Below are 56,085 nucleotides of genomic sequence, written 5' to 3' on the forward strand. Positions count from 1 at the left end.
GGTTTTTGAGTGAGGATTGAATCGCAATGCTATCGACTTCTTTTAACCATGCGAATTCTTTCTTAAGATGGGGAAGCCTGGCGGAACAAGCATGATAGGTTAAGCCTTTGCCGTTTTCTTTGTATGCTTGATTCCACTTGTCCAAAAAATAATTAAACACAAATCGACTGCAACCAATCGTTTTGACAATTAGAATTTCCTGTTCTTTATTCGGATAGATGCGAAACTTATATGCTTTATTGACTAGCATGACACTCACCTCTTATCACAGGAACATTTGTTTCCATTATAGCATACATTCATGTGAAAGTATCCCGATTATTTGAAAAATACTAGTTAGATAATTGAGATAGTTGAGGGCTATCCCTTGTCCGAAGGCGATTCATCTCCACCCTGCTTCGCTGAGGATGGAGTCTTCTCGCCTAAATACGATAAAAAAGGACAAGAGAAAGGGGAACTATTCTTTCACTTGGCCTTCTAATGATTTAAGCAAAAATTAATACAGCAATACCGACAATAAAACAGTAAATACTAAAATAGACAAGATTTCCTCTTTCCATTATGCCCATAAACCATCTAAGCGCAAAATAAGAAGCAACGATTGAAGCGATAAATGCTGCTGCATATGGAATGAACAATGTGGACAGATCCGGATCGCTGGCAATATCTGTCACACTGAGCAGCGTACCGCCTAGACTGACAGGGATATACAATAAAAATGAAAAGCGAAGAGCTGTAGCTGGCTTCATCCCTAGTCCCATTGCCGCAACAATTGTGGCGCCCGACCGGCTAATACCCGGTATTAAGGCAACGGACTGCGCAAGGCCAACAATTATCGCATCTTTTAGGCTGATGTCTTTATCCTGTTTCCTCCCCCTAAGATTTCGTATGAGAAACAACGCAATCCCTGTAATTAAAAGTGTAATAGCCGTAACATAAACGCCATTTACGCCTTTCACCGAATTAGAAATGACATCATTAAATAACAATCCGAGCACACCTGCTGGAATTGTAGCGATAATCAAATAAATGATAAAACGGAAATCAGCTTTGGCCGCTTCATTTCGTGTCATTAGATAAGATAGCCCATTTTTTATAAGCCTTGCGATATCATTCCGATAAATAATGAGTACGGCGATAAGTGAACCCGCATTAACAAGGAGCTCGAACGTTAATTTCTTTGTTTCTATACCTAAAAAGTACTGGGCTAAAACAAGATGCCCGCTTGAAGATATTGGAATCGGTTCTGTTACGCCTTGCAATAATCCAAGAAATATGTACTTCAATAGTGTTAGTAAATCAGCTTCCATTATTTTTCCCCTTCTTTATATAATTCCCCTCTTGAAAACGATTCTGTCTAATCGTATCATCACCAATGATTTTCGCAACCATTTTTCATAGATTAATAGCAAATCCTTATTTTTCCTCAAATTTATATTTATATTGAACAGCTCCTACTGTTGAAGTAAAATGTTCAATCCCTTTTTTCTCCCCTGGTTTTAATGAGAGGTCTTCGAACGTTTTTTCTTGGGTATTCCCTTCGGTATCTAACACCAAAATACTCACATCGCCTTGAAAGCTCTCTGTATTGTCGTAATTACCGACGTAAATGTCGATCGTATATTCTCCGTCCTGCTCAAAAGAATTGACATAAGCAGCCAAATGGCTGTTCGATGTAATGCCTTTGTTCTGCTCATATTCTTGGTCTAACCCCGCTATCATTTGATCTTCAATCGTATTTACCGATTCCGATGAAACATCAGCTGCTTTTTCCTTAGTAAAATAAGCTACAAAACTAAGCCCAATGTAAAAGGCGAAAAACGTGACCAGCGTTGCTTTGGCAGTCTCTCTTGCCGTATATTTGCCAAGCCTCATTGCGATAAAACTAATGACTCCTGCTGCAATCGTAATGAGGTGCCATTTCGATAAAATGAAATCCATCATTTCCACCTACCACGCTCTTTGATATCATGATTGTAGTTTAACTTTCTTCCGAATTTGCGTCAAAATAAAACTGGAGTGAAAGAATTGAACCATTCAGGCGTTATTCACAATCATCAATTAAAGAAAGAAGAGCCATTTTGGTGGGTTTTTTATTTTCTAGCCATGGCATTTGTAATGGTTGTCGGACTCGCTTTAATCATTATACCAATCTTGCTCTTTGTCCTATTTAAATCACCATGGCTTTTTATTTTTTTTATTTTTATCCCTTTTGGCTTATGGATCGTAAAAGAACTTTACAAGATTGCCAAAAATCTCATTTGGCAAAATAACCATTTATCCCACTTTATTTTAAAACAGGAGGGTATCCAATTTACATACTGGGAAGAGGAAAAGCCTAAACAACCATCTGAAGGTATGATCCCTTTTTCTTCGATTCAATATGTTGTGGCTTCCTTTTATGTTCATCGACAAATGATGGAGCGAGCAGGAGGAACATCAGGAGGACGCATCATCAGGGAAATGAAGCCGGTCCTGTTTATCGTCTTTAATGAAAGCACCAGGCGGCTAATTAAAATTCCGTTTTACAATCAGTCAGAAATGACAGTTTGGCTGAAGCATTTACAGGAAAATGAAGTGAAGTTAAGTTACACGGATGTTATTTTATTGAACAGATACGGAAAAAAAATGAATGATGAAGAACGGCTGGAATTGCTTGAATCAAATAAAGAAGAACTCCTTCTTCCTTTTACATTTGAATCCCAGTGGGCTTCACAAGCTCCCAAGCTGTCCAAGGAGTGGAATGAGAAGTTCATTAAAAACAATCCAGAAGCCAATGAAAAAAAGAAAAAAAGAATCTTTTCATTTGGGCATTGGTTTCCGCGCGCATTAAATAATTATATCTTTCTCGTTTGTGGAATCGTATTGGCGATGCTTGCGATTGAAAAAGGCTTTTTCCATATAAACAGCACGATCCTGGGGCTTATCTATTTGTTTTTATTGGCATTCATGTACTTTTATTCGTTCAAAGAAAGGCTGCACTGGCTGTATATGATCCTGTTTTCTGTTGAATCAGTTTTTGCCTGTTTTCTCGTCTACATCACACATTTAGACGAAAAAAATATCGCTGAAGAGGTTGCATCAGGTGTTTTTCTCGCTTCTTTACTTTTCATTGCGCTTGTATGGCTTCCTTATACCATTATTAAACGTATCATCAATAGGAAAAATAACGCCTCGGCAGAAAGAAATTTATCAAATTAATATTTTTTGAAAAGGATGTGCTATCAGCCATTTCAAATCTTTATCATCCGGCGATTCACTTTCAACGTGTCAACTACTCGATAAACGACACGAACATTTTAACAAATATAACCGGCTCCTTTCCTGATGGGAAAATTACGACGCTCGCAGGCCCTTCTGGCGCGGGAAAATCGACTTTGCTAAAACTTTGCAACGGGCTGATTTCTCCTACTTCCGGAAACATTTATATCCATGGCAAACATATACAGGAATACAAGCCTGTCGACTTGCGTCGCTCTGTCGGAATTGCGCTTCAAAATGCACCTATGATTAGAGGTAGTGTGTTTCGGAATATGGCTTTGCCATTTGAACTTGCTGGGAAAAAGCTGACAGAGCAAGAAGCGCTTTCGTTTTTAGAAGATGTTGGTTTGGATAAATCGTTTTTGCATCGGGACAGCAAAGACCTCTCCGGTGGACAGCGGCAAAAGGTGTCGATTGCACGAACGCTTGTGAACCGTCCCCGCATCTTGTTGCTTGATGAAATTACTGCTTCTTTAGACCAAAATTCATCGAAAGATATTGAACAATTAATTGTAGACATCAACCGAACTTACGACGTAACGATCATATGGATTACACACCATCTCGAACAGGCGATGACCATTGGCCATTATACGTGGGTGTTGATGAATGGAAAGGTAATCGAAACAGGGGAAAGCAGTTTACTCGAATCACCAAAGACAGATGAAGTCAAGCGTTTTGTAGAGGGGGGGACTTGAATGAGTTTAACCGCATTATCAATGACGCTTATTTTCGTACTGATTCCGCTCCTCCTATCAAAAGCATTGAAGCTCGGATTAGAGAAAGATACGATCATCGCTACCGTTCGTTCGATCATACAACTTCTTGCTGTCGGCTATATTTTAAAGTTCGTCTTCGATTCGGAACAACTAATCTACATTCTGCTTATGATTCTGCTTATGATCGTAGCAGCCGTTGACAACGTTCGCAAAAAAGGGCATTTTATTAAAGGCATCCTATGGAAAGTCAGCCTTACGCTTCTCTTTATCGAACTATTGACGCAAAGTATTTTAATCGGGTTTCACATCACACCCCCGACAGCACAATATGTGATTCCAATCAGTGGAATGGTGATTGGAAATGCGATGGTCCTTTCGATTCTTTTCTTGAATCGCTTCATGGCAGAAGTAGATTCGCACGAGGATGAAACAGAGCTTATCCTTTCACTCGGCGGTACGCCGAAACAAGCGATTCACTCCCAGCTCATCTCCTCGATTAAAGCAAGCATGATCCCGACAATTGAAAGTCAAAAAACAATGGGGCTCGTGCAATTGCCAGGTATGATGAGCGGACAAATTATCGCTGGAGCCGATCCACTCCAAGCAGTCATGTTCCAACTGCTCGTTGTTTTTCTACTATTAACTTCTGCAGCGATTTCAAGCGCCATGCTCGGCTTCTTATCATATCCTTCTTTATTCAATGAACGGATGCAACTTTTGAAAGTAAGAAATTAATCCTGCTTTTGGTGGATGTTGCAAATGAATAATTAAAACGTATGGGGAAGTGCTATCCATGTAAGAAATGTTTGTAACGGCACTTACCCTTATTTTTCACCTTTTGAAAGTTCGCAGTTTCTTTCTATCAAATCCAATTGTGAGTTATTAAGATGATATCAATACACTAGAACTTTATTCATTCTAACGATTCGGGGATCGCTTTGTTACCTATGCATATCAAGTAGATTAAGTTAGAGCAAATATACTTTAAAGAGGGATGGGTCTCTATAGCCCATACCCCTTATGATTTGTCAAAAACCTTTTGTCATCTTTATTCATTATTTCGATTTTTGTTGTCTACTGTGTCCAATGGTAATGTAGGATCCGCAGCCCATTCCGACATTGAGCCATCGTATACCGCTACATTATTCTGGCCTAACTTGTTTAAAAGAAGGGCATTCCAAGTCGCTGCAATTCCACCGCCGCAATAGGTAATTACTTTTTTGTTTGGGTCGAGGGCACCAACCTTTTCAAATGTTTCTCTCAATTTGTCATCATCAGGATCAGAGTATTCCTTCAATAAATCGGCAAAAACCGCACCAAGTATATGTTCTTTCTCATACGCCTCCCTCCCTGACCAAACTTTATTAGGGCCATCATCTGTATGTTGTAAGAACGTCGTCACATCCAATAGACTTAAATTAGGGTCATCAAGTCTTTCCGCAAGCCATTCTGTAGTAACAATCATTGGTATGTTACGCATTTTTATTTCCCTCCTTGAAATTTATCACGATAACACCCGTAAACCCCACAATTATTGAAATGTTGTATATAGCTTAATCACTTACGTTGTTAAGGGTATTGTACCTAATTTCATTATATCTCACAATTTATATAGTTTTAGTATGAATTAAATGCCAGACCATGTTTTCAATCTCAAAATTGATGTTCGTGTGATACAATACATTCCCTTATTAGTCAATCTCCAACACAATCGGACAATGATCACTTCCTAGCACATGGGAATGAATGGCGGCATCCTTCAGCCTTGCTTCAAGCCGATTAGATACTAGAAAGTAATCAATTCGCCACCCAATATTCCGCTCTCTGACTTTATTCATATAGGACCACCAGGTGTACGCTCCTTCTTTTTGTGGATAGAAATATCGAAACGTATCGATAAATCCTTCCTTAAGAAGTGCTGTCATCTTCTCGCGTTCTTCAAAGGTAAAACCTGAATTGCCTCTATTGGATTTCACATTTTTTAAATCAATTTCTTGATGCGCGACATTTAAATCTCCACATAAAATGACCGGTTTCACATCATCCAATTTTTTCAAATATGTCCGTATGTCCTCTTCCCATTGAAGACGATAAGACAAGCGTGCCAAATCACGTTGCGAATTCGGTGTATATACATTGACCAAATAAAAGCTTTCGTACTCCAGCGTAATGATTCTACCTTCTTCTTCGTTTGAATCACCGACACCGTACTTAACAGATAACGGTTTTATTTTCGTAAATACAGCTGTTCCCGAATATCCCTTCTTTATCGCGTAATTCCAATATTGATCATATCCCTTTAGTTCCAAATCAATTTGACCTGGTTGTAATTTCGTCTCTTGAACACAAAAAATATCCGCATTTACTTTCTCAAAATAATCAAGAAACCCCTTCCGGACACAAGCCCTTAATCCGTTAACATTCCATGAAACAAGCTTCATTTATTGATTCCCCCATAAAAAAATAACCGCCCCCTAGAAAAGGAAAACAGTTATTGTTATAGATTTAATTCGTTTCTAACAATTTTAGACGACTGTCCAAAATAAAATTACCGAACGGGATGAATGCAGCAACAAATGCCCCAATCGTAAATCGAAACGGCCATCTCACGGCAAATGCCGCATAAATAATCGCCACACAATACACCGTGAACAGGATCCCATGGATCATGCCAAAGACGCTTACCGCTTCTGGCATATCCATAAAATATTTTAACGGCATTGCAATAAATAACAATACGAGAAGTGAGCTGCCTTCTAGTATACCTAAGACTCGAAATTGTTTTAATGCATTCTTGAACATCGCTTCCTCCTAAAATCTACAACTCTATTCATTATAGGATCGGATTGCAGTCCTGTACAGCGATTCCTTCTGCATTTTCTGCGTTAAATGATTAAAACATTGTTTGTCCAATGCAACGTGGGGATTCTCTATATATCATTACAAGCTCACGCCTTTTTTCATGAACCATCATTTTTGTTCGAATTTTTCTTAAACCAATGGAAAAAATAAACGATGTCTTTACAAATTATTTCATGAAAAAGGGATGGCGAACGAATGGAAAATAAGTGCTTCTATTGTGATGATGAGATTGATGAAAAACATGTTCATTACATTTCGTTTTTTCATGAAAATGAAGAACGTGAAGAAACGATGTGCAAACATTGCTACGCTGAATGGCTGGAAGGAATTAAGGAATAACGTTGAAACAATGATTTAACTGGGAAATTATAAACCCTCTTTTAGAAATTTTCTCTAAAAGAGGGCTTTGCTTTTATTTAGGCTTAACATTTTTAATGACAATTTTACTTTTAGGAATGCTTGGCATATTGACCATGCTGAAACTTAAATCTTGATCAGGAACCTCATAATCCATCCGATTCACTAAAAAATCTAAGCTTACTTTCATCACTTGAATGGTCGCCCATTCTCCAGCACAACGGTGGCCTGTATAATAATCCCCTCCACCCTGAGGTATGAAATTGTAAAGGTCTCCATCCCAATGGGCAAACCGTTCCGGATGAAACACATCAGGATTGTCCCAAGGTTCCGGGTCATGATTCGTTCCATATAAATCAAGCAAGGTTAACGTTCCCTCTTTGAATTCGTACCCTTTCCAAGTGAAATCCTTTTTTACTAAGGCAACTGCAGCAGGAAAAAATGGATAAAAACGGCGAACTTCCTGAATGAACATTTCCGCGTATGTTTCGCCTTTCGATTTTATCTTCTCTTTTTCTTCTGGATAATGATATAACGCAAGCGCAAGGAAGTTGATGTAAATGGAAATGGCGATAATCGGACGCAAAATATTGATGACTTCTACAGCAGCAATCTTAGGGTCTAGAAGATTTCCTTCTAAATCAAGATGTGAAGCGATCGTATGTAATGCCATACCTTCAGGCGCCTTCAATTCACCCTCTCGCACTTGCTCAATTAATTCTCCTACCCATTTTTCTGCTGCGTTTCGGCCGTGTCTCCCTTTCCAGTGCTTCGGCCCGACTGCTGCAGGTGATTCGAACAAGGAACTTAGCTCCTCTGTTCTCTGCTCCAGCTCGTCCCCAGATAACGGCACTCCCGCCCATTGGCATGCGGTGATGCAAAGGAGTTTTTTTGTTTCTTCATAGAAAACGACTTCATCCATTTCCTTCCATTTATTGACCGCAACTTCCCACTGTTTTTTTAGCATGTCGGCCAGTTCGTCGAGGCGCTCAGGCAACATTAACGACATAAACATCGCTTTCCGGTGCCGATGGGCTTCCCCGTCCAATGTTTGGACACCTTTTTCGCCAAATAGTGTTTCTTTCACTCTGTTCGGAGCTGCGCCATGTCTTTTGAACTTTTCATTATCATAAAAAATTTCCGCAGCGTCTTTTCCTCCCATGCATATCGCCCTTTTTCCCAATAATTTCGTTTCAAAAACATCGGAATGAAAACTATGGCGCCTGTTCGGAATGAATAAGTACCCTTCCCTTAGTAGGCTCAAGCTATGATCAATCCCGGTTTCCTCAGGCATTTCACTATAATCCGTCATCATGTTCATCTCCTTTAGCCGTAAATTTACAAGTTAACTCTTTTTAAATTGTTCCCTATTTGCCCCCTTTGAAACGATAAACAAAAAAGATTTCCACCAAGAAGTGAATCATTTCCTCAAAAATGTCCATATTTATTTCTTTTTTTTAATTAAAAATTGGTATATCCTATAAATACAGTTGGATTAAAAGTACGTTTGGAGGAATGTTTGATGACTATGAAAAAAACATTGACATTGGCTGGATCTGACTCAAGCGGGGGTGCAGGTATCCAAGCCGATTTAAAAACCTTTCAAGAAAATGGCGTATATGGCATGACGGCCCTTACGTCCATCGTTACAATGGATCCGGATAATCATTGGAGCCATGGTGTATACCCTATTGACGTTAATATTGTGGAAAAGCAATTGAATACAATTTTATCTGTTGGAATTGATGCAATGAAAACCGGCATGCTTGGTTCAGTTGAGATTATTGAGCTAGGTGCGAAAAAAATAGATGAATACAAGCTGGAAAATGTCGTCATTGATCCCGTTATGGTTTGCAAAGGGGAAGATGAAGTACTACAGCCGGAAAATACCGATGCAATGCGCGAATTGCTTCTTCCACGTGCAACCATCACAACGCCGAACCTGTTTGAAGCGGGCCAGCTCGCGAAAACAGGCCCCATCAAAACAATTGAAGGCATGAAAGAAGCAGCCGTAAAAATCCATGAGCTTGGCGCCAAAAATGTTGTGATTAAAGGCGGAAAGGCACTTGAACATGAAAAAGCAGTCGATCTCTTCTATGATGGACAAGACTTTACCCTTCTTGAAAAAGATAAAGTGGATACAACATATAATCATGGAGCCGGCTGCACATTTGCAGCTTCAATTACGGCTAACCTTGCAAAAGGAAAATCGGTGAAAGAGGCAGTGTCAGCAGCGAAGGATTTTGTTTATGCCGCCATTACCCATGGTTGGAAGCTAAATGAATATGTGGGGCCTGTCATGCATGGGGCTTATAATCAATTTGGCATTGACTCCCAAAAGAAATAGGTAACACCTCTTCCTATAGCACAGAAAACACTCTATTTTTCCCTCCAATCGATCGATAATTTAGAATAGCAAACTTCCCATTTCTATTAGAAAAGGGAAGTTTGTGTTTGAATTATTATAAAATTTTCCGCTCCCAAAACCGGTGCTCCGCTACGGCTTCCACAAATTTTTCAACAAAGTTGCCGGCATCATCCCCTGTCACGACACCAGCATTTCCTGTCAGCTTGTTCATGTCAAGCAAGTGTTTCCCTTGGTGTGTGGCGCCGATTGGCTTGTAGTGGGAATATGCTTCCTTTACAAAATATGAAGCATCCTGTTGAAACTTTTCACTCATCTTCGCTCCGCCGACAACATACACCGCATCAAATAATACGGAATCTGCAGTCAAGAACGTATGATCTGCCTCGATTGCCATGCCGTTCTCTTCGTCTACCAAACCTTGTTCTTCACTAATGATAACAGGCTGAGTTCCTTTCTTTTTCAATTCGCCGATGATTTCACCTGCACGTTGGTCAAAACCTTCACTAATCAATACAGCGATTTTTCGCGTATCCGGTTTTTTAACCGTATTTTCCTGGCTTAACGCAGGTGAAGCTTTTGTCATGCTTGATCCGCCGGTTTCCGGTGGCACAACCCCAACGTTTTTTGCCACGGCCTGTGCCAATTCAAGACTCACATTGGCAAACATATCAACAACTTGCTGGCGGACTGTCTTTTCCTTACACATGCCCAGTTCAAAGCTGAACGCATTTTTAATATGTTCTTTCTCCGCATTGCTCATGCTGTTCCAGAAAAGGACTGCTTGAGAAAAGTGATCTTTAAAACTGTCGCTGCGCGCCCTTATTTTTCGCCCGTCAACTTTTTCTTGATAATGTACATAACCGCCGTCTTCCTCACTTGCCGGCGATGGAGTATTCTTTGCTAGGGAATTATTATGATAGCTTACTTGGCCAACATTGATTGTTTGCCGTCCATAACCATCGCGCTGGTTATTGTGAAACGGGCATACAGGGCGATTAATCGGCAATTCGTGAAAATTTGGTCCTCCAAGACGGATGAGCTGGGTATCCGTATAGGAAAACAGCCGTCCCTGAAGAAGCGGGTCGTTCGTAAAATCGATGCCTGGTACGACATTCCCTGGGTGGAAAGCAACCTGTTCTGTTTCCGCAAACACGTTATCAACATTTCGGTTTAACGTCATCTTTCCGATAATTTTTACAGGTACATCTTCCTCGGGCCAAATTTTTGTCGGATCGAGAATATCAAAATCAAACATGAACTCGTCTTCTTCATTAATAATCTGAACTCCAAGCTCAAATTCCGGATAGTCTCCTTTTTCAATTGACTCGTATAAATCCTGGCGATGGAAGTCTGGATTCTTTCCATTCAATTTCTGAGCTTCATCCCAAACAACAGAATGGACGCCAAGCAAAGGCTTCCAATGAAACTTCACAAAAAACGCTTTCCCTTCCTCATTTATAAAACGGAACGTATTGACGCCAAACCCTTCCATCATTCGGAAGCTTCGCGGAATGGCCCGATCAGACATGGCCCACATGATCATATGTGCCGACTCCTGGTTATTGGCAACGAAATCCCAGAACGTGTCGTGGGCTGTCGCCGCTTGCGGAATTTCATTATGCGGCTCCGGCTTCACCGCATGGATAAGATCAGGAAATTTAATGGCATCCTGAATAAAGAAAACAGGTATATTATTCCCAACGAGATCATAGTTTCCTTCTTCCGTGTAAAACTTCGTCGCAAAGCCGCGTACATCCCTTGCCAATTCCCCGGATCCGCGCGATCCCACGACTGTAGAAAATCGAACGAAAACAGGCGTTTTCGAACCTGGTTTCTGTAAAAACTTTGCTTTCGTATAGTCCTTCATCGATTCGTACAGCTCAAATTCGCCATGTGCCGCATACCCTCTCGCATGAACGACTCTTTCAGGAATCCGCTCATGGTCAAAATGCGTCATTTTTTCGCGGAAATGAAAGTCTTCCATAAGTGTGGGGCCTCGTTCGCCAGCCTTGAGTGAAAATTCATCCTCTGACACTGGCAGTCCTTGATTTGTCGTCATTTTTTTATCGCGATCATTTGAACGAAATTTCTGTAGCTGCTCATCCTTTTTGTTACTGTTTCTTTTGAAGGTGCCGCTCATCTTTTCTCCTCCCCTGTAAAAAGTTCTCTCTAGTCTCATACCCTATTTTTTTCGATTAAAAATAGGATTTTCGCATGATTTTTAGACAGAAAAAACCTTCTTGCAATTAATGGAAAATGTTTCACATATACTACAGTGAGTGAGAAAGAGAAGAAATTTCAAAGGGTGACGGCTTTGTTCAAATATCTAGGTTTTCTCCTTTATGCGAACATGTTAGCAGTCGGTATAGCATACATTTATCTTTTAAAAATTCGTCGCCGAATAGGCTTTCATACCGTCATGAATTCAGCAACTATAACCGGGGGTTTTTTAGCAGTTGTGACAGGGGTTATTCTAATCTATCAATTCCCATTGCACTACGTTCTAGTAACGATAGTTACCACGGTCGTTGGCATGGGAGCGGGAGCATTGTTTGGAGGATTATTTGACTTTAAAACACTTATAACAGGATATACAAACGGTTTAATGATGGGACTTATGTCTCCGATGATCGGCGCGGTAGCCAAAAATAGCACGTTATTTCTACTATTTATTGAGGTTTTATTTATTTTTTCAATTTTCCTCGTTATCTGCTCATCGAGGAAGGAGCTGTATGCTGAAGATGATAATGATTCACCTGAGCCTTCTTATGATAAATAGTCTTATTGGCGTGGTTCTTTATCGTTTTTTGAATAAAAAAAGAGAAAAACTTACTCAGAGCCGCAGAATGGCAATGGGAAGTTTGGCCAGCATTTTAAGCTTGAACAGCGGAATGAACATTTATTTTTTATTGCCAGAGAACGTATCTGTCATCTATGTTTTAACGGTTGTTATCGGGGGCTTGATTGGTGCTATTTACGGTTCACTCGTCACACCGAAGGCCCGATTATCGGGTTTTTACCATGGGGTTATCGGGGGGATCATGGGAACAATGCTTGGCGCTGTCATTCAAAATCCTTCTTTATGCAGTCTACCGTCCGCCCATCCAAATACGATTGATGAAAACATCATGCTCTTTAGCACATTTGGCATTTTCCTTATGATAACGCCTGCATTATTACTTTTTGAAGGTGGAAAAAAGCTGTGAAAAAAAATAAAAAGTTTGTACCCTTGATTCTTCTCCTCATTAGCATCGCGGGTTTTGCCCTTGTTACCTTACTTTGGCCGAAAAATGAAAAGCTCCCTGTTCTAGGAAAAGTTAGCGACATTCAGTTGGAAGAAGTGCATGCAAACGGATACCAATTAAACAATGAAAAAGTAAAAATACTCGCATTTTTTTATACGCGGTGCCCTGATTTTTGTCCATTAACAATGGCCGATTTTAGCCTTCTCCAGGAACAGTTGAAAAAAGAGGATTTGCTTGGAGATAAGGTTGAACTCATTTCCCTCTCTTTTGACCCGGAAAACGACACACGTGAGGTCATTCAAAGCTATGCAAAATCTTTCCAAGCCGATACAGCTGGATGGAAATGGCTGAGAGGAACGGAAGAAGAAACAGCAAAGATTGCGAAAGAACTCCAAATGCAATACACAAAAGTCGAAGGCGATTTCTTTTCGCATTCCACAACCATGTATTTAATTGACAATAAAAATCAAGTACGGGCGCTCTACGATATGGCTTCTAGGGATAAACCAGTTGATCGAGAAAAAATTTTAGTGGACATTCGTTACTTAATTCACCAAGAGTAATCATATTCAAAAAGGGCTTATTCATTCGCTCGCTCTAATACTTAAACTTCTCATTCATCATTTGTTTTATCAATGCCCGATTCCGCTTTTTAAAGATTTCATGATGGGAAGAGACCATGGCGGTTTTATTTGCATTTGGCTGAATAAATTGCTTTGCTTTGTTTACCGCGTTGGCCGCATCCTGAAAAGCACCCGCAATTAAGTTTAATTTTCCATCATATTGCAGAATATCTCCAGCAGCATAAAGGCCTTCAACAGATGATTCGCTTGTTGAATTTCCCGCAATAAAATAATGGTCAACTCTTGCAATGTCCAATTCGCTGTTTTCAAGTAATGACATATCCCGTTCATAGCCGTGATTAATAATTACTTCATCAATTGGCAAAAGTGTTTTTTCTCCTGTTTTGTGATTTGTCAGTTCAACACGCTCAATCTTCTCGTTATTTGAACAAGGAATTAATTTTGTAATCGACGTATCAAAGAAACAAACAGCGGAACTGTTCATAAGCTGCTTGACTTGTGCTTCATGGCCCGCCAAGGCGGCTTTTCGATATGTTAAATAGACCTTCCTTGCGATCGGCTCTATTTCATTCGCCCAATCAATCGCGGAATTTCCTCCACCGGAAATGATGACCGTTTTCCCTTTAAAGCGTTGTAATGACTTTACTGTATAATGTAAATTAGACACTTCAAATCTCTCTGCTCCTTCAATCTCCAACTTTTTCGGATTCAATATTCCTCCTCCAACTGCAACAATGACCGTTTTTGAAACATGCTTTTGGCCAGAAGCAGCATGTAAGACAAACATGCCTTCTCCATTGCGTGTGATCGATTCTATTTTTTCATTTAGCACGACTTCTGGGTTAAACGTTAGGCCTTGTTCGACAAGCTGTGTAATGAGTGCTGAGCCTAGAATTGGCGTCTGCCCTCCAACATCCCAAATCATTTTCTCTGGATAAACATGTATTTTTCCGCCTAATTGCGGTTGATATTCGATAAGCTTTGTTTTCATTTCTCTTAACCCGCTATAAAAAGCGGAGTAAAGCCCTGCCGGTCCCCCTCCAATCACTGTCACATCAAATAAATCGTGCTGATCCATTTCCTTCACTCCTCAGTTGTTTATTGATTACCATTCTCAATAAGTTATTAACAATAAATAAAGACGCAATTATAGTAAGTATTATACTGATATTGATAATCATTATCAATAAATTTTTCTTTACTTTCAACAAAAAGAGGAGATTTGCATGAAAAGGCCAGACAACGAAGGATTTAGCTGGTTGGCATGTTTGCTTAGAAGTAATCGAGGCGCTACAAGCAATCGAAAACCGTAAAGCTCACTGGAAAAAGTGGTATCCGAAATATCAAGAAGCCTTGCAACAAGCTACATGTTAAAAAAATCATCCTAAATAGAAAAAAGAGATAACAATCGTAAAGCAATTGGTTTTAATTTGCTTTCACTGTTATCTCTTGTTTGGTTTAATTATGATTTAAAAATATCCTCTAACCTAACCTGGAATCCTTTTAACACTTCAGATTTTACAAGCCCTGTATTTTTCATTACTTCTATCTGTTGATATACACCATTTTCATTTATAGCGTATAATTGGATCGATTTTAACATCGGATTGACAATCCAATACTCCTTCACGCCGTATTTCATGTAAGCCTCCATTTTCGTCACCAAATCGTGGCTTTGATTCGATGGGCTTAAAATTTCAGCAACCACAGTTGGCACACCAACATATCGGTTTTCCTCGATTCCTTCTTTATCACATATCACTGATAAATCCGGCATAAAAATATTTGTACCCTTCAAATCTTTCCGGTACAGTTGAACATCATATGGTGCACTAAAGACCTCACATTCTCCGCCTTCCAAAAAATGAAACAGCCTTGCTTGTAGCCGAGCCGAAACCCTCTGGTGTGCGGTTGACGGAGAAGGCGACAACAACACGATTCCATCCATGTATTCCAATAATTCAGTTGTTTCTTCCCTCATTTTGTAAAATTGCTCGATGCTTACTTTTCGTTCGTGCGGAAGACTCAAAAAGGATCGCCTCCTCAAACGATTGATTTCAACCATTATACCACGAAACAATAAACCAGTTGCTCATTTGAATGATTTTAATGATCCCCCATTATCCCTGCAAACTATAACAATTTTATCACAACCAGCTACGCAACTTCTTTCAGAATGAGAGATTTTTAATTGTTATTGTATAATGGAAGTTAAAATAAGAATGGGTAAGGGAGGAAGTGGGAAAATGGGTCTAGCAGACAAAAACAAAAAGGTAATGTCGTACAAGGAATATGAAACGTGGGAAGAAAAACGATGTGAAGTATTAGATGGTAAAATAATCAGTATGGCTCCTTCTCCTTTGCCAGAGCATCAGGAAATATCCATGCAATTATCCATTGAAATCGGTTCACATCTCAGGGGAAAGACTTGCAGAGCATTTGCTGCCCCGATCGATGTTTACTTATTTGAAGATTATCGTGAAAAATGGATTGATAAAAATGTTAGAAATTGGGTTATACCTGATTTAATCGTAGTCTGTGATCCGAATAAGATTACTCGAAGCAAAATTGTCGGTGCCCCTGATCTTGTGGTAGAAATTATTTCTTCGTCTTCCGCAAAAATTAATCGAATTGATAAAAGATTGGCTTACGGGCGGGCAGGAGTTAGAGAATACTGGATGATTGACCCAGCTAATCAAGTAATTGAAGTATACCTATTGAAAGAAAACTCATTAGAACTTCATGATGTCTATACGAGGGAAGATAAGATTCCGATTCACATATTGGAAAACTTTACAATCGATTTAACTGTTATTTTCCCAGAACGAGAAGAATAAGCAAAACGCCAATTGGAAATCACTCCCTATTTTCCCAACTTAAATGGCCAGACTCCTTACAGGAACCTGGCTTTACCCTCATACGAAAGGTGACTTATTCTTTGCTCGTTTGTCTGCAGCATGGGCTCTTGCTTGCGCTTCCTTGTCCTCCGCATCTGCAAGTTCTTCAGAAAATTCGACATCAATATTGTCATTGTCAACAATTTGACTTTTCGGTGTCTGTGAAAGAGCCTTTTTTCCTTTTGGCTTGCGATGTTCATCTCTTCCCATATTCCATTCACCCCATTTCACTTTGCATTACATTCTTACTTAGTATGCGTGCAAAAGAGTGAAATCATGCGATCTTTGGATTTAATTAAACGTTTGATTAACTTATGGCAACAAGGATTTGGTTTTAATGTTCCAATCATGAATAAAACGAAGGAAAAATGTTATAATGATAAGGAAATTTAGGGAATGGAGGTGATTGATATGTTATCGCAACATGAAATACTTGATGAGTTATCGAAAAATTTGGGTATATGGAAAGAGAAGTATGGAGTAAAGCGGATTGGTTTGTTTGGTTCATATAGCAGGGGCGAGCAAAAAGAAAATAGTGACATTGATGTATTGGTTGAGTTTACGGAAAATGCGATAACATTTGATAACTACATGGATTTGAAGTTCACACTCGAAGATCACTTTCACAAACCAGTAGATTTAGTCATTCTAGACGATATCAAACCAGCCCTTAGGCCAAAGGTTCTGAGGAGTGCCAAGTATGCAGAGGGAGCCTAGAGTCTTTTTGGAAGATATGTTAAACGCTGCGAAAAAGATTCAAAAATACTCTAGAGGATTATCTTATGACGATTCTATATCTAACGATTTAGTATCAGATGCGGTGATTAAAAACATCTTAGTAATAGGCGAAGCGGCTAAAAATATACCAGAAGAAATCAGAATAGCCTGCCCACAAATCGAATGGAGAAAGATGGCTGGCATGAGGGATATGGTGATCCACGCATATTTCTCCATTAATTACCGCATTGTGTGGGATGTCGTACAAAATAAGATACCTGTGTTAGAGCAGCATGTAAAACAACTACTGAAAAACCTATGAAAGAATCACATTAAAAAGAAGCCACCTAAGCTCAAAACTCAAAGGTAGTCTATAGTACTTTAGTAAAACTGCCTTGGTTAAATCAATGTCATGATGAGAGTGAAAACCCCGATAAAAATGACAGCAGGGAGAGCAATCCACCTTTTGAAACGAAACCAGACCACATTTGTTAATTCTTGCTCAAACGGGACAACTGCAAAAAAAGAGTTATCTAACATTTTTGTATAAAGGGCTTTTAACCAATCATTTACAGCAAAGCAGGAACAAAGAAAAACGATCCATTTTAACACAACAGGTGAGACGGTTATCGCGTACATTGTTACGATCACAAACTGACAATATAGGATTAAATGGCTTTTATTGCGTAAAAAAGCTTTTATTAAAAGCTCCAAAAGTCCATTCTCACTGTTTCGTTTCTTAAAAATCCTTCTTGATTTCCGAAATAAGACAACGGGTTTTTTCCTTTGATCCGTTATTTCTTTTTCCACTTCCATTGAAAAATTTAAAATAAGTTTAATGTATCGAATTCGTTCTGCATGCTCAATTTCGATTTCTTTGTAAAACAAGCGGTTTGTTTTGATGATTTTTGTTAGATGGAACATGACAATAATAAAAATAATAACTATACTTAAAACCCCAAGTATTACTGAATCTGTATATAAAATCACACGAGCTGTCACAATGAATGTTAAAGGAAAGAAAATCCATTTATACAGTGCGCGATTCATTATTTTTTTCAGCGTTAAAAAAAGAAGCCGGAAAGCACAAATTTCAAGGAACAACAATAAAACTTCCATTGGTGAAAATTGATAAATACGAATGACAATCGGCAAGATCACAATAAAAATGAGCGCGACCCCTGCAACTAACTGAAAAACTGAAAAAAGGAAACTGTGCAGCTTTAATTGGTAAAAAAGTTTCTTTCGTTGGATGACATACAATAAGTCAGCTTCCCTTACATATGTTCTAAAATTCCCTCTCGTCGAAAGTAACAGCACAAGAAGCAGTAGGATAGAAAAAGGAAATTCCTCACTCCAATACAGATGGATGTTTTTCCAAACATCAGCATACAGAAAAGGAATAAGAATCATTGCCGGGATAGCCATATACAAAATAATGGTCCAATCAAAAACGGATCGAAGCACACCCCATTGAAACTTCCACTCTTGAATCAATCTCTTACGAAATAATTGCCTACCTGACATATGATTCACTCTCAGTTAATAAATCAAAACAATCAAAAAGAGAACCTTGCTTTAAACCACTTTTTGACCGTATCTCATCAAGTGTACCTTGTATAATAAGTTTTCCGTTAGAAATTAAAACAAACCGATCACAGATCTTTTCAGCTGTATCCAGCACATGGGTGGACATCAAAATCCCTGCCCCTCTATCCTTTTCTTTTTCAATCAATTGCAATAGTTTTTTAATTGCTTTTGGGTCAAGTCCCATAAAGGGTTCATCGATGATATACAGAGCCGGTTGTTTTAGAAAAGCTAGAATGAGCATCACTTTCTGCTGCATGCCTTTTGAAAATTTTTCAGGAAAATGGTGAACAACGTCTCCTAATTGAAAAAGGTCAATCAATTCCTCCGCTTTTAAGTTAAATTGCTCTTCATCTCTATCTAACGTGGAAAAAAGAAATTCGATATGTTCCCACATTGTCAGTCGATCGTAAAAGATAGGCCTTTCCGGAATATAAGCGTATTCTTTTACATGGATATTTCCCTTTACATTGTTCATGATCCCAAGGATTGATTTAATTGTTGAACTCTTTCCGGCTCCATTCGGACCAATCAAGCCTACGAGCTCCCCTGAATCTACCGAAAATTGAATATCTTTCAACACTGGTGAATCATTGGAATAACCAGCTTTCTTAATATCAACTGATAGTAACAAATTTTTTTCTCCTTCCAACAGGGAGCATAAGAATTAATTTTACTAAAATCCCCTAATCAATCATAGCAAATTTTTTTCGGAAAACTGATGCTTTTTCATAAAAAAACGAAGGCCACCTGAATTTCTTCAGATAAACCTTTGTAAGTTAATGATAATATTTTAAGCTGTCACCTTCTCTATTTTTCGTTTGCCCGATTCCTTCTTTCGCGATTTTCTGCCGGAATTTTTCATACAGAAATAATGCAAGCATGTCAAAACGATCTTTTTCCGATAAATCATAAAAGAATTTTTCAACATCCTGATTGCTGAAGCTTTCCATCATCCCGGCAATGACAATAAAAGCATCTTCTTCATCACCAGTTAATTTATTTTTATACAATTCATAAAGATTATCAATAAATTCCATTGTCTCTTCTCCTTGTAAAAACATTTTCAACAAATACATTTAGCATAAGAGAAAACAACAAATTTTATTCAGATTCCTATTGAAAATTATCTGGCATAAAAAGATGCCACGGTACACAAGCTAAAAATGAGGTGAAAAAAATGAAAGAAAAGCGTAAAAAAGAGTTTGAATTTCCAACAGAAGCAAACATCCAAGGAGATGTAGGGGTTCAAGTAAAATTGAATCATTCTGTAAAAACAGAGGACAAGTTTGTGGGTGATTCAGTCGACGAACATAAAGATCTGGAAGCTGGAAATGAATACATTGCAGAAAAAGAGATCGGCCAGACGTTTCATAATTCTTGATCCCATCCGTACCCAACCAGCCGCTCTATAAAGCAGACACTTAACTCCCACTTATGGAAGTGGGAGTCTTAGTAACGCCGCTGAGATAAATGGCTTGACAAAACTTTGGATGCGCTTATTATCGCGATCATTCTAGAGAAATTTCGGGAGGTTAAAAAGTAATTAGTTCGCCTTTAAAAGGAAGAAATAGTCTCCTTGTGAAGATCACCACTCTGCATGCAAGGGTGAAGCAATACAGCAAGCGTTTAATCAGGTAGGCCTGGTGGGTAATAATATGGAGGCATTTTAAGCCAACCTCTCTTTTTCATTAAATCTTTCGCCTTAAATCCAAGAGACAATTTCTCTGTTTGAAATTTGAGAAACATAAGCCCCAGATCTGTTCGAAGGCATTGGCTTGCAGCTGCTGCACACAAATCTGAAGCAAAGACAAAATTTAGATTGAGCGTGTTAACCAATTCATCATCCGTAAACTTTGCACCTAGCGGAATGGCACCAGGCTCAGAATTTGGTTTTCGTTCTGGTGCAACAGGCAAAACAACCCCTTCTTTTCGCATAAATTCAGATATCTCTTCTTTATGCGATAGGGCAACTTTTAACGAATCCGTAAACAATTGCTTCAGTTCGGTGTCCGTAACTGTGTTCATGGCTACCTCTTCAATGGTTATAATGTTACCCACAAAAGCAAGATATGTCCAACACGCCATCACCTCACCGACATGCAATGGAGCCTTTTCATTATCTGTTAAAGACTGTATCACTTTCGTTGCCGCCTCAATCATTTGTGTTATGCTCGGCATACAATAACCCTCCCGTTCATCGATTTCTATGCTATTTTTTGTCCCTCTCCTATGAAATATTCATCAATATTCTCAAAAAAAATTAAAAGGACAATTCCCAAATCTGCTTGGAATCGCTCTGTATCAACATTTTTATGGGTAAAGCAACAAACCCGCTTCTTTATTGAAATCGCAATTGTTATTTCTCGCCGAATTTAATGAATGTCTTTTCATCTTCAATTAAACCGCAGACCGCACATTGAATTCTACGTTCAGGACCATTATAGCCCTTATGGAAAGGCCCTGGATCCTCTTGATTCTCAAATCGTTCCATCACTTCTCCTGTCTGCGGATCCAATCGGACCGCATACGCAGCCTGTTCAATAATATTAAATCGAGACCGGTTCGTTTTGCAGTTAGGGCAGCAATATCGCGTACTCATAAGAACCTCCCTATTGTTAGTCATATCCATTATGATGCCCGATAACAGCCATTATTATTTCAAGCATGGTTTTTCGCTTAATAATTGACAGAGCCCTGCGTAATCGGCTATTGTTGTATTAACTTAAAATAGCTGAAAGGGTGACCCAACTACATGAAGTGCTAATCCTATTTTCGAAAAACACAATTGAAGGCATTTCTTTTGCGGATTTTTCTCTGCTTTTTTGTGATGCCTTCAATCAGATTTTTCAGAATAGGATTGGATTTCTATAGTTGGACTTGAAAGGAAGCCGCCGCTTATTTAATTGAATAAGCGATGTATTGGCGTTTTTCTTGATGTCCCTTCTATTCTATGCCTCCTATTCTGAATGCAAATAGGAGGCATTTTCTGTCTCCAGAACTTAATGAAGATGGGGATGATGAACTTATGTTAATCGAAGCGAATAACGTAAAGCTTTATGCAAAAGATCGCCTGTTAGTGGATATTGATAAACTACAAATTCAAGAAAATGACCGAATCGGCTTGGTTGGTAAAAATGGAAGCGGCAAGACGACTTTATTGGAAGCGCTAGCTGGAAAAAAGTTGCCCGAAGAAGGCACCATTTCCATCTTTACCACTTGTGAACTTATTCCTCAGCTGAAAAGAAGGGATACGACCAAAAGCGGGGGTGAAGTGACGCAGGATTATATGATTGAAGCAATGGAAAAAAACCCTGAAATTCTCTTGGCTGATGAACCAACGACAAATTTGGATACGAGCCATATCGAATGGCTGGAAAAGAAACTGGTGAAATGGCAAGGCGCTTTCGTCCTTGTCTCCCATGACAGGGCATTTTTGGATGCGCTTTGCACGAAAATATGGGAGATTGATGAAGGCCATTTGAAAGAATACAAAGGCAACTACTCCGACTATGCCGAGCAAAAAGAATTAAAAAAGACTCAAGAGAAACTTGCTTATGAAAAATATGAAAAAAAGAAAAAACAGTTGGAAGAAGCCTTGAAATTGAAAACAAAAAAAGCAGAAAGAGCCACTAAAGCGCCAAAAAAAGTAAGTCAATCAGAAGCGAAAATCACCGGAGCCAAACCGTATTTTGCAAAAAAACAAAAAAAGCTGCAGCAAACAGCCAAGGCAATTGAAACAAGATTAGAGAAGCTCGAAAAAGTGGAAAAACCAAAAGAAGCGACACCGATCAAAATGAACGTGCCAAATGAAGAAACCTTTAAGGGACGCATTGTTCTGCGTGTGAAAGATGTTCCGGGTACGATCGGCGATCGGATTCTTTGGAAACCGGCGAGCTTTCATATTCGAGGCGGTGACAAACTCGCCATTATCGGCCCAAATGGAAGCGGTAAAACGACACTCTTAAAAAAGATCGTTCATCAGGATGATGGGATAAGCCTCTCCCCATCCGTAAAAATTGGCTACTTTAGCCAAAGCTTAACAATAGTAGATACGAAAAAAACGATTTTAGACAATGTCAGATCCACTTCAAAGCAAGATGAAACATTGATTCGAACTGTACTTGCCAGGCTCCGCTTTTTCAGGGAAGATGTTTATAAACGGGTAGGCGTGTTGAGCGGCGGCGAGCGGGTAAAAGTAGCCTTAGCGAAGTTATTTGTTAGCGACATGAACACGCTCATATTGGATGAACCGACAAATTTTCTTGATATAGAAGCCGTTGAAGCACTAGAGTCCCTTCTAAAAGAATATGAGGGAACCGTCATTTTTGTCTCCCATGATCGGCGTTTTATTGAAAACATTGCCACTCGAATCCTTGAAATTAAACATCAAGAAATAAAGCTATTTGAAGGTAACTATAAAGAATATAAACATCATAAACCACAAGAAAAGCGAAATACCAAGGAAGATAAACGGCTTATAGTAGAAACAAAAATATCAGAAGTGTTAAGCCGCCTAAGCATTGAGCCTTCCCCTGAACTGGAAGAGGAATTTCAGAAGCTTTTAGACGAAAAACGGAAATTGGATGACGAGTAAGTAAAGAAATGGCAGAAACTCTGCCATTTCTTACTAGGTTTTGCAATACTTATTATGCATTACTACAACAAAATACATAGGCTGGCGGAATATTTCTATACTCCCACTTTATATCAATCTTTCGAAAATACTGGCTGATTAATCCCTTTTTGAATTGCGTGTATTGGAACGTGATAAATTTCCCACTGTCGCCTAGAAGTTTCTTTGTTTTTAATAAAATCGTATGGGAGACATTCTCAGGCAAACTTGCAAAAGGCAAGCCAGACACGATATAGTCTACCCGCGGAAGATTGTACTGATTAACATAGCTGTCAATATCCTCAGCGGAACCATTTATAATCATAACATTCTTTTTATCCTTAAATTTGTCATTTAATATTTTACAAAATTCTTTATTATACTCAATCAACACGACAACTGTATGCTCGTTTCTCTTTTCCAACATTTTATCAGTAAATACTCCCGTACCAGGACCATATTCCAAGATACATTTTGCAGTTTGAAAATCGATGCAATCCATCATTTTTTCGGCAAGTTTTGACGAGCTTGGAAGGATTGCTCCGACTGTTCTAGGTTTTAAAAAATATTGAAAAAGAAATGTAAAAGATTTGATATTTCATCCCTCCGTGGATGCGAATGTATGGTTTTAGAATAGCACAAACCGAAAGACATGGTTGCAAAAATTTTTAAGCACTCTTATATCTAAAACGAAACCTTTATTAAATGCAAGTAACCAAAGAAAACTTTGTTTTACATGGGAGGAGCCATTTTTTTGAAAGCGAAATGTATTCGATTCCATAAGTTTGGAAAGCCTGAGAGCGTGTTAAAAATTGAAAATAAAACGATCCAAGATCCGAAAAATGATGAAATTCTTGTTCGTATGACGGCAAGTCCTATCAATCCTTCAGATTTACTGCCGATTCGTGGGGCATATGCTCATCGAATTCCTTTGCCTTCGATCCCCGGGTATGAAGGGGTTGGTATTGTGGAAGAAGTGGGTTCTTCCGTTTCGAAAGACCTTATCGGCAAACGTGTTCTGCCTTTGCGAGGGGAAGGCACTTGGCAGGAATTCGTTAAAACATCAGCGGAGCTGGCAGTCCCGATCCCCAGCTCTATTGACGATGGCGCCGCAGCGCAATTATATATCAATCCTATCACTGCATGGATAACTTGCACAGATATATTAGCGTTGAAACCAAATGATATTTTACTCGTCAATGCTTGCGGCTCTTCGATTGGCCGTATTTATGCACAGTTATCCAAGCTTCTCGGTTTTCAACTCATTGCCATCACTCGAAATCATACATATACGCAAGAGCTGCTGCAGCTTGGTGCATCCCAAGTCATCAACACATCAGACACACCGCTGCAGCCTGCTGTCATGGAATTAACGAATGGACGGGGAGTAGACGCTGCGATTGATTCTATTGGCGGTGTCGATGGTACAGAATTAGCTTTTTCCGTTCGCCCTAGTGGGTCGTTTTTAACGATCGGCCTGTTATCAGGAATTCCTGTCAATTGGAAAGAGATTTCAAAAAGAACAAATTTAAATGCTTCGTTATTTCATTTGCGGCATTGGAACAAACAAACCTCTGTCCGAAGATGGCAAGAGTCATTTAATCGTTTAATTTCTTTTATAAATGACAAAAAATTAACGCTTATGGCACCCCATGCTTATTTCAATCTACAGGAAGTGCGCAATGCCGTTCGTTGTGCCGAATCCTCTCAGGGCAATCGCGGGAAGGTGTTTTTAACCAATTTTTGAAAAAATGTTAAAATAAGTCATCCCTTCTCTTATCGAAAGGATGACTTATGACGATAAGAAAAAACGTTAACTCGTTTTTTCTTAGGAAGCCGATTGGTTTAAAGTGGCGAATTCATCTGGATAATCGATATGAGGTATTCCATTTGAGAGGTATGGTCTATGTTTCGGGCTATGTATTTAGTACTTTTCACCTACAAGACCCTTTCATTTTATTAAGTCTTCATTGGAACCTTCAATCCTTTTTAATAAATGACCTTGAAACAACTGTTTGTAACCTTCCAAGTCTTCATTTGTTGGAGGAGTTTCCGATCGTAAAAGCTCAATTTCAAAAATCTTTCCAACACCTTCAACAGTGTCCAAGTGAAAGACAACATCATCTTTAGACCATACTTCCCTATCCTTTTTTATTTTTATTGCTTGACCATATAGTGAGGTAAAGATGGAAAGGATTTGTGCGTCTTTAACTTGGTAATAATCAAATTCAATATTTGATTCTTGATTACTTCTACTGTAAACATAAACTAGTAATGATTCTTCATTTTCTATCCTTACTTTTATTCTCTTAGAGTTTGCCTTTGTCTCTGGATCGTATATTTTAAAAATATGATCTTCCTGCTGCTTCTTTATTATAAACTCAGCTTGAATTTGATTAAGTATTTCACGGACTTGAAAGAAATCCACGCAAAAGTACTTTGTATCTCTGCGAAGTTGAACTTTCATTCTGTTCACGACCCTTCGTTATATTCCCACTTCGATTTATAATTTTCCATAATCGTCCTTCTTTTTTATGATTGATAGTACTTTTACTTAAATAATTCTCTTCATCTATTATTAATTCAGCAAAAATGCTCCCGCTTTCCACCTCAAAAGAAACGCCATCAACCGCTGTAAAACTCCCATATTTTTTTACAAAATCTTTAACCACGATCATATTGTCCATGAAACTCGCCTTTTTTTGTTTTTAAGAAAACTTAAGACTTTATAGATTTTGTCAAAGGCATTGCTTACATCTTTTGAATGGGTTAATTCATCACTCAATACTTCTTCGAAAGCATTTAAAACTTTTTGGCAATCATCGATATTTATCCCAGATACCTCTGAAACTTTCATCATCACTTCCGTATTATTCATTTGATTCCTTCCTTTCTTCTTTTCGATCGCTTTGTCCGAGCTTTTTAAGAATATAATCGAAGCTTCCCCTTTCTGCTCCCACTATCGTTTCCAAAATGTACGTAAAAGCCAAGGCTTTTTGCATGAGTTCATCCGGCTTCCACTTGAAAATGCCTTCATCAAATAAAAATTGAGAAGATACGAGCAAGAATTCAACCGTTTCTTTTGGGTAAGGAGTTTTGAACGCTCCTTCCTCAATCCCTTGTTCAATGACATCAGCCAAAATAGGGGTGAGCTGTAGAATCGTTTCAACCAAACTTTTTTGGTGCATTTCTGCATTGTTTGTTTGATGCAATTGATCAATCATTTGTTCTTTTTGAGTTACATCAGGACTTTGAGCCATAATGATTTGAAATATCTTTTCATGGGCTTTGAGATTTGGATCTGAAGCAATCAGCTTTGCAGCTTCTACCCCCTTGTCGATAAAACGCATGACAACCTCATCCATCACCTCTTCCTTTGATTGAAAATAATGATAAAAAGTCCCTTTTGCGATACCGACCATTTGCAAAATGTCATTGATTGTCGTGTTCGAATATCCCTTTGTCGTAAAAAGCTTCTCGGCAGCGTCTAAAATTTCATTTTTTCGTTCTTCAGGTTTTTTTGTAATTCTCATTTTGGTACCTCCATTAAAAGACCGACCGTCGGTCTATAATTATTCTAACTGTACTCCAATGAAAAAGTCAACTGTGTTTTTTTGAATTTTCTTCTTATAGTGAAGTTTCGATTCCTGTTCGGAAGAAATAAAAATTCCATAACCTCATTCTATTGTAGAAGAAGACAAGATTGTTTGAACTGAAAAGAACAGCGGGTCTCTTCCCGCTGTTCTCCTTTCCTAAACCATATCTATTTTTTTCTCTCGCCTCCAAAGAAGGAAAATGAAAGCAATGCTGACAGCTAGCAGTGTGGCGTAGCATACTGGAACAAGCCACTGGGGCAGCCAGATACTAACGATTTGATTGAGCATATAGTGTAATCCAAAAGCAAGCAAACCGAAGACAATCGGTACTTGAACGCCGATAAGGGTAATAAAATTTGGAACGATATTCGAGACCGCCATTGAAATCAATCCCATAATAATCCCCAATCCATAAATGGCGATGATGGTTAGCACAATGTATTGGAAAAACGTCAAATCATACCAATAATAGCCACCCATTCTGGCTATAAAACTATTTATCGGTATTTTAAAAAACATGGAAGTATGGTTTAAAGAAAAAAGACTTAAATAAACGGCGAGTAAAACAGAAATGACAAGAAGCGTCGAAATAAGCCCTGCTGCTACTTTCTTCTTATATAGCGGCCGCCCGATCTTCGCTGTATATTGCAAATCGATCATTTGTCTCGCGCGATCCCTTATAAACAAAGGGGATACCAATAATACAACACTGATTAGTATAGTGATGGCGATACTCCTGATTATACTTTGAAAATTGTAAAATGCCTCATCAGGATATAAATCGTATTGTCCAGTGGCTTTTATTTCATTGAGACGCTTTTGCTGGTTTGGGGTTGCGCCTTCCATTTCATTTTGAAGGATGGTCTCTTTATCATTATGGAATTCGATTAAACGCTCTCGTTCTTGGAGTTCCCAAAACAGATCCACCTTCTCATCAAAAAACAGCTTCCCACGAAGATCCGATTCCGCTTCATTTTCGTGATCCATCCTTTGAAAATCGGCATAAGAAAGAATCCCCGCCTCTTTAAAATCTTCTCTTGCTTGCAAAAATTGATCAGCCTTTCTCACTTCCTGATCATATTTCTTTTTAAAACCAGCTAGTTCAGCCGCATCCATATTCGTGCCGTAGTTTTCTATCATTTCCACGCCGATTCTGTAGGAGTCTAGCGCAGGCCGCCCGTTTGGAAAATGTTTAATATCAAATTCAATAAGAAAAAAATAGAGAATCACATTGACAAACGCAAGAATCAATAGAATCTTCCAGTTTAAAATCTTCCTTATTTCATGTAATAGTATTCGCATAAAAAGTGTCTCCTTACGAAATATCCTGTTTTGCAAATTTTTTTAAAGCGAGGACACATAAAATGGCAAAGATTACCGCCCAAGCACCAACAGTCAACAATTCATGATACTTAAACATCGTTAATCCACTCGATCCCATCCACCATTGATGGGGATTCAAAACTAAGGTAGACAAATTAAACCCTGCCATAAGCATTACATTCGATGAGGTTGGCAAAAAGCTCTGTACAATAAATAGCATAATAAAAATCCCTGCAAACAGAATGAATGTGAAATAACTATTTTTTATAAGAACAGAAAGCGCAAAGGTAAACGCTGAAAATAGAAGCATGCACACATAGAATAGTAAAATTCCTAAAACCAAGTAATTTAAAAAAGACAGGTTCCACCACGAAACATAAGGAAAATTAAACTCCCAGTTAAATCCGCTGCTGATGGCAGTTTTCCATAAATGCGAATAGTCAAAGAAGGAAAAATACGTAGAGAGTGTCACGACAAGCAAAAAGATCGTAATCCCCGAAGTCGCAATCAAAGATGCAACAAGCTTATCAAGCATAAATCTTCTGCCTCTTCTCGTAGCATATGTAACAAGCTGTGTGCGATTTTCAAATTCATAATTCGTAATGAATGCTGTCGCCAGTACAACCAAAATCATCGTTTCGATTACGATGCTTCGAAACATTGTTCTAAATAGTAGACTATGCATACCATACTGTTTCCCTGCGAAAAACCACTGCTTATGCTCATTGTTCGCTTGCAATGCTTCAAAGCGATCTGCAAATTGGGCATATTCCTTTCGCAATGTTTCTGCTGCTGCTCCCGTGAGGCCAAAACGACTGATTTCGTCTTCCCCCATTCGTTTCATATCGAAACTGGCATAATCTGCATCCATTGATGTCGCCATATCCGCATACATTTCTTTTACATATGTTTCATAGAAGGAATGTAACTCATTTTTCGAATAGCGTTCTTGATCTTCAAATTTGAGTTGATTAAAGAAGTCAAAGGCACTTTCAAATGTTCGGGAATCTATTTTTTCGGTTATCGCATTTAAATCTGCCAATTCTGCTTTTAAGTCCTCCTCCAATTTTGCTAGTGATTCATCGGAAAACGTTACGCCATATTTTTTTGCTAATTCATTCGCAACGTCTAAACCTTCCTTAAGTTTGGAATGATCATAGATTTGAAAAATGTTCCATGCTGTAAACAATAGCAGCAGCGCTAGAATAATCGGTGACATCACTGCCTTTTTACATTCTAAAAGGATGATTTTCATGACAGTCACCCTTCCATCTGCAAATTGTCTCGATATTCATAGAGAAACACATCTTCCAAGTGAGGAATGACAGAAATCCAATCCTTATCAGCCTCTCCTTTATGGACAAACCGAACGATCATGTTTCCACGTTCCTGCTTTTCTGAAATTATCGTATATCGTTTTCGAAACAACTCCAGTTCCTCAAAGCGGATGAACGTTTCATACACATAGCCGTCAAGCGAATGGCAAATGTTTTCCACAGGTTCTTTATATAGAATTTGATGGTTTTTAATCATGATAACTTCATTGGCAATGGACTCAATATCGGATACGATATGGGTGGAAATAATCACCATCCGGTCGCGCGCAAGCCCTGTCAAAAGGTTCCGAAATCGCGCCCGTTCTTTTGGATCCAGTCCTGCTGTTGGTTCGTCAAGAATCAAAATTTTTGGGTCATTTAATAACGCCTGGGCAATCCCAACCCGCTGAATCATTCCTCCTGAGAACTTCTTCATTTTCTTGTTTGCCACATCACGTAATGCCACTTTTTCCAAAAGCTCATCGGTTTTTTCCAGTGCTGCGCTTTTTTCAATCCCTTTCAAAGCGGCCAAATACAGCAAAAATTGTTTTGGAGAATAATTTTTATAATAGCCAAAATGCTGCGGCAAATAGCCGAGGATGTTGCGATAATCTTGATCCAAATCCACGATATTTGTTCCTTTATAAAGAACTTCACCCTTTGTTGGGGAAATGAGGGTGACGAGCATTTTGATCAAGGTTGTTTTTCCTGCGCCATTTGGGGCTAATAAACCATAAACCCCGTTGCCGAATTCTAGATTGATCTTTTCTAAAGCGGAAAAATTTCCGTATTGTTTGCTGACATCTTTTACAACTAACATGTTCTAAACTCCCTCCGTTGGCTTAAATCGCATCAACTTGCTTAAATAGTTAAGGTAAACCAAAATACTGACGATCAAAACAACACCATAGACAAAGACAGGAAGATGGAGCAAAAATTCGGCATAGATTTGATTTCGCGGAATGGATAAAGCCCTATTTGTTCCAATCCAGCCTGCAATGACGAGGATAGTGACAATCCCGGACTGCCTTTTCATCAAAGCCGCTAGAAAAATGATTGAAAACAAAAATAACGCTGTCGTTGAGACCATGAAAGCTCTGATAAAATGCAAATTTTCATACATCATGATTAGTGAAATAATGCTGATCGTGTTAACCAAGATAGAAATGATACTAAAAACCAACATTCGAAAGGCAGCCACCTGATAAAGGTTGTATGTCGAAACCATTTCTACTTCAAACGTTTGATTATGCCGTTTGTGTAAAAAATCGTAAACGGAAAGAGAAATATAGAGCAGCGGCGATACTAAAAAAAGAAAAGAATATACTTCTGTTTCTTGTACCCACGCCTTTTCACTGATCTGGCTAAACAGAAAAACCAAAATGGCCATTATGGAAAAAGTAATCAGGATGCCATCCCTTTGATTCGTAAACAAGTATTTAACACCGATTCCTCTGTACATCATTACTAAATAAGAAAGGAACGATTGTCTTGGTTTAACGCCCACTGCTACAATACGTTCAATTTCTGATTGAATCGTCTGTTCATCCGGCATGGGAATTCGAAACTTTTCCTTATCCATGGCGATGCTCCTTCATTTCCTTTTTAATAAGCTTCAAAGCTGCATAGTACCGAGTTTTCACCGTCGATAGAGGGGCTTGTACCATCTCGGCTATTTCTTGCAGTGTATATTCACCAAATAGCTTAAGCCGAGCGATTTGCTGGGAACTTGGATCTAACCGATTGATAATCGAAGTCACTTTTTCAACATCATCCTTATATTCAAGCGTAACGGCCATATCCTCACGATCTGCAACATCATAGCCTTCCAGCGACACTGCCAACTGTCTGTATTTGTAGTTTTTCGAGCGGAAATAATCAACAAGGCGATTGGATGCCAATCGATAAAGCCATGTCCGGAAGGAGGCTTTTCTTTCATCAAAGCTACCGATTGACTTTAGCACACGAATAAAAATTTCTTGCGTCAAATCAAGAGAAAGCTCAGAATCTAGTGTTTGCTTGTACACAAAGGCATACATTTCCCTGTAATATTCGGCGATTAATTGATTGGCTGCTTCGTGATTGCTGTTTTTCTTAATTTTTTTAATCCAGCGTATTTCTTGATTCATCGTTTCACCAACTCTAGCCTTCTATCCATATATTCGTAAAGAAGCGAGAAAAAGTTTTAAAAAATATCAATTATTTTTAAGCATAGTTCACTTATCCAAAGTTTCCTATAAAAAAACACCAAGAGAGCATTCTCATGGCATTTTTCAGGCTTTCATACGGATTCGGTTTATTATTGACACTTTCAGTCTCTCTGGCCGTTTGTTTGATTGATGCCCTTCAAAATTTTCGTATGGGGCAAAATCGAAGCAGTGGTATGGATTTCGACGACGGATGTTAGTTTTGAAGCGAGAGCTTGTCTCATTGTTGGTTGGAGTTCCTCAAGCTGCTTCACCCGATACCCTTCCGCCCCCATGGATCTTGCAAGGGCAACGTAGTCTGGGTTCGGGATTTCCGAACCAAACGTATCAAGTCCTTCGACGATCATCCGGCTTTTTTCCATGAAATAAGCCCCGTTATTAACGATAATCAGCGTTAGCGGAAGTTTGTAGGTAACCGCTGTTATCAAATCAATCATCGAATGGGCGACACCTCCGTCACCTGCAATGCAAACGACTTGTCGCTCTGGGTGCTCCAATTGGGCCGCAATTCCCGCTGGCAAGCTAAAACCGAGTGTACGCCATGTTCCTGAAAGAAGCAGTTCTTGATTCTGGAATTGGAAAATTCGTTCCAGCCATAGTGTATGATCTCCCGTATCCACTGTCATGATAGCGTTAGGGTCAATCCACTGGTTGAGTTCTGCTATGACCTTGGCCGTGGTAATCGAGTCAGCTTGTTCGTTAATTTCTGATTGAATCTTTGCGTTCCAAGCCATTTTCTTCTGCTCAATCTCATGAAGATATTCCCGATTTTGTTTTTGCTGCACTTGAGCCATGACACTTTGCAGTAAGCCTGACATTTCACCGACTAATGAGCCATTTGTTGGGTAGCTGTGCCCGATATTTTCGGAGCGTGCATCAAGTTGGATAATTGGAATTGATGAAGGCACATAATCTGTCGGCCACCATGTTGCGCCGAGAATGATGCAAAGATCAGCCATTTCTAAAAGCTCCCTTGATATTTCTGTCCCCCCTTGGCCAAGGCCGCCGGCAAATAAGGGGTGATCATTTGGTACAAAACATTTCGCCGGCATCGTCGTCATCATCGGAGCCTGAATTTTCTCGGCAAACTGAAGCACTTCAGCCCTCGCTTGTTTTATTCCTCGTCCCGCTAAAATGATCGGACGTTTTGCTTGATCGATTTTAGCTGTTACTTGTTGTAAATCCTCAATAGGCGGGGCTGTAGCTTGTTTGTTTGGAGGCAATGGAAAAAAACCGCCCGCCACAGGGAGCAGCCAAATATCCTTAGGCACTGACAAGTGAGCAACTCCTCCTTTACCCAATGCTGTCTTCATAGCGATATTCAATAGTTTTGGAAAGGAATGACTATCCGAAACCAAAGCAGAATATAAGGCAAGCGGGCTAATCAACTGCTGCTGATCAATATCTTGAACACCGCCTGTGCCTAACTCTGTTCTTTCCACTTGCCCTGTAATTGCTAAAACCGGGGCTTTATCCCGCCACGCATCAGCTAATCCATTCAGTAAAACAGTAATGCCGGGTCCGCATGTAGCGGTACAAACGGCCAATTTCCCTGTTAATTTCGCTTCTGCAGATGCCATAAGTGCCGCATCCATTTCATGGCGGCAAGCGATATATTGAATTTGGCTTTGATTGGCTAATTCATTCAGAAAAAATAAATTGGCATCCCCAATCACTCCATAGACACGCTTGCAGCCCCATTGGGTTAGTTGCTGAACAAGATATTCGGCAACATTACGATTCACTTCATTCTCCATGTTTTTTCATTCCTTTTTAGTAACCGTATAATCGGAAACCCACGAATTTTGTTTACATCTCCGTTTATACTGTGTTAAAAATTGCCTTTTATACACGACTGGAACGAAGGCTCACCCGGTTCCACAAAAGCGATATGGACAATGGCGGTTTTGTAATAGCTATTTAAGATATATAATTTAGAATAAATAAGATGAATTTATATGATAGGGGATCAAGTTGTCACAACCCAACATCGATCATGAGAAAAAATATGTAGTAAAGGACATTATTTTTAAAAAATCAAGCCATTTTTTCTATAGATAGACTGTCGAGAGAAATTGGTAAAAGCGTTTTGTTACCAAAATTCCACATAGAATCCCTATGTCAGAAGAAAGAGTGGGTTCACCACTCTTGAATTTTTTAACTAATTAACCCCTTAATAAAACTAAAAAGTGAGTTCCCTATAAAAAACTTTACTGCCATGATTGCAATTATTATCCCGACACCCGCTATTACACCTAATGCTTTCTTTTTTGAATTAGACAATAAAATTCCCCTCTCATCCAAAATAATAGGTGGTTCAGTTTTCATTTGATTATTTTTCTACTCTATTTCTTCGAATGATAAATTTATAGGTTCATCTAAAAGGTCAACGGAAAAATCAATATTCGTTGTTGGTATTGTTTTATCGACTTCCTCGAATTCAAGTCCGTCAATCCAGACTTGACCAGTCCCTGAAAGCAACACACCAAAGGCTATGATTGCACTATTTTCAGGTACATCTAAAACGATGGAATAATGATTCCATTCAGTATCTCCTACGATTGGCCGGTCATGCATGTTATCAAATTGCAACACATCATGAAGTGCATCATCTACCCGCATCCAAAACCGCAAAAACCATCAACCGCTTTTGACTTTATAAAGCCTGAGAGCTTTAATCGTTTTCCAAGGTATTTATTTGCTTTGAATTGTTGCATCATTGTTGCAAATTCTTCCTGAGATTGGACAGTAACAGATTTTAAGAAACCCGATGCTTTCCCTTTATGGAATGTTTCTCTGTCAATGCCCATCTTATAATGAAATGGGTGACTTCCACTTAATTGCCATCCTTTCAATAACTGTTCATTTTTCAACATCATTTCCTCCCCTTTAAAGATCAATTTGCCCATGATTTTTCGATATTGCCCTGGCGGTAATTTGTAATATTTCTTAAATGAACGTGTAAATGATTCTTGGGTTTCAAAGCGATAATACAATGCGATATCTAGTATTCTTTCATCGGTATACATTAGCATGTTGGCTGAATTGGCAATTCTTCGATATCGGATATATTCAGATGCCGTCACACCAATCTCATTTTGAAAAATACGATGAAAATGATACTTTGAATAACCAGCAAACTGAGCAATACGTTCTAAAGATAATTCTTCATGTAGATTAGCCTCTATATACTCAATCGTTTTTTGAATGATGGGGCTGTAGCTCATTCCGTGACCTCCTTATGAATAAAATAACAGAAGAAATCACAACTTTTTTGACATATATTGCTTTATTATCTCCTTCGTTCACTAATCAAAGCAGGAATAATTAAAAATAGAGCGTAGGCAAATGACATCCTTTTTTAGATTGTGTCATTCATGACAACCATCTGAAGCATAAGGAGCCATTTTCGAATGGAAATGGGAAATACTATATATTATCACCAATTATGGAGGGAAACCCATGACAAATTTCTGTCCCGTTCTATGGCCGGAAGAACCAACTCCGGAGCACTTAATAAATTGCAGTAGCTGCGGTCTCGATAAGCAGGGTTCACGAATGGTTTGGGGAGAAGGCAACCCCGAAGCGCCAATTATGGTCGTACTAGACAATCCGGGAGCCCGTGAGGATCGGGAAGGAAATCCATTTGTATGCGGTACACGACAAATGTTACAACAAGCTGTAAATCATGTCAGCTTGGATAAGGATGATTTGTACATAACTTATATACTAAAAAGAAAACCTGTGCGTGCCTATGATAAAGAACGAACCCGCCAAATCTGCATGGTCCATCTCAAAGAACAGCTTCAGGCCAAGCAGCCTGATTTTATTGTTTGTTTAGGCAATGTTGCAGTTCAATCCTTTTTTCAAAATCCCAAGTTGGACGTGAAAACATTGCGAGGAGTGATGCATCATGTTCAAGGCTTTCGAACGGTTGTAGGCTACCATCCATTGGCAGTTAGACGCCGTCCTAATCTGAGGCCACTATTTATTGAGGATTGGGAGTTTGTTGCGTATCAATATTTTCAAAAAAAATAAGTTAGGTAGTAATTAGGCAACCCCTTTTTCTTCTTCTAAAGCGATGGAGTAAAAATTAAATTGATATTCCAGGCTTTTCCCACCTTTAATCAAATGTTTAATTAGGTAATTAAAGTCGATTGAATCCTTAGTGTGAGGAGAATCGACTTTTTTCATTCGATAGCAATCTCTGTAACAATACTTAAAAAGACTATTTAATACCTATGCTATTTTCACATTATTTTTTACGAACCTTAAGAAATCCGTCTGCTGCATCCCAAATCAATCCGAATACTAGTAGAATTAGGATCCAGGATGTGGATTGTTCCCAAACGCCGCTTACCGTTCTAAATGCCTCACTGCCTTCCGTAAGGAAGCCTGCCTGCGTTAATTCCAGCATGAAATCCGGATTCCAAAATGCTGGCCCATTGACCATAAACAAAATTGCTATCATAGAAACCAAATTAACGATTGACGTATAGATAACAAGCTTCATCGTCCATTTTCCAAAAATAAGCTTTAAACATTCCTTGATGATCCCGAACCCAAATATAAGAATAATAAAGAACAGGTAGGAACCATATGTCTCTTCATTTAAAAATGGAACAACACCGGAGAATTCTTCATGAAATACCCAAATGCCAAAATATTCACTCGAAAAAGCAAAAATCACGATGAACAAAACATAAAATATAATCCCTGTAATTGACTCGCCGCGTTTTATTTGTCTTTTTTTATCAGGAATAGGCGCTAAATCCGAGACTTTCCATTCCTTATCCATTTGCAAATCTTTTGAATGAATGCCTTTAGAATATTCTCCTATGGCAAATCCAAAGGTGGTCCATCCAAAAGCCATCGGAATAACAGTAACAAATGATACAATGAAATCGATAAAATGGTCGAGGATCGAAATTGGATTGAGAATGATTTGAATAACAAACCCAACACCCATGGATACCGCAATAGAAATCAAAACAATCTTTAACACCAAAATGTACGCATCAAAAAGTTCTGGCCCAATTAAATATTTTTTCGTTCCACGATATTTTTGTGCTAAATGCTTTGGATTCCCTAATGCCACCAGAACAGCTTCTACATCTTTATCCGTCACTTTCCTGCCTTGAACGCGCGCCTCCAACATATCTTCAATCAGACCACGAAGTTCTTCCGCGATATCTTCTCTTTGTGCTTGCGGCAGCTTTTGTGTAACCGCATAAATATAGCGATTAATCATCTCCAACTTTTTCATCCCCTTTATTTTCAATTACAAGATTCAAACTTTGGACAATACTTCTCCATTCAACTACTAACAAATCAAACACTTCTTTTCCTGTTTCACTTAATAAATAATACTTACGCGGCCTCGATTCATTTGTATCCCACTTACTATCTAACAACCCTTGCTTTTCCAATCTTCTAAGCAATGGATACAATGTTCCTGGCTCTACATGAATTCCTTTTTCAGAAAGCTCTGTAACGAGTGAGTATCCGTATTGAGGTTCAGAAAGCTGACTAAGCACACCGATCGTAATCGTACCTCGCCGCAACTCCTGCATTAATTTATCCAAATGTTCATTTGCCTTGCTCATACTATCAACTCCTCAACTCATTATAGTGTATGTCGCAGACTATTGTAAAGTGAATATCAATGTAAATTCTAAATTAATTTGGGTAAACCATTTCATTGTTTGACAAAAGCTCAATATGCCATTATTATCACGATCAATTCGAACTTAATTACGGGAGAGATAGAGATGAAAATTTATGTTGATGCAGATGCTTGTCCGGTGAAAGATATTATTATCTCAGAAGGCACGAATGCAGAAATTCCGATTATCCTTGTTACTAGCTTTTCTCATTTTTCAAATGCGGAACAACCATCAGGAGTGGAAACCATTTATGTTGACACTGGAGCAGATGCGGCGGATTATCGGATTATGAAGTTAGCGGAAAGAGGAGATATCATTGTTACACAAGACTATGGTCTTGCTTCACTAGGTTTGGCAAAAGGGTGTACAGTCCTTCACCATAAAGGGTTTCCCTATACAAATGAAAACATTGACCAATTATTACAAACACGTTATTTGAGTGCAATGGCTCGAAAAAGCGGAAAACGCACAAAGGGACCACGTCCCTTTACATCAGAAGATAAGGAGAAATTTAGAGGGGCTTTTAAAAAAGCAATTTCAGATGAAAAATAACCATCGAACGTAAAGATTTTCGTTTTTTTGATTTGTTTACTTCTTAGCTGGCCGCATGCCGCATCAATGTCAGTTCCCTGTTCACTTCGAACTCCGCAATGAATTCCTTTTTTCATTAGGGTATCATAAAATGCGAGAATAACCTGTTTCTAACTTCTTTGATAATAGGCATGCTCATCAACTGGATGTAGTAACACAAGCCGACAGACCATAATTAAATGCCGATTCAATTAGATTACCTTCTTGCATTTTGAATAAAATTTGGTGGTTCCATCCTCACACACTTGTTTCATTGATTTTGTTCTAAAGACTGGATGACAAATGTTTTTCCACTATCGCCAAACAGTCTTTATTAAAATTTTTCATTAATTCTTCCTCATTTTAAAAGATACTTAGAAGCCAGAATCTAGATCTAAGTTTGCGACAAATTTAGACTTTCTGATCTTTAATTTGAACGTCTCGCTACTTGCTCTAGAAACAGCTTGACTTAATCAGGTAATTCATCGGCTGATCTATTGTGAACGAGACGCATTTGAGTTGCTCTGATTGAACCGTGTCCCCTCTTCCATAGACATAAAAAAGCTGGTATTCGTTTTCTGCTAGTACATATTGTTCAAAAACTTCATTTGCAGGATCAATAATCCAATATTCGAGGATATGATATTGCGCATAAACTTTTAGCTTGTTGAACCGATCTCGCTTAATCGAATGAGGAGAAAGTATTTCCCCGACTAAGCTAGGAGTGCCTTCAATTCCCCTGCTAGTAATTATATCCATCTTACTGCGCGGCACCATTACTAGATCAGGCTGGCGAACCTCAGTATTCGACAAAATCAAATCGATAGGCGATGCAAAAATCACATAATCCGGCTGACAACTATTCATGAGTACAGTTAATATCTGAGTAAGGATAACTTGATGCTTGAGAGATGGGGCAGGAGTTATCAACTCTAGTACCCCGTTGGCTACTTCATACTGTTGATTAACATTCTTTTACTCCACGTATATAATGAACAGTAATTCATTATTTTTTAAACATATTTTTTTCAGCCATTTTCTCTTTAGCCCAATTATAGTCCCCTTCAAAACAATGAACTTCCTTTGATTCAATCCAATAAATCTTCTCAAATAGCTTATTCAGGAAATAACGATCATGAGAGACAGCTAAAATTGTTCCGTTATATTCTTCAAGTGCATCTTCTAATACTTCTCGAGACTCAATATCTAGATGATTCGTCGGTTCATCTAAAATCAACAAATTAAAGTCTTGATACATCAGCTGAGCTAATCGAAGCCTCATTCTTTCTCCGCCACTCAACTGTGACACCTTTCGAAAGACCGTATGTCCATAAAATAAAAATCTCGCTAAAATTTTCCTTGCCTCTCCCTCCGTCACCCTTACCTCATTGCGAAATGCCCCTATGATTGTTTCATTTTGCAAATCTGGAAATATGTGTTGGGATAAATAGCCGATTTTCACATTGCTTCCTACTCTAACTTCCCCTTCATCGGGGTTGAATTGCTGGAGAATCAATTTGAGCAAAGTTGATTTCCCTGTTCCATTTTCTCCAATAATAGCTGCACGTTGCTGATAAGCCACATGCATGTTGACATTCTTAAATAAAAGTTTTTCTCCAAACCTCTTTGATACACCTTGGAGCTTTATCACATCATTCCCGCTCCGATCAGTGGATTCCATTGCCAATTTCATTTTCTTTCGTTGAAGTGTAGGACGGTTCAATTTTTCCATTCGTTCTAATGCCCTTTCCATATTTCTTGCTCGTTTATGAAGACCTTCACTGGGCGGATTGGATCGATTTGCCCAATCTCGTAGACGTTTTATAGCTTCCTTCATTTTCTTTATTTTCTTTTGCTGTTCTTCATAAGCATGAAACTCTCTAAGCAAACGCTCTTCTTTTTCTTTCACAAAACCTGAAAAATTTGTATGGTAGTACTCGATTTTTCCTTCATCCAAATCCAAAATCTTATCTGCAACGTCATCTAAAAAGTAACGATCATGGGAAATGACAACAATCGTTCCACGATATGCTTGCAAAAAGTTGCCCAACCATTCCACTGCCGCCAAGTCTAAATGATTCGTCGGTTCATCCAGCAATAAAAAGTCCGGATTTTCGAGAAGAATGAGAGCGAGGCCTACCTTTGTTTTTTCTCCACCACTTAGGGTAAAAAATGGTTTATCTAATAAATCGTGAATATTCAAACCGTTACTGATTCTTTCAATATTGGCATCGATTTCATATCCGCCTTTTAATGTATAATCATCTTGTAAATTACCATAATCCGCCATTAACTTTTCTAGTTTTGATTCGTTTGATTCATTTCTCATTTCCTCTTCAAGTTTTCTCATCTTTTCTTCTATTTGTAAAAGTGCTGAGAAAGCTGTCTTTAAAACTTCTTTAGTGAGTGATTTATTGTGAAAGTCCGGAATTTGGGCAAGATAGCCAACTGAAGTCCCTTTTTTCCAATGGATTTGACCAGAATCAGGTGTTTCCTCACCGGCAAGCAGTCTTAACAACGTAGTCTTACCGCTTCCATTCCGGCCGACTAGCCCAACTCGATCCCTTTCTTGAATTTCAAATGATATATTTTCAAAAATGGAGTTGCCTCCATACATCTTTTTCACTTGATTAACACTGCATGCAATCATGTGTATCCTTCCTCCTTCGATAAATAAACACGCAAAAAAGCCATGGGAAACACACCTTTCCCATGACTTTGCAAATGATGGCATAAAAAAAGAAGAGCATGAAAAGCCCCTCTTTAACCATTTCTTATATATTGTGGGTTTAGAGATGTTTTCACCGTTTTAGATTTGCTATGAAGTTGCTAAAAAGGGCATACGTATCCCGTTAACAACTGAAGCAGCAAATTTTGCACGGTTAAGAAACAAGTATTCAGTCCAAAATCCGTGCACTAAAACAGCTCGATTTAACATCTTTACCCACCTCCGTCTCATCGTTATTCGATTATATCTTATAGGTTTTAAAATTAATTTTCAAGGTGAAATTGCACCTGCTGCAAAGGCCGTGAAAGTAATGACCTTCTAGAATTTCTAGAGATTAAGGTTAAAAAAGTTCAAAAATACTGACCAGTATAGGAGTTTGTATTCTTTGCGACCTCCGCAGGTGTCCCTTCAGCAATGACCTGGCCACCGGCTTCGCCGCCTTCTGGACCCAAATCAATAATCCAGTCTACTGCTTTAATAAATTGGCTGTTATGTTCAACACAAATCACCGTATTTCCTGCATCAACGAGGCGGTTCAAAAGCTTTAATAATTGATTGACATCATTTGGATGTAGGCCAGTTGTTGGTTCATCTAATAGATAAAGTGTACTTTTATTCCCTTTTTTCATCAACTCTTTCGCTAATTTCAACCGTTGTCCTTCTCCACCGGAAAGCGTCGTTAAAGACTGTCCCATCTTTAAATAACCTAAGCCGATTTCAACAAGCAATTCGAGAATTGCCCGTATTTTTGCTTCTTCTTTGAATAAAATCAAACCATCTTGAATGGAACTTTCGAGTACATCATTAATAGTGTACCTGTATCGTGCATCTGGAGAGGCTTTCACTTCTGCTTCCTAGGGAAATACCTATCTATCTCATTTGCTTGCTCGTCACTGCAGGACTCTATTATTTTTATAAAAACTGTATCGTACATATTTCTATATTGGGCGTAAAGTGGAATTTGCTTCTTTTTTCCTTGCAACTGCTGCTTGTCGTAATTTATGTCGTCTTAAAGCCATCATGGACTTATATTATACTTGCTATCCTTTTTATCGGGATTGAATTATTTAGGCTGAAGGTTTCCCAAAAACTGTCCACTTTGACACAGGAAAACAATCTGTTAAAGGAACAAATTAACCACTTTAATGAGACATTCCGGATTGTCCGCAGTGAGCGCCATGATTTTCTCAAGCATGTTTCCGCCATTCACTTCATGCTTGAAAATGGAAAAGCCGATGAGACAAAACTCTATCTCGATGAGTTGGTAGATGGATATGAGGAAACAAATCTTTCAATCAGAGGCGAACGTGGAATTGTTGCCGGAGTTCTACATCAAATGTACGGGAGGGCTAAGGCGTCGGGAATTGAGGTCGTCTATAACCTTGATCTCCCGTTGTCGACATTGCCGCTTCCGGATGCAGAGATAGTAAAGCTGATTGGAAACCTCTTAACGAATAGCATTGAAGCTAGTGAAGAATGGCAAAAGAAGCGAAAAGAACAAGCGAAGGTCAGCCTGCAATTTTATAAACGAAGCGGCTTGTTTTTACTTATTTGTAAAAATAATAGCCTGCCGATCCCGACATCCGTCCTTGATCACTTATTTCAAACGTATGGGAAAACGACGAAGGGTAGCAGACATGAGGGACTGGGAACAAAGATAATTAAGGATATCGTAGATGAGAACAGCGGCTTTTTGGATTTTGTTTATAAAGACGAAGAGTTCACCGTAAAAATCAAGTTCCCAGCGATTCAATAATGCGTTGGGGATATGCTTAATAGATTATACTAAATAAGAAACATCAAAAAATTAAAAAACTGCTGTTTTTATTCTTATATAAATTAGACAGCCATAAAAAGGCGACCTTCATCCAAATTGAGAATGAGGAGTCGTTTTTAGCAAATATCTACCCAATTATTGACAGGCGATTTTAACGTTTAACATGGGCATCAGGTGCCTTGTCCGCTACAAGATTCAAGGAGATGTTATGCTCAAGAAGTGCCTTTAGCCCACAGAGCACCATCGTGTATCCTCCCATTGAGTCAATGGCTTGATTTACGATATTATCTCCATTTCCTGTAAAACCTGAGGGCGTAATCGTGACAAAAGTTTCAGTATCTGTTCGGGGAGTAAAGATCCACTCGACCGTGGTGCTGTCCGACGATTCGATTAGAATACGCTTGTTTTGTTCAATTTCTTTTACATAAACGTCATCCGAAACACCGTACATCTCCCAATCCCACCGGACATGCCTTCCCTCTTCTAATCTTCCGCTACTTTTAGTGAACCAGAATCTCGTAGTAATTGCCGGGTCGATAAAAGCCTCAAACACTTCTTCAACTGGTTTTCTAATAAGCATTTCTGTCTTAACAACCGGTACAGACATACTATCAACTCCTACATTCAAATATATATTATTAAATGCTAGCATAGCATATGAAAAGCTCACATATTTCTTATCGATTGCTATTTTTTGCTTTCAAACGTAGGAACCCTGAATTAAAGTAGTAATGGCAGATTTTCCCCTGTTTTTCGATTCACAAATTGTGCTTCAACACGATCATTCATTGCTTGAAAGGATTTGAGGTGATGTCCAGTGATAACTGCTTCTTTACCTATTTGCTCTTTTACAGATTTAAGAAGACGCATAAGTAATCGCCCACGGTGAATGGAATATTGCGGATAATTATAACTAGCATCCAATCCTCTTGGCTCCTGCCAAATCTTTTGACCGTATTTGTTGAAATAAATTAATTCTGCAGTAGGTATCTGTCTCCTGAAGCTTCTTTTCCAATCCCAGATCAGTCAGTATCCGTACGGCATGGGGCAAAAGGTTAATCCCAACTCCGAGCGCTTTAATGGTTTCCACACTTTCACATACACGCACTGATACGCCAACGCGGTGAAGTTTAAGGGCAGCAATAAGCCCTCCAATGCCACCGCCCATAGCAGTATTAGTTTTTGTCAACTTAATCTCTCTCCTCGATACTAAGTTCTACTTTTCTTAATTATCGCATTAAAGACCACCTTTTCAATATAAAGATGAAAAGTTAAATATGAGCATATGAAATACCCGCATATTTTATCGATTGCTATTTTTTTGCATCTCAAAATTAGCTTGCATAAGTTCGTATATTTTACGCGTTGTGTTGACATTCCTAACCGTTACTTGTTTATAGATCTTCGCTCCAATAATCTTCGGCATTCCGCTTTTGGTTACATTTTTCTTGTCAACTGACCAAAGAATCGCACCGGGCACATATTTCACCGTATCAATTTCCGGTTTGATGAGCAGACTCTCCAATACCGATTCATCGTCAACCTCATCCCATAAAAACATGACATCACTTTTCATTTCTTTGTCGTTTTTCCATGTATCTGGAATCGCGTTGAAGATTTTTCCGACTTCTTCAATACTGCGAACGACAACTTTAATTTGTAATCCAAAATCTTCGTGTATCCCTTTTTCAAGAATGTGGGATATTTCTGTTTTTGAAAGACTATCGTGTGTAAAGATAATATTACCTGTGTTAATATAGGTCACAACAGACTTCATGCCTACTCGTTCAAACGTTTGTTTCAGCAACTTCATGTCAATTTTATTGTTCCCCCCGACATTAATCCCTCGAAGAAGTGCAACATAGATCATGGCGATTCCCCCCAGCAAATTTACTTATCCTAGCAAATAACAAAAACATCCGTTCAATTAGTTTGATGATAAGTGAACGGATGGAAATCATGCAATTTTTATTAACATGCCGATAGTTCCTTTATGCTGTTCTTTTTAATGAATTTTCCGAAACCAATTATCCATATATATCACCTTGCTGCGACTCTTCTTATCTGTTCTATTAAGTAATACCCTCCTTGTTTCTGCTTGTCCCAATGCAATGGCTTTTGATAAAGATTTCGGTTGAAATCTTCCTATATCTTGCAAATCAATATCGATTAAAAGATCAGTATGTTCCTCTAGGCAACGCTCTGTATTCTTTTGGCTTGCAATATCAATATATCGATTCAAAACGGATAATAGATTGGATGGATAATGAGGATTTGAGCTTCGAACTCTGACAGATGTCACATTTTCCGCCCCCATTCTTCTGACAATATCTGCGGGGTTGTTGTTTAGAATATAGCCATCCACTAATAATTTATTGTTGATTTCCACCGGGGAAAATATACCTGGAATCGCAATGCTTGCACGAATGGCAAGCGCCACTTCTCCAGAATCAATGACGACCATTTCTCCAGAAATCAGATCCACACAAATGACGGCGAATGGAAGATCCAAATCTGAAAAATGCTTTCCTTCTGTCAATCTTAGCAATGTTCTATAGATGCGATCTCCTTTAATCCAACCCTTTCTGTTGAAACCTATGTCAATATGGCGATAAATGGATAATTTGTGAAGAACGTTTCTCATCTTTCCTGGATCCATACCACATGCAAAAAGACCACCGATCACAGATCCTGCACTTGTTCCAGCGATGTGAGTGATTTTGAAATCATTCCGTGTTAATTCTTGTAATACACCGATATGGGCAACTCCCCTGAGGGAACCGCCCCCTAGTGAAACTCCCGTCTGTTTCAATTATTTTCCCCTTCTTCCATTTCAGATCTTTCGTCTTTTTTGCGTTTCGATTTTTTATAATAAAACAGTATCATCCCCGTTATGGCAACGAATGCAGCCACATAACCATAGATGCTGTATGAACTGAAATAATTTTTAAATGCCTCGTAATTCCCATTGAAATAATCTCCTAGAAGAATCATGATGTACGACCAAGGATATATTCCTAAAAAAGTTAAAACAAAATATTTGAAGAAATGGACTCTGCTCATGCCGGCGACATACGAAATATAATTGCCGATGCCAAATGGACGAGATAAAGCGATGCTCCATACGCCATATCGATTAAAAAATGAGATCCCTTTCTTTAACTTCTTTTTTAGTCTGTTAGGAAAATATCCTTCGAGTTTCATACTTAAAAAATATGGGATTAGGCTGGCAAGGCTATAAAAAATGCTCATACCTCCTGCGATGAAAACAGAGTTCAAATACCCAGGTGACAACAAATACCCATATGAAAGCACAATAATTAAACCTGGAAATGGCAAGGATGAGCCTTCCAGGAACATCACTAGAAATAAACCGGGAAGGCCAATTGCATTAAGCCATTCTAAAAATTGCTGAATCATAGAACGTTTCCTTTTATAAATTTGTATATGTTATCGGGATCTCCAGCTTGTAATTCATTTAAGTAAGTCTTTAATGATTCATTAAACTGATCTGTTAACGATTTATCCTTAAAGAAGCCAATCATTTGATCTTCCAGTAATTGCCTATCATTTAATTCGTACACAAGCTTTCGTTCCTTTAACAGCTTTAAATTGATTTCCTCCTGCCCGGGAAGAGCAGAATGGATGAACACCGGAAGCCCTTTATGCAAAGCTTCACTGACTGTCACACCGCCCGGTTTTGTAATAACGGCATCCGCCTTACTGTACAGTTCATTCATTCTTTCTCGTGATGAAATGTAAGGCAGTGGATGGATATGTTCACAATGAAGCTTTGCAATTTTTTGGTAAAGGCTTTTATTTTTACCGCATAAAACGAAGTATTTTACTCCTTTATTGTTATTGTGCCGCGGCAATAAATCAATTATGCCTCCAAGTCCTATGCTTCCCCCTGAGACAAGAACATTCCATTTCACGTTCATTTTTATCAGTTTTAATTTTCTTTCAAATTGTTCACCGATTGGAATTCCGGTAACAAAAATTTGATTTTCCAAAATTTTGTTTTTTATCATTAAGTCTTTTTTTACTGCTTGTGTAGGAACAAAATGATAATCAATCCCCTCTCTTCCCCAAACATCATTAATAAAAAAATCTGTGTAAACATTAATCACCGGGACTTGGCATTCATTCTGCATCTTCAATCTGCTCAGAAAATATGATGGGAAACCGTGTGTACAAAAAATCAGATCGGGGTTTTCTTCAGAGATGATCTTCTTCATCTTCTTCAAAAACACAAACTCATAATATTTATATGAACGCCCGGATTTTGAAGTGTGCGCCATTTGTTTGTAAGCCCAAGCATATGTTTTTGGAAAATGACGAATCCACTCAAGATAGGTTTTTGTAACGACGCTTTCCACCAACGGATTCCAAGCACTTAATAAATCTATTTTTTTACATAAGAGGTTAGAATCCCTTTTTTTTAAGTAGCCCGCAACTGTATCTGCGACCTGATGATGGCCCGAAGGCATCCTTAGAAGTGGGAAAAATAAGATCTTCTTCACTACTTCTCTTCCTTTCGATGATTCATACAACAATAAGGCGAGACTTATTGGAGTGTTAGTGTCCGTTATGTTATCCCCCAATTAGACTCCTTCGAAACTCTAACCCTTGAAATGGGGAGCTTGCGAACAGTTGCACCGGGATAAAGTAAGCTTACAACAAGCTTTATGCCGGCTGAACCAACCAGAGCCTAAAAAACTTCTAAGGCTTAAGACGGAATTTATCACGCCGCAGCCGTCCACTTAGAGGAAGCTGCGAAGCTAAATTTAGAAAAATCGTGATAAAAAGAAAAAATCCATCGAACCCCCCTCGTAGTAAACGATTTGCATGATTAATAAATTGATATTATAAAGAAATGGCAAAATTGTCAAAAAACAAACTTTATCAAATCTTAACAATAGTAAGGGAAGCCATTATATTTTCTGTATTGCGGGCTAAAAATTCTTGCTAATACTTAAACATCGTGTTAAGATTACTCTATCATTTTTGAACGGAGGACTTTATTAAAATGACACTCAAAAGATTCCGATTTACTTTTTTTGCCTAATTGAATAGCAAAAAAGACTCTACTTGTGTGTAGAGTATTCGGAATGGGTCTGTCTGTTTTAAGAAAACTCTATATGGACGATTAGAGGAGGAGACACGTCTCCTCCTTTTTGTTTCTTAAGCATTAAATTGCGTACACTGATTATAGAAAGCTGTTTTTTTGGATATTCTTCTTCAATCAATTGCGCATTCCTCTTTTTCCGTCTACTTCTCACACAACATTTCTCACACAAATTCAACTTACTTTATATTAAATAACCTATATAAAATGAACAAAAGATTTTAATAGCAGTCCTTTGAGTTTGGATAGCTAAACGAAGGGAACCGAAGAGCGGTCAATATTGCTTTTGCTTTCAGTCGCTCGGAAGGCCTCGAAGTGTCTTGAATGCATCTTTGCCAAACTCAAACAAACTGTGTTTAAAATTCTTTTGTTCAACGTATGTAGACAGAAGGAGTTTTTCGTAAATGAAAGATAGTCATGAACCAAAAAAATATGAATTTTTGGCAGACGATCCCAATGTAAAAGTGATGCCAATAATGCTTTCATTAATCATCGGTACTTTTTTTGCAATATTGAACGAGACGTTACTGAATATTGCCCTTACAACATTGATGCATGAATTTAATATTTCGTTGCCAACGGTTCAATGGATGGCAACAGGTTTCATGCTAGTCATGGGGATTGTGATTCCGATTTCCGCTTTATTACTGCAATGGTTCACTACCAGACAATTATTTTTAGGCACCATGATTGTTTTTACCATCGGAACGACGATCAGTGCTTTTGCACCAACTTTTCCGATCTTGTTAGTTGGGCGGTTAACCCAGGCAATTGGAACAGGCTTGCTTATGCCCATTATATTTAATGTGTTTTTATTAATTTACCCACCAAATAGACGTGGCAAAATTATGGGGATCGTTGGCCTTGTTATCATGTTTGCTCCTGCCATTGGACCAACTCTGTCAGGAATTATTGTTGAATATTTAGGTTGGCGTTATTTATTTATTACCGTCATCCCATTTGCTTTATTCTCAATCGCATTTGCTTATAAGTACCTCATCAATGTTTCAGAGATTACCCGGCCGAAGATTGATATCATATCACTTATTTTTTCAACGATTGGGTTTGGAGCAGTTATTTATGGATTCAGTGCTGCAGGGGAAAGTGAAGCTGGATTCTTTAGCCCAAATGTATATATCGCGATAACTGCCGGAATCATTGGCATCGTTTTATTTTCAATGAGACAATTAAAGCTTGAGGAACCAATAATGGATTTAAGGGTTTTTAAATATCCAATGTATACACACGCGGTTTTGATGTTTTTAATTATTATCATGGCGATGTTTGCTTCAGAAATTATTTTACCGATTTATATGCAGGGACCATTAGCTTTAACTGCGGCAACAGCGGGGTTAGTTTTATTGCCAGGAAGCATACTGAACGGGGCAATGTCGCCGTTTATGGGCCATCTTTTTGACAAATTTGGACCGCGCGTTTTGATGGTTCCGGCAACCATTGTTCTAAGTGGAACGATGTTTATGATGAGCAGATTAAATATCGACACACCTCTATGGGTCATCATCGTTGGATATATCTTATTAATGTTAGCTGTTTCGGCAACCATGATGCCTGCAGAAACAAATGGATTAAATCAGCTGCCCAAACGGTTGTATCCACATGGAACTGCAGTCATGACGACATTGCAGCCTGTTGCGGGAGCAATTGGCGTTTCAGTGTTTATCAGTATCATGAATGCAAGGCAACTTCATTTTTTGCAAAATACGAATAATCCACAGGACCCTGCCACAATCAATCAGGCGATGGTGGCTGGTGTTGAACTCGTATATTTCATTGCTTTTGCTATATCCATCGCAGCGATCATCATGGCGTTGTTTGTTTACCGTGCCGTACCGAAAGAAATAGATGAACTGCCCCAAAAAGAGAGATAAAGAAAATGATTAAATGCCGTTTACTCATTTCGGATCTGACTCCAGTGAGCCTGGTTTAAAATCAAGATGAAGGAATTACAGGAAAAAAATACAAAAGAGCATATTTTGAAGAAGAGATTGTTCAAAACATGCTCTTTTATGATATTTGATTGGGTTATTTTTTCAATGAGCCAATACTAATTATTTCTTCATACCTTCTACTGCTAATAAATACATCTTTTGTGATTTAGCACGTTCATTTATCCATCTTCGAAAGTCTTCCTCAGCCTGTGCCCTTTCTTTTTCACTAATAAATCCGTCATTAACCATCTGGATTCCTTTAAACTGAGCAACTTCTGCCCAAATGGTAATATGAGTTTGAAACTCTTCATCTGAGTTTTCGGCCATTTCATGTTGGGGAGTTATTTTTACATTAATTAAGCCTGCTTCTTTAAACATCTCCGGAAGGTGATCGGCAATTGCATTATCCATACCAGCCTCAGAACGCCAACGTAAAAAGGACTCATAAAAATGCTGCATACTTTTCGGCACTTCTGGTTCCCAAACTATTTTGTCGTGGTTATAATCAAGGACTAGAACAAAGCCATTTATTTTTGTGGCCTGTACCATCATATTTAAAGCCTTTTGTGGATTAGACAGCCATTGAAGGACCCTTGAAGAAGTTACAATATCAAATTGATTTTGAAAGGGAAGGTCATATATATCTTGAATTTCAAACGTTAATCTCGGAACGTCCTTGTAGTTTTGGCGTGCTTTTTCTATTAATTGCGGATTATTGTCAACCCCAATCACACGCCCCCTTGAACCTACCTTTTCTGCGATCCCACAAGTTATCGCCCCTGTGCCACAACCAACGTCAAGTACAGTCATTCCGGGTTTTAGTATTTCAGCTAATCTTTTATTTGAGGTTTCCAGCGTTCGAGCATCGATAATGCTTGTTTTTGTAAGTTTCGCTCTCTCCTTCGCTATATGAGATGTCATAAAAACTCCCTCCTTTAGAATATTTTCGATAATTTACCACCTATTTATTTTTTGGTCAAGAGGAATGTGAGAAGTATTATTTACATAAGTATGAGGGTGGATGAGTACATACAATTTTATAATTACGATAGATGCCAAAAACGACTAAGCGGTCTCAGCCCTAAAGATGGTAAATTTAAACTACTAATCTGTTAAAATTTTGCACCATCATGCTGCTAAGAACATAAAAAACCCCCATTTCTTTCCATTTTCTAAGATGATACGACAAAAAACCTTAAAAAAACCAAACTTCCTGTCGTTTTATCGACAAAAAATCCAGTTAATCGTATTTTTTAAATTGAATAGTGTTTCAGTTTTTTACGTAATTCAATTTGTTTAGTCATGCAAAATTTTATCATGTCCGCTCTCACTGGTTCTTTCATTTGAATAAACTCTAATGAAATTCTAAAAAATTTATTTTGTAGTTTTATCATATTGACTACTTTGCCGTTGAACCCTATTTTTTTTTGATCATTTTTTGTTTTCAAGTGTAAAGTCCCTACAACTAAATCTCCTTTTTCAACCAATTTATCTGGATAAAGAAAAGAGAGTCCTCCTCCGCTTATGTCATGAGTAAGAAGCGTCGTGTATTCAATTTCACTGGAGTTGTCTGGAGACTGCAAGCATAAACGCATTTCCACCCCTACTTGTACCCGAAAATAACGTCTCCTCTCCGCTTTTTTTATAGAATCGACGGATGGTTTACCCATCACTACCTGTCTGTTTTGATATAATTCAATGTTTGATTCAAATGTATACAACCCCTGCTGTTCATCATCATAATAGTAGACCGTTATGGGCAAGTTACTCGTTATAGGCATAAACATGTTCTTTCTATTCACAGGTCGTTGAATAAGAAGACTGGCATCACCATTCTTAATTAATTGTGTGAAAAAGATCTCTCTATCCGCGGTTTGAAGCTCGAACAATTGACCTTTCCAAAATTCAATGTTATTCGAATTTTTGATCATGAATAATCCCCTTGTCTTTTAGCATCAATTTGAGAATGACAATCTTAAATTTGCACCCTCCTTAAATTTATCCCGGTGCAACCGTCCGTCATCAGAAAAGCTGAAGGGCTAGGTCCTAATGCCGGACAAGACCCCCACTTCAAGACTTGAAAAAATCGAAGAAGTTTAATTGGGGAATAACGGATCCTAACACCCCGATAAGTTTCGCTAGCTATCAGTGGGTCAATGGGTTCGCAGACTAAGAACGCCACATCGTGTGGCAACGTCTGCATGACCACTTCCTGTGGGCCTAAGCCCCCACTGATGGAAGTCTCACTTTATAATCATCCCCCAATCCTCTCCTTTTTTTAAACATGATACGACCCTAGACCTTAAAAAAACCTTAAAAAACCAGATTTCTTATCGCTTTGACGACAAAAAATCCGGTTAATCAGCTATTTTTTTCAATTTTTAGGTGCTTTTACGCTCATTCACAAGGAATGGGTACAATAATTTTCGTTCCCATTTCTTTCTTGCTTTGAATATCTAGCCCTGATCCATACTCATATTTCAGCCGGCTATTTATATTCTTTAGCCCCACCCCTTTTTGTGCAGTCGGTTCTTCATATAGGGCTTTTATTTGCTCTTCCGACATACCCACACCATCATCCTCAATCTCAATGCAATCATAGCCGTCCTGCCTATAGGCCTTGATTTTCACCGTCCCACCTTCGACTCGCTTTCCAATGCCATGCCTGATGGCGTTCTCAACGAGCGGTTGAATTAAAAGCGGTGGTAAATTGACATCGTGCATCTTTTCCTCAACATCATATTCTACACGAATACGATCCCTGAAACGTGCTTTTTCGATCTCAACGTAGGTTTTGATTAAGTTTAACTCCTGTTTAAAGGACACCCGTTTTTGAATATTACTAAACTGAAAGCTTCCACGTAAATAATCCGCTAGATTCGTAGTTAATTTTCGTGATCTTTCGACATCTGTATAACTTGAAGCTACAATGCTATTCAAGGCGTTATACAGAAAATGCGGCTTGATTTGCGACTGCAAGAAAGCCACTTCTAGATCAAGTGCTTTGCTGAAAGATTCCTTCATCGCAAGCAAACTACTGATTCTTGCTTTCAACTCATCCAAGTCAAATGGCTTTGGCAAAAAATCATTGGCTCCTGCCTCAAATGCAGCCACTTTGTCATGCGGTTGAATGGCGGCAGTGACCATGAGAACAGGGAACTCTGTTAAAGTATACTTTGTTCGTATCGCTTGGCAAACTTCGTCACCGGACATTCCCGGCATCATCAAATCCAAAATGGCTAAATCGATTGATTTCGACTGATTGATGATCTCCATTGCCTCAATACCGTTTTGTACAGCAATGACATTACAATCGATCGATTGAAGCGTATCGATTAATATTTTCAAATTAGAAAAGTTGTCATCAGCAATCAAAACGGTATATTTCCCATTCTGATCCAAATCGTAAGGCGTGGGAAACGAGTACTCTGGTTGCTTTATAATCTGACTGGAGTTCTTATAATTTTTATTCGGCTTATCCTTGATTTTTGCGATCGGAAGAGTGAACGTAAACGTCGTTCCCTTCCCTTTAATAGAGGAAACCGTTAATTCACCATTTTGAAGTTCAACAAGCTGCTTGACAATCGATAAGCCTAAGCCGATACTACGACTTTCCATCGAGGAATCAAGTGTACGAAAAGGCTCGAAAATAAACGGTAGCTCGTCCTCATCCATCCCCTCACCCGTATCATGAACGGAAATGTCAATCTTTCCGTTACGCTCTTTCGCTTGTACGTCTACGACTCCATTCTCGGTATGTTTAATAGCATTATCGAGCAAGTTGCCGATAATTTGACCGAAACGGGTTTCATCAGCAAACACATACGGCAATCGGTCAGGGACATGGTTCTCTAAGCGAATGTTCCGATCCATGGCTAGAAAGGAATAAATGCGCAAGTGAACACCGACAGCAAAGTGAACATCAACTGGAACTGGATTAACGGTTAACTCTCCCTCTTTAAGCTTGGAAAAATCCAATATATCGTATACCAACTGTGAAAGTCGATCAGTGATGTTTGTGATCAGTTGTACTCTTTCACGCTGTTCATTGTGCAAAGGATAAAACGAATTGTCTAGCATCGACCTTGAAATATTCTTAATACCGTGCAATGGAGACTTAAACTCATGAGACGTTCTTGCAAGAAACTCATCTTTCAATTTATTTGCTTTGAGCAATTGTACAGAGAGTTCCCGGATTTTCCGGTAGTCATTCGAAAACCTTAGTGACATCAATAATGCCAACATTAACAGAAAAAGGAAAGGTTCAAAAGGGACCATTTTATAAACAGGTGTGGCAAAATAAGCATTCGCCGTTTGAATCAATGCATAAGCAATTAAAGAAATCGCCCCAATCACCAGATACATACTTTCAGCTACTTTATGAAGAGCCGCCAATAGGAAGACATAAGTAGCATACAGTAATGATACTGTAACGAATGCCGTTAAAATTGGCAAAAATACACCTGCATAAAGGTAGCTGGCCATGCTAACAGCCAGTATTCCTAAGATGATCCCGATGACCAATCCACCATAAACGGTTGTTCTTGAACAATAAGGGCGAAACGCTGTATAAACATAGAGATAGAATCCCATCCCAGCCCCTATTAAAGAAAGCATCTGTATCCGATAATAAAGCCAAAAAGGAATGTTAAGAAAAATATCATAAAGTACTCTTTCTCCACTCGTTGCTATATAAATTGCGGAAAAAATACATATGAGTCCGAAAATAACAAGCGTGTAATCTTCTTTGCGCTGTGAGTATAAACCGACAAAATACAACCCCATGATGAGAAAGGATGTGACGATAATCAAATCATAGGCAAGTGCTTTATCACGCAGGTTAGAAATTTGCTCGGCATAGCCCAAATAAATGGAACCATTGATGCCACCCATTCCTCGCAAGTCATAATTGGCAACTTGAACAATGATGTCATTCCATCCCGGCTGTAAATTAAAATAGCTTGCATAGGGCTTGTTTTCCGCTTTATAATCCTTTTTTAACGCCGTTTCCCCACTTTCTCCAATTGTTTTACCGTTAACGATCACACGATTGGCCAGTCGAATCGATGAGGTTTTCAACCCGTACACTTGATCGACATGATTTACCTTAATATGCAGCCGGTATGTAGCCACGCCTAATGATTGCATCTTGCTATAAAAGTTTCCAGGCACATTGATTTTCTCTGAATCTAGTTTGTCTGGATGGGATAAAAGATCATCAAAAGAATAGAGCTGCTTCGGGTAAAATTCCCATTCCCCATTTAAAGGAACAAGTGCATCTGTTGAAAAGTCCCAGTTTGTAAGATCTAAATAGCCCGCTTCCGCTTTAGGGGTTTGTTTCGTCCCATATGCAAACACCTTATAAAGAACTGTAAAGATCAATATGAATATAATAAATGTAATGGCTGCTGATCCTAGTTTTTTTTTCATAATTTTCTCTTATTGGTATGAATGTAAATTCATTTGTTTATATAACTGCAATGTCTCATTCTCAAGTTCAATGCCCAAATGATTGTGAACAACTTGCTCTAATTGCTTGTAAACATTCAATGCTTCATTCCTCTTTCCAGATTCCATATATAACTGAATAAGTTCTCTTCCATCCTTCTCTGAATCAGGCGTGATCGTCAAAACACGTTGCAGGCTTTCCTCTGCCATCGCCACATTGCGATTCTTAAAATATTCGTAAAACTTACGCAATGCACGAATATACAATTTCTTTAGATCAATTTGCTTGCTCACCGCCCATTGATACCCACAGCCTTCCATGTACTCCCCTTTATACAAGGCGTTCATTTGACGGTATATCTTACCATTCAAGTTGTCTTTTGATATAATTTCTTGCAATATTTCTGTAAACATTTCCTCATCGCTCTTCAAACCATTTGCGAAAAAGGTAAACCCTTTTCCGAATTTATTTATTTTTGCCGGAAATCCATTTTCCAGCAGGCTTTTTCGCAAATAAGATAAGCAAGTATATAAATAACTTTTCGCTTTTTTCAAATCATACTCTGGCCAAATTTCTTCAATGATGACATCTGTATCCACAGGCTTATCACGATGATAAATCAAAAAGGCGCACACCTCTTTTTCTTTATTTGTTTTCCATGCTAGTGTGCGTTTTTTGCCATCGAGTATATGGAGATAAAATCCTCCCATACACTGAATAGAAGTCGGGGTGTCATCCATTTGAAAGGACTGACGTTCTGAAGTCCGTGTCTCCATACGTGTGATGGACAATTGCAATCTTTCCAATGTAAACGGTTTTAATAAGTAATCATCTGATTGAATTTCAAATGCTTCAACGGCATACTCTGAGTAAGCGGTAGTAAACACGATCATTGGTTGGGGAGTCATGTTTTTTATTTCTCTAGCAACTTGCGTTCCTTTAAGTCCGGGCATTTCGATATCAAGGAAAACAAGATCAACTTCCATCTTCTCAATGGCTTTCAAAGCATGAATGGGGTCAGAGTAGCGTCCAGAAATCGTTACATTCCCAATTTGCTGCAATAATATTTCTAAAAGATCAAGTGCGTCCTCTTCATCACAGCTCTGAGGAGTAAATTTTGAAACTTTGCTGTTTTATAGGGAATTTATAATTATCCACATATGG

Annotated in this window: 62 protein-coding genes and 5 pseudogenes; 19 read left to right on the forward strand and 48 right to left on the reverse strand. The window is 38.6% G+C overall.

Annotation, left to right across the window (positions count from 1 at the left end; all coding sequences use genetic code 11):
• The 3 genes from DCC39_RS12210 to DCC39_RS12220 form a co-directional block, all read right to left on the reverse strand.
• A partial coding sequence (locus DCC39_RS12210) for a helix-turn-helix domain-containing protein (RefSeq protein ID WP_165820859.1) occupies positions 1-250 on the reverse strand: 250 nt, incomplete at its 3' end.
• A 235-nt stretch (positions 251-485) separates the two neighbouring features.
• A complete protein-coding gene (locus tag DCC39_RS12215; protein WP_116555189.1) occupies positions 486-1,310 on the reverse strand; it encodes an undecaprenyl-diphosphate phosphatase in 825 nt (274 codons plus the stop codon).
• A 106-nt stretch (positions 1,311-1,416) separates the two neighbouring features.
• A complete protein-coding gene (locus tag DCC39_RS12220) occupies positions 1,417-1,941 on the reverse strand; it encodes a hypothetical protein (protein WP_116555190.1) in 525 nt (174 codons plus the stop codon).
• A gap of 87 nt (positions 1,942-2,028) precedes the next feature.
• On the opposite strand from DCC39_RS12220, the gene DCC39_RS12225 reads away from it, so the two are divergent.
• Genes DCC39_RS12225 through DCC39_RS12235 form a run of 3 tightly spaced genes read left to right on the forward strand, consistent with a single transcriptional unit; the run spans position 2,029 to position 4,715 of the window.
• Positions 2,029-3,201, forward strand: a complete 1,173-nt coding sequence (locus tag DCC39_RS12225) for a hypothetical protein (RefSeq protein ID WP_116555191.1) — start codon at positions 2,029-2,031, stop codon at positions 3,199-3,201.
• A 29-nt stretch (positions 3,202-3,230) separates the two neighbouring features.
• Positions 3,231-3,959 (forward strand): ABC transporter ATP-binding protein, encoded by a 729-nt coding sequence (locus DCC39_RS12230; protein WP_116555244.1) that lies wholly within the window; start codon positions 3,231-3,233, stop codon positions 3,957-3,959.
• On the forward strand, positions 3,960-4,715 hold the full coding sequence (locus DCC39_RS12235) for an ABC transporter permease (RefSeq protein ID WP_116555192.1): 756 nt from the start codon (positions 3,960-3,962) through the stop codon (positions 4,713-4,715).
• Between the two features lie 313 nt (positions 4,716-5,028).
• Here DCC39_RS12235 and DCC39_RS12240 read toward each other — a convergent pair whose 3' ends face one another.
• From DCC39_RS12240 to DCC39_RS12250, 3 genes are all read right to left on the reverse strand, one after another.
• Positions 5,029-5,460, reverse strand: coding sequence for a sulfurtransferase (locus DCC39_RS12240; RefSeq protein WP_116555193.1), 432 nt, complete (start codon positions 5,458-5,460; stop codon positions 5,029-5,031).
• 211 nt (positions 5,461-5,671) lie between these two features.
• Positions 5,672-6,421, reverse strand: a complete 750-nt coding sequence (locus tag DCC39_RS12245) for an exodeoxyribonuclease III (protein WP_116555194.1) — start codon at positions 6,419-6,421, stop codon at positions 5,672-5,674.
• A 64-nt stretch (positions 6,422-6,485) separates the two neighbouring features.
• Positions 6,486-6,782: a DUF3817 domain-containing protein gene (locus DCC39_RS12250; RefSeq protein ID WP_116555195.1), complete on the reverse strand. Its 297-nt coding sequence runs from the start codon at positions 6,780-6,782 to the stop codon at positions 6,486-6,488.
• A 255-nt stretch (positions 6,783-7,037) separates the two neighbouring features.
• On the opposite strand from DCC39_RS12250, the gene DCC39_RS19125 reads away from it, so the two are divergent.
• On the forward strand, positions 7,038-7,181 hold the full coding sequence (locus DCC39_RS19125) for a hypothetical protein (protein WP_165820860.1): 144 nt from the start codon (positions 7,038-7,040) through the stop codon (positions 7,179-7,181).
• 73 nt (positions 7,182-7,254) lie between these two features.
• On the opposite strand, the gene DCC39_RS12255 is transcribed toward DCC39_RS19125, so the two are convergent.
• On the reverse strand, positions 7,255-8,511 hold the full coding sequence (locus DCC39_RS12255) for a cytochrome P450 (protein WP_116555196.1): 1,257 nt from the start codon (positions 8,509-8,511) through the stop codon (positions 7,255-7,257).
• 210 nt (positions 8,512-8,721) lie between these two features.
• Between DCC39_RS12255 and pdxK the strand changes: the two genes are divergently transcribed.
• Complete coding sequence (pdxK, locus tag DCC39_RS12260) at positions 8,722-9,546, forward strand: pyridoxine/pyridoxal/pyridoxamine kinase (RefSeq protein ID WP_116555197.1); 825 nt, start codon at positions 8,722-8,724, stop codon at positions 9,544-9,546.
• A gap of 115 nt (positions 9,547-9,661) precedes the next feature.
• Here pdxK and DCC39_RS12265 read toward each other — a convergent pair whose 3' ends face one another.
• Complete coding sequence (locus DCC39_RS12265; protein WP_116555198.1) at positions 9,662-11,707, reverse strand: catalase; 2,046 nt, start codon at positions 11,705-11,707, stop codon at positions 9,662-9,664.
• A gap of 174 nt (positions 11,708-11,881) precedes the next feature.
• Here DCC39_RS12265 and DCC39_RS12270 point away from each other — a divergent pair, with 174 nt between their 5' ends.
• From DCC39_RS12270 to DCC39_RS12280, 3 genes are read left to right on the forward strand one after another with little or no spacing between them, the layout of a single operon-like run.
• Positions 11,882-12,346 (forward strand): hypothetical protein, encoded by a 465-nt coding sequence (locus DCC39_RS12270; protein WP_240613633.1) that lies wholly within the window; start codon positions 11,882-11,884, stop codon positions 12,344-12,346.
• Positions 12,300-12,773, forward strand: coding sequence for a hypothetical protein (locus DCC39_RS12275; RefSeq protein WP_116555200.1), 474 nt, complete (start codon positions 12,300-12,302; stop codon positions 12,771-12,773). The genes DCC39_RS12270 and DCC39_RS12275 overlap by 47 nt, the downstream gene beginning before the upstream one ends.
• Positions 12,770-13,375, forward strand: a complete 606-nt coding sequence (locus DCC39_RS12280; RefSeq protein WP_116555201.1) for an SCO family protein — start codon at positions 12,770-12,772, stop codon at positions 13,373-13,375. The genes DCC39_RS12275 and DCC39_RS12280 overlap by 4 nt, the downstream gene beginning before the upstream one ends.
• Positions 13,376-13,409: 34 nt before the next feature.
• Here the strand turns inward: DCC39_RS12280 and DCC39_RS12285 are convergent, their stop codons facing one another.
• Positions 13,410-14,474 (reverse strand): NAD(P)/FAD-dependent oxidoreductase, encoded by a 1,065-nt coding sequence (locus tag DCC39_RS12285; protein ID WP_116555202.1) that lies wholly within the window; start codon positions 14,472-14,474, stop codon positions 13,410-13,412.
• Positions 14,475-14,858: 384 nt separating this feature from the next.
• Positions 14,859-15,425, reverse strand: coding sequence for a Uma2 family endonuclease (locus tag DCC39_RS12295; protein WP_116555203.1), 567 nt, complete (start codon positions 15,423-15,425; stop codon positions 14,859-14,861).
• A 217-nt stretch (positions 15,426-15,642) separates the two neighbouring features.
• Between DCC39_RS12295 and DCC39_RS12300 the strand changes: the two genes are divergently transcribed.
• Positions 15,643-16,233 (forward strand): Uma2 family endonuclease, encoded by a 591-nt coding sequence (locus tag DCC39_RS12300; protein WP_165820861.1) that lies wholly within the window; start codon positions 15,643-15,645, stop codon positions 16,231-16,233.
• A gap of 78 nt (positions 16,234-16,311) precedes the next feature.
• On the opposite strand, the gene DCC39_RS12305 is transcribed toward DCC39_RS12300, so the two are convergent.
• Positions 16,312-16,503, reverse strand: coding sequence for a YfhD family protein (locus DCC39_RS12305; RefSeq protein WP_116555204.1), 192 nt, complete (start codon positions 16,501-16,503; stop codon positions 16,312-16,314).
• 201 nt (positions 16,504-16,704) lie between these two features.
• On the opposite strand from DCC39_RS12305, the gene DCC39_RS12310 reads away from it, so the two are divergent.
• Together DCC39_RS12310 and DCC39_RS12315 are read left to right on the forward strand one after the other, a co-directional pair.
• Positions 16,705-17,010, forward strand: a complete 306-nt coding sequence (locus tag DCC39_RS12310) for a nucleotidyltransferase family protein (RefSeq protein ID WP_240613634.1) — start codon at positions 16,705-16,707, stop codon at positions 17,008-17,010.
• Positions 16,994-17,332 (forward strand): HepT-like ribonuclease domain-containing protein, encoded by a 339-nt coding sequence (locus DCC39_RS12315; protein WP_116555206.1) that lies wholly within the window; start codon positions 16,994-16,996, stop codon positions 17,330-17,332. The genes DCC39_RS12310 and DCC39_RS12315 overlap by 17 nt, the downstream gene beginning before the upstream one ends.
• Positions 17,333-17,409: 77 nt before the next feature.
• Here the strand turns inward: DCC39_RS12315 and DCC39_RS12320 are convergent, their stop codons facing one another.
• The 3 genes from DCC39_RS12320 to DCC39_RS12330 all read right to left on the reverse strand — a co-directional run bounded on the left by DCC39_RS12320 (position 17,410) and on the right by DCC39_RS12330 (position 19,637).
• The gene (locus DCC39_RS12320) at positions 17,410-18,537 is read right to left on the reverse strand and encodes an ABC transporter permease (RefSeq protein ID WP_116555207.1); all 1,128 of its coding nucleotides are present in this window, start codon (positions 18,535-18,537) and stop codon (positions 17,410-17,412) included.
• Positions 18,527-19,231: an ABC transporter ATP-binding protein gene (locus tag DCC39_RS12325; RefSeq protein WP_116555246.1), complete on the reverse strand. Its 705-nt coding sequence runs from the start codon at positions 19,229-19,231 to the stop codon at positions 18,527-18,529. Before DCC39_RS12325 ends, DCC39_RS12320 begins: the two co-directional genes overlap by 11 nt.
• Positions 19,232-19,376: 145 nt before the next feature.
• Positions 19,377-19,637 (reverse strand): DUF6154 family protein, encoded by a 261-nt coding sequence (locus DCC39_RS12330; protein ID WP_116555208.1) that lies wholly within the window; start codon positions 19,635-19,637, stop codon positions 19,377-19,379.
• Positions 19,638-19,777: 140 nt separating this feature from the next.
• Here DCC39_RS12330 and DCC39_RS12335 point away from each other — a divergent pair, with 140 nt between their 5' ends.
• Entirely contained in the window at positions 19,778-19,981 is a 204-nt protein-coding gene (locus DCC39_RS12335; protein WP_116555209.1) for a hypothetical protein, read from the forward strand.
• Positions 19,982-20,226: 245 nt separating this feature from the next.
• Here the strand turns inward: DCC39_RS12335 and DCC39_RS12340 are convergent, their stop codons facing one another.
• Entirely contained in the window at positions 20,227-20,778 is a 552-nt protein-coding gene (locus DCC39_RS12340; protein ID WP_116555210.1) for a DUF3231 family protein, read from the reverse strand.
• Between the two features lie 178 nt (positions 20,779-20,956).
• Positions 20,957-21,199 carry a DNA alkylation repair protein gene (locus DCC39_RS12345; RefSeq protein ID WP_116555211.1) on the reverse strand — a complete coding sequence of 81 codons (243 nt, stop codon included), beginning with the start codon at positions 21,197-21,199 and terminating at the stop codon, positions 20,957-20,959.
• 426 nt (positions 21,200-21,625) lie between these two features.
• Here DCC39_RS12345 and DCC39_RS12350 point away from each other — a divergent pair, with 426 nt between their 5' ends.
• Complete coding sequence (locus DCC39_RS12350) at positions 21,626-23,194, forward strand: Vga family ABC-F type ribosomal protection protein (RefSeq protein WP_205948504.1); 1,569 nt, start codon at positions 21,626-21,628, stop codon at positions 23,192-23,194.
• A 52-nt stretch (positions 23,195-23,246) separates the two neighbouring features.
• Here DCC39_RS12350 and DCC39_RS12355 read toward each other — a convergent pair whose 3' ends face one another.
• Positions 23,247-23,807 carry a class I SAM-dependent methyltransferase gene (locus DCC39_RS12355; protein WP_116555213.1) on the reverse strand — a complete coding sequence of 187 codons (561 nt, stop codon included), beginning with the start codon at positions 23,805-23,807 and terminating at the stop codon, positions 23,247-23,249.
• 159 nt (positions 23,808-23,966) lie between these two features.
• Here DCC39_RS12355 and DCC39_RS12360 point away from each other — a divergent pair, with 159 nt between their 5' ends.
• Positions 23,967-24,959: a zinc-dependent alcohol dehydrogenase family protein gene (locus DCC39_RS12360; RefSeq protein WP_116555214.1), complete on the forward strand. Its 993-nt coding sequence runs from the start codon at positions 23,967-23,969 to the stop codon at positions 24,957-24,959.
• A 204-nt stretch (positions 24,960-25,163) separates the two neighbouring features.
• On the opposite strand, the gene DCC39_RS12365 is transcribed toward DCC39_RS12360, so the two are convergent.
• The 11 genes and pseudogenes from DCC39_RS12365 to DCC39_RS12415 all read right to left on the reverse strand — a co-directional run bounded on the left by DCC39_RS12365 (position 25,164) and on the right by DCC39_RS12415 (position 34,881).
• The gene (locus DCC39_RS12365) at positions 25,164-25,679 is read right to left on the reverse strand and encodes a CYTH domain-containing protein (protein WP_116555215.1); all 516 of its coding nucleotides are present in this window, start codon (positions 25,677-25,679) and stop codon (positions 25,164-25,166) included.
• Positions 25,680-25,886: 207 nt separating this feature from the next.
• Entirely contained in the window at positions 25,887-26,090 is a 204-nt protein-coding gene (locus DCC39_RS12375) for a hypothetical protein (protein WP_116555216.1), read from the reverse strand.
• A complete protein-coding gene (locus DCC39_RS12380; protein WP_116555217.1) occupies positions 26,083-26,745 on the reverse strand; it encodes a TetR/AcrR family transcriptional regulator in 663 nt (220 codons plus the stop codon). Before DCC39_RS12380 ends, DCC39_RS12375 begins: the two co-directional genes overlap by 8 nt.
• 219 nt (positions 26,746-26,964) lie before the next feature.
• A complete protein-coding gene (locus DCC39_RS12385) occupies positions 26,965-28,110 on the reverse strand; it encodes a hypothetical protein (protein ID WP_116555218.1) in 1,146 nt (381 codons plus the stop codon).
• 13 nt (positions 28,111-28,123) lie between these two features.
• Entirely contained in the window at positions 28,124-29,386 is a 1,263-nt protein-coding gene (locus DCC39_RS12390) for an ABC transporter permease subunit (RefSeq protein ID WP_116555219.1), read from the reverse strand.
• 5 nt (positions 29,387-29,391) lie between these two features.
• Positions 29,392-30,267, reverse strand: coding sequence for an ABC transporter ATP-binding protein (locus tag DCC39_RS12395; RefSeq protein WP_116555220.1), 876 nt, complete (start codon positions 30,265-30,267; stop codon positions 29,392-29,394).
• Positions 30,268-30,270: 3 nt separating this feature from the next.
• Complete coding sequence (locus DCC39_RS12400) at positions 30,271-31,029, reverse strand: hypothetical protein (RefSeq protein WP_116555221.1); 759 nt, start codon at positions 31,027-31,029, stop codon at positions 30,271-30,273.
• Positions 31,022-31,576: an RNA polymerase sigma factor gene (locus tag DCC39_RS12405; RefSeq protein WP_116555222.1), complete on the reverse strand. Its 555-nt coding sequence runs from the start codon at positions 31,574-31,576 to the stop codon at positions 31,022-31,024. Before DCC39_RS12405 ends, DCC39_RS12400 begins: the two co-directional genes overlap by 8 nt.
• Before the next feature lie 182 nt (positions 31,577-31,758).
• On the reverse strand, positions 31,759-33,411 hold the full coding sequence (locus tag DCC39_RS12410; protein ID WP_116555223.1) for a thiamine pyrophosphate-binding protein: 1,653 nt from the start codon (positions 33,409-33,411) through the stop codon (positions 31,759-31,761).
• Between the two features lie 400 nt (positions 33,412-33,811).
• Positions 33,812-33,982: a hypothetical protein gene (locus tag DCC39_RS19130; protein ID WP_165820862.1), complete on the reverse strand. Its 171-nt coding sequence runs from the start codon at positions 33,980-33,982 to the stop codon at positions 33,812-33,814.
• 12 nt (positions 33,983-33,994) lie between these two features.
• Positions 33,995-34,881 (reverse strand): annotated as a pseudogene (locus DCC39_RS12415) (helix-turn-helix domain-containing protein).
• 235 nt (positions 34,882-35,116) lie between these two features.
• On the opposite strand from DCC39_RS12415, the gene DCC39_RS12420 reads away from it, so the two are divergent.
• Positions 35,117-35,692, forward strand: coding sequence for a uracil-DNA glycosylase (locus tag DCC39_RS12420; RefSeq protein WP_116555224.1), 576 nt, complete (start codon positions 35,117-35,119; stop codon positions 35,690-35,692).
• A gap of 12 nt (positions 35,693-35,704) precedes the next feature.
• Here DCC39_RS12420 and DCC39_RS19135 read toward each other — a convergent pair whose 3' ends face one another.
• From DCC39_RS19135 to DCC39_RS12430, 3 genes are all read right to left on the reverse strand, one after another.
• Entirely contained in the window at positions 35,705-35,848 is a 144-nt protein-coding gene (locus tag DCC39_RS19135) for a hypothetical protein (RefSeq protein WP_165820863.1), read from the reverse strand.
• Positions 35,849-35,909: 61 nt separating this feature from the next.
• Complete coding sequence (locus DCC39_RS12425; protein WP_338066558.1) at positions 35,910-36,905, reverse strand: HAAS signaling domain-containing protein; 996 nt, start codon at positions 36,903-36,905, stop codon at positions 35,910-35,912.
• Positions 36,898-37,260, reverse strand: a complete 363-nt coding sequence (locus DCC39_RS12430; protein WP_116555226.1) for a PadR family transcriptional regulator — start codon at positions 37,258-37,260, stop codon at positions 36,898-36,900. The genes DCC39_RS12425 and DCC39_RS12430 overlap by 8 nt, the downstream gene beginning before the upstream one ends.
• A 165-nt stretch (positions 37,261-37,425) precedes the next feature.
• Here DCC39_RS12430 and DCC39_RS12435 point away from each other — a divergent pair, with 165 nt between their 5' ends.
• Positions 37,426-37,872 (forward strand): YaiI/YqxD family protein, encoded by a 447-nt coding sequence (locus DCC39_RS12435; RefSeq protein WP_116555227.1) that lies wholly within the window; start codon positions 37,426-37,428, stop codon positions 37,870-37,872.
• 17 nt (positions 37,873-37,889) lie between these two features.
• On the opposite strand, the pseudogene DCC39_RS19630 reads toward DCC39_RS12435, so the two are convergent.
• From DCC39_RS19630 to DCC39_RS12450, 5 genes and pseudogenes are all read right to left on the reverse strand, one after another.
• A pseudogene (locus tag DCC39_RS19630) lies at positions 37,890-38,099 on the reverse strand (23S rRNA (adenine(2503)-C(2))-methyltransferase RlmN); the annotation flags it as partial.
• Between the two features lie 244 nt (positions 38,100-38,343).
• A pseudogene (locus DCC39_RS12440) lies at positions 38,344-38,844 on the reverse strand (Uma2 family endonuclease); the annotation flags it as partial.
• A gap of 52 nt (positions 38,845-38,896) precedes the next feature.
• Positions 38,897-40,540 carry a ribosomal protection-like ABC-F family protein gene (gene abc-f, locus DCC39_RS12445; RefSeq protein WP_116555229.1) on the reverse strand — a complete coding sequence of 548 codons (1,644 nt, stop codon included), beginning with the start codon at positions 40,538-40,540 and terminating at the stop codon, positions 38,897-38,899.
• A 168-nt stretch (positions 40,541-40,708) separates the two neighbouring features.
• The gene (locus DCC39_RS19735) at positions 40,709-40,849 is read right to left on the reverse strand and encodes an RAxF-45 family protein (RefSeq protein WP_338066557.1); all 141 of its coding nucleotides are present in this window, start codon (positions 40,847-40,849) and stop codon (positions 40,709-40,711) included.
• A 119-nt stretch (positions 40,850-40,968) separates the two neighbouring features.
• Positions 40,969-41,433: pseudogene (locus DCC39_RS12450) on the reverse strand (ATP-binding cassette domain-containing protein); the annotation flags it as partial.
• Between the two features lie 8 nt (positions 41,434-41,441).
• Here DCC39_RS12450 and DCC39_RS12455 point away from each other — a divergent pair.
• The gene (locus DCC39_RS12455; RefSeq protein ID WP_240613635.1) at positions 41,442-42,374 is read left to right on the forward strand and encodes a sensor histidine kinase; all 933 of its coding nucleotides are present in this window, start codon (positions 41,442-41,444) and stop codon (positions 42,372-42,374) included.
• A 172-nt stretch (positions 42,375-42,546) separates the two neighbouring features.
• On the opposite strand, the gene DCC39_RS12460 is transcribed toward DCC39_RS12455, so the two are convergent.
• The 7 genes from DCC39_RS12460 to DCC39_RS12490 all read right to left on the reverse strand — a co-directional run bounded on the left by DCC39_RS12460 (position 42,547) and on the right by DCC39_RS12490 (position 46,918).
• On the reverse strand, positions 42,547-43,002 hold the full coding sequence (locus DCC39_RS12460; protein WP_116555231.1) for an SRPBCC family protein: 456 nt from the start codon (positions 43,000-43,002) through the stop codon (positions 42,547-42,549).
• Positions 43,003-43,115: 113 nt separating this feature from the next.
• Positions 43,116-43,319 carry a hypothetical protein gene (locus DCC39_RS12465; RefSeq protein WP_116555232.1) on the reverse strand — a complete coding sequence of 68 codons (204 nt, stop codon included), beginning with the start codon at positions 43,317-43,319 and terminating at the stop codon, positions 43,116-43,118.
• Complete coding sequence (locus DCC39_RS12470; protein ID WP_116555233.1) at positions 43,309-43,584, reverse strand: FAD-dependent monooxygenase; 276 nt, start codon at positions 43,582-43,584, stop codon at positions 43,309-43,311. Before DCC39_RS12470 ends, DCC39_RS12465 begins: the two co-directional genes overlap by 11 nt.
• Before the next feature lie 114 nt (positions 43,585-43,698).
• On the reverse strand, positions 43,699-44,265 hold the full coding sequence (locus DCC39_RS12475; protein WP_116555234.1) for a DUF1697 domain-containing protein: 567 nt from the start codon (positions 44,263-44,265) through the stop codon (positions 43,699-43,701).
• 135 nt (positions 44,266-44,400) lie between these two features.
• Positions 44,401-45,207 (reverse strand): patatin-like phospholipase family protein, encoded by an 807-nt coding sequence (locus DCC39_RS12480; protein ID WP_116555235.1) that lies wholly within the window; start codon positions 45,205-45,207, stop codon positions 44,401-44,403.
• Positions 45,204-45,815: a DedA family protein gene (locus DCC39_RS12485; protein ID WP_116555236.1), complete on the reverse strand. Its 612-nt coding sequence runs from the start codon at positions 45,813-45,815 to the stop codon at positions 45,204-45,206. Before DCC39_RS12485 ends, DCC39_RS12480 begins: the two co-directional genes overlap by 4 nt.
• Positions 45,812-46,918, reverse strand: a complete 1,107-nt coding sequence (locus tag DCC39_RS12490) for an MGDG synthase family glycosyltransferase (protein ID WP_116555237.1) — start codon at positions 46,916-46,918, stop codon at positions 45,812-45,814. The genes DCC39_RS12485 and DCC39_RS12490 overlap by 4 nt, the downstream gene beginning before the upstream one ends.
• Positions 46,919-47,927: 1,009 nt before the next feature.
• Here DCC39_RS12490 and DCC39_RS12495 point away from each other — a divergent pair.
• Positions 47,928-49,412, forward strand: a complete 1,485-nt coding sequence (locus DCC39_RS12495) for an MDR family MFS transporter (protein WP_116555238.1) — start codon at positions 47,928-47,930, stop codon at positions 49,410-49,412.
• 180 nt (positions 49,413-49,592) lie between these two features.
• Here the strand turns inward: DCC39_RS12495 and DCC39_RS12500 are convergent, their stop codons facing one another.
• Positions 49,593-50,393, reverse strand: coding sequence for a methyltransferase domain-containing protein (locus tag DCC39_RS12500; RefSeq protein WP_116555239.1), 801 nt, complete (start codon positions 50,391-50,393; stop codon positions 49,593-49,595).
• Positions 50,394-50,483: 90 nt separating this feature from the next.
• Between DCC39_RS12500 and DCC39_RS19835 the strand changes: the two genes are divergently transcribed.
• Positions 50,484-50,588: an IS3 family transposase gene (locus DCC39_RS19835; protein ID WP_116555240.1), complete on the forward strand. Its 105-nt coding sequence runs from the start codon at positions 50,484-50,486 to the stop codon at positions 50,586-50,588.
• A 137-nt stretch (positions 50,589-50,725) separates the two neighbouring features.
• On the opposite strand, the gene DCC39_RS12510 is transcribed toward DCC39_RS19835, so the two are convergent.
• From DCC39_RS12510 to DCC39_RS19640, 4 genes and pseudogenes are all read right to left on the reverse strand, one after another.
• Positions 50,726-51,403 carry a flagellar brake protein gene (locus tag DCC39_RS12510; RefSeq protein WP_116555241.1) on the reverse strand — a complete coding sequence of 226 codons (678 nt, stop codon included), beginning with the start codon at positions 51,401-51,403 and terminating at the stop codon, positions 50,726-50,728.
• 466 nt (positions 51,404-51,869) lie between these two features.
• The gene (locus DCC39_RS12515) at positions 51,870-54,902 is read right to left on the reverse strand and encodes a hybrid sensor histidine kinase/response regulator (RefSeq protein WP_116555242.1); all 3,033 of its coding nucleotides are present in this window, start codon (positions 54,900-54,902) and stop codon (positions 51,870-51,872) included.
• Between the two features lie 9 nt (positions 54,903-54,911).
• Complete coding sequence (locus tag DCC39_RS19740; RefSeq protein WP_338066559.1) at positions 54,912-55,697, reverse strand: AfsR/SARP family transcriptional regulator; 786 nt, start codon at positions 55,695-55,697, stop codon at positions 54,912-54,914.
• A gap of 21 nt (positions 55,698-55,718) precedes the next feature.
• Positions 55,719-56,006 (reverse strand): annotated as a pseudogene (locus DCC39_RS19640) (LytR/AlgR family response regulator transcription factor); the annotation flags it as partial.
• Positions 56,007-56,085 lie beyond the last annotated feature (79 nt).

This window comes from Pueribacillus theae, assembly GCF_003097615.1.
Taxonomy (GTDB): Bacteria; Bacillota; Bacilli; order Bacillales; family UBA6769; genus Pueribacillus; species Pueribacillus theae.

What these genes read in the sequence shown, in the direction of transcription:
- DCC39_RS19740 (WP_338066559.1), bottom strand. Translation starts at nt 55,697, where the DNA reads ATGGAGACACGGACTTCAGAACGTCAGTCCTTTCAAATGGATGACACC.
- DCC39_RS12500 (WP_116555239.1), bottom strand. Translation starts at nt 50,393, where the DNA reads ATGACATCTCATATAGCGAAGGAGAGAGCGAAACTTACAAAAACAAGC.
- DCC39_RS12375 (WP_116555216.1), bottom strand. Translation starts at nt 26,090, where the DNA reads ATGAATAATACGGAAGTGATGATGAAAGTTTCAGAGGTATCTGGGATA.
- DCC39_RS12265 (WP_116555198.1), bottom strand. Translation starts at nt 11,707, where the DNA reads ATGAGCGGCACCTTCAAAAGAAACAGTAACAAAAAGGATGAGCAGCTA.
- DCC39_RS12350 (WP_205948504.1), top strand. Translation starts at nt 21,626, where the DNA reads ATGTTAATCGAAGCGAATAACGTAAAGCTTTATGCAAAAGATCGCCTG.
- DCC39_RS12335 (WP_116555209.1), top strand. Translation starts at nt 19,778, where the DNA reads ATGAAAGAAAAGCGTAAAAAAGAGTTTGAATTTCCAACAGAAGCAAAC.
- DCC39_RS12235 (WP_116555192.1), top strand. Translation starts at nt 3,960, where the DNA reads ATGAGTTTAACCGCATTATCAATGACGCTTATTTTCGTACTGATTCCG.
- DCC39_RS12365 (WP_116555215.1), bottom strand. Translation starts at nt 25,679, where the DNA reads ATGAAAGTTCAACTTCGCAGAGATACAAAGTACTTTTGCGTGGATTTC.
- DCC39_RS19835 (WP_116555240.1), top strand. Translation starts at nt 50,484, where the DNA reads ATGAGGGTGGATGAGTACATACAATTTTATAATTACGATAGATGCCAA.
- DCC39_RS19735 (WP_338066557.1), bottom strand. Translation starts at nt 40,849, where the DNA reads ATGAGACGGAGGTGGGTAAAGATGTTAAATCGAGCTGTTTTAGTGCAC.
- DCC39_RS12240 (WP_116555193.1), bottom strand. Translation starts at nt 5,460, where the DNA reads ATGCGTAACATACCAATGATTGTTACTACAGAATGGCTTGCGGAAAGA.
- DCC39_RS12330 (WP_116555208.1), bottom strand. Translation starts at nt 19,637, where the DNA reads ATGGAATTTATTGATAATCTTTATGAATTGTATAAAAATAAATTAACT.
- pdxK (WP_116555197.1), top strand. Translation starts at nt 8,722, where the DNA reads ATGACTATGAAAAAAACATTGACATTGGCTGGATCTGACTCAAGCGGG.
- DCC39_RS12515 (WP_116555242.1), bottom strand. Translation starts at nt 54,902, where the DNA reads ATGAAAAAAAAACTAGGATCAGCAGCCATTACATTTATTATATTCATA.
- DCC39_RS12340 (WP_116555210.1), bottom strand. Translation starts at nt 20,778, where the DNA reads ATGCCGAGCATAACACAAATGATTGAGGCGGCAACGAAAGTGATACAG.
- DCC39_RS12300 (WP_165820861.1), top strand. Translation starts at nt 15,643, where the DNA reads ATGGGTCTAGCAGACAAAAACAAAAAGGTAATGTCGTACAAGGAATAT.
- DCC39_RS12275 (WP_116555200.1), top strand. Translation starts at nt 12,300, where the DNA reads ATGCTGAAGATGATAATGATTCACCTGAGCCTTCTTATGATAAATAGT.
- DCC39_RS12495 (WP_116555238.1), top strand. Translation starts at nt 47,928, where the DNA reads ATGAAAGATAGTCATGAACCAAAAAAATATGAATTTTTGGCAGACGAT.
- DCC39_RS12215 (WP_116555189.1), bottom strand. Translation starts at nt 1,310, where the DNA reads ATGGAAGCTGATTTACTAACACTATTGAAGTACATATTTCTTGGATTA.
- DCC39_RS12380 (WP_116555217.1), bottom strand. Translation starts at nt 26,745, where the DNA reads ATGAGAATTACAAAAAAACCTGAAGAACGAAAAAATGAAATTTTAGAC.
- DCC39_RS12460 (WP_116555231.1), bottom strand. Translation starts at nt 43,002, where the DNA reads ATGTCTGTACCGGTTGTTAAGACAGAAATGCTTATTAGAAAACCAGTT.
- DCC39_RS12400 (WP_116555221.1), bottom strand. Translation starts at nt 31,029, where the DNA reads ATGGATAAGGAAAAGTTTCGAATTCCCATGCCGGATGAACAGACGATT.
- DCC39_RS19135 (WP_165820863.1), bottom strand. Translation starts at nt 35,848, where the DNA reads ATGAAAAAAGTCGATTCTCCTCACACTAAGGATTCAATCGACTTTAAT.
- DCC39_RS12250 (WP_116555195.1), bottom strand. Translation starts at nt 6,782, where the DNA reads ATGTTCAAGAATGCATTAAAACAATTTCGAGTCTTAGGTATACTAGAA.
- DCC39_RS12390 (WP_116555219.1), bottom strand. Translation starts at nt 29,386, where the DNA reads ATGAAAATCATCCTTTTAGAATGTAAAAAGGCAGTGATGTCACCGATT.
- DCC39_RS12320 (WP_116555207.1), bottom strand. Translation starts at nt 18,537, where the DNA reads ATGTCAGGTAGGCAATTATTTCGTAAGAGATTGATTCAAGAGTGGAAG.
- DCC39_RS12395 (WP_116555220.1), bottom strand. Translation starts at nt 30,267, where the DNA reads ATGTTAGTTGTAAAAGATGTCAGCAAACAATACGGAAATTTTTCCGCT.
- DCC39_RS12410 (WP_116555223.1), bottom strand. Translation starts at nt 33,411, where the DNA reads ATGGAGAATGAAGTGAATCGTAATGTTGCCGAATATCTTGTTCAGCAA.
- DCC39_RS12430 (WP_116555226.1), bottom strand. Translation starts at nt 37,260, where the DNA reads ATGAGCAAGGCAAATGAACATTTGGATAAATTAATGCAGGAGTTGCGG.
- DCC39_RS12475 (WP_116555234.1), bottom strand. Translation starts at nt 44,265, where the DNA reads ATGATCTATGTTGCACTTCTTCGAGGGATTAATGTCGGGGGGAACAAT.
- DCC39_RS12345 (WP_116555211.1), bottom strand. Translation starts at nt 21,199, where the DNA reads ATGAGTACGCGATATTGCTGCCCTAACTGCAAAACGAACCGGTCTCGA.
- DCC39_RS12420 (WP_116555224.1), top strand. Translation starts at nt 35,117, where the DNA reads ATGACAAATTTCTGTCCCGTTCTATGGCCGGAAGAACCAACTCCGGAG.
- DCC39_RS12485 (WP_116555236.1), bottom strand. Translation starts at nt 45,815, where the DNA reads ATGATTCAGCAATTTTTAGAATGGCTTAATGCAATTGGCCTTCCCGGT.
- DCC39_RS12425 (WP_338066558.1), bottom strand. Translation starts at nt 36,905, where the DNA reads ATGATTAATCGCTATATTTATGCGGTTACACAAAAGCTGCCGCAAGCA.
- DCC39_RS19130 (WP_165820862.1), bottom strand. Translation starts at nt 33,982, where the DNA reads ATGAAAACTGAACCACCTATTATTTTGGATGAGAGGGGAATTTTATTG.
- DCC39_RS19125 (WP_165820860.1), top strand. Translation starts at nt 7,038, where the DNA reads ATGGAAAATAAGTGCTTCTATTGTGATGATGAGATTGATGAAAAACAT.
- DCC39_RS12245 (WP_116555194.1), bottom strand. Translation starts at nt 6,421, where the DNA reads ATGAAGCTTGTTTCATGGAATGTTAACGGATTAAGGGCTTGTGTCCGG.
- DCC39_RS12510 (WP_116555241.1), bottom strand. Translation starts at nt 51,403, where the DNA reads ATGATCAAAAATTCGAATAACATTGAATTTTGGAAAGGTCAATTGTTC.
- DCC39_RS12385 (WP_116555218.1), bottom strand. Translation starts at nt 28,110, where the DNA reads ATGCGAATACTATTACATGAAATAAGGAAGATTTTAAACTGGAAGATT.
- DCC39_RS12310 (WP_240613634.1), top strand. Translation starts at nt 16,705, where the DNA reads ATGTTATCGCAACATGAAATACTTGATGAGTTATCGAAAAATTTGGGT.
- DCC39_RS12435 (WP_116555227.1), top strand. Translation starts at nt 37,426, where the DNA reads ATGAAAATTTATGTTGATGCAGATGCTTGTCCGGTGAAAGATATTATT.
- DCC39_RS12220 (WP_116555190.1), bottom strand. Translation starts at nt 1,941, where the DNA reads ATGGATTTCATTTTATCGAAATGGCACCTCATTACGATTGCAGCAGGA.
- DCC39_RS12255 (WP_116555196.1), bottom strand. Translation starts at nt 8,511, where the DNA reads ATGACGGATTATAGTGAAATGCCTGAGGAAACCGGGATTGATCATAGC.
- DCC39_RS12405 (WP_116555222.1), bottom strand. Translation starts at nt 31,576, where the DNA reads ATGAATCAAGAAATACGCTGGATTAAAAAAATTAAGAAAAACAGCAAT.
- abc-f (WP_116555229.1), bottom strand. Translation starts at nt 40,540, where the DNA reads ATGATTGCATGCAGTGTTAATCAAGTGAAAAAGATGTATGGAGGCAAC.
- DCC39_RS12305 (WP_116555204.1), bottom strand. Translation starts at nt 16,503, where the DNA reads ATGGGAAGAGATGAACATCGCAAGCCAAAAGGAAAAAAGGCTCTTTCA.
- DCC39_RS12285 (WP_116555202.1), bottom strand. Translation starts at nt 14,474, where the DNA reads ATGGATCAGCACGATTTATTTGATGTGACAGTGATTGGAGGGGGACCG.
- DCC39_RS12315 (WP_116555206.1), top strand. Translation starts at nt 16,994, where the DNA reads ATGCAGAGGGAGCCTAGAGTCTTTTTGGAAGATATGTTAAACGCTGCG.